Raw genomic sequence first — 54,295 nt, 5'->3', positions numbered from 1 at the left:
TTTTTCGTGTTCGTTTAAATCTAATCAAGTTATTTGGTCAGAAGGGTTAAGTTTTAAATATTCAGCTTCAAAAGCTTTAGCTAATTGGTAAGAAAAACTGCTTTCGTGAGCAATTGGTGAAGAATTAATAAAAAGTACTTTACTCATGATCTATCTTTCTATAAATAAGTTTAATTACCTATATTATACTATTAAGGTTCTTATATTATTTTTTTGTACTTTTAGTTATCAAAATTTTGATTAGATAAATCGGATTCTTATCTGGAACTATCGTTTTATATTTGTTTAAATTTGTGTTTTTTTTAAATACCAAACAAAGAATAGTTAAGCAATTTTTATAAAAATAAATATAATTTTGTTTTTATTAAAAATACACGGTAAATTTAAATAAAATCAATATTAAAATTATCATATAAAAACTAGATTTATTAATTTATCGATGTCGATTTTACGCTAATGTATGTAAATGAAATCTGAGCAGAAAGATGCTACATTTAATAAAAATTCGCTATTTATTAAGTTTATGCGAACTATAGTGAAAACTTATTATTAAATTTTTAGATTAAAGTAATTGCATTTTTAAAATTCGTATTAATTAAAAATAATTATAAAAACGTCGTTTTTACCGTTAATTTTTAAAAATTTATATTTAAAAAATATTTATTTATAAAAAAGTTCAATCAAATGTTTTAAATTAAGCTACATTTCTTTTTTTAAATTTGAGTATTTGGAAAATCACTGTGCGGTTGATTAAATAAAAATTCACAATAAGAAAGCAGTTAGGTAGACGAACACTTTTTTCTTCTTGATGTTTGTGATAACACGTTGGAGATATTTTTAATTTAATAATCTTTATCGTGATTATGAATTTGTTATAATTAAAAATTACTAGTCGACATAATTTAGTTTATTGTTTTGGCTTTTTTGATAGATAATTTTTTATAATTTTATATTTTAGTTGTTACTGAAAATTAATTAATAATACTTAAGTATTTGATTAGACATGGTTAGATTTTTTAATAAAGTAATTAGAAGATTTATATACATCGTAGGCTTAGTCGTAGTATTAGCACTCGGTGGTATAGGTGTAGCTGGTGTCGTATTTAACGAAACAATTTCTACTTATTACAAAAACTTCCAGGATAGAAACAACGGGTTGTTGGGTCAAACGCAAGAAATATTAAAAGATGTTCAAAATATTGCTGCAAATCCTGAAATAAAAACAATTCCTAGAAAAATTGATGATGCAATAAGCACTGTTGGTGGTAGTTTGGATGAATTTAAAACTACAATAAGTAATACTAAAGATAATGTAGCTTCTGTAGAACAATCTATACAAGAAATAAGAGATACATTAAAGAAGCATGAAGTGACTTTTAAACTGGTAGCCCCCCAAGATTATGAAAATGCAATGCGTAGACTAGACGAGTTTGAAAAAACTGCAATAAATTTACGCGATGAAGTGATTCCGAGTGCTGAAAAAGCAATAAATAATGTCGATATGGGATTAGATGATGCTAGAAAACTTCATGACATTATTAATATTTCACAACTAATTGATAATGTTGACAAAACTGTTGCTCCAATTAGCAATATAGTTAGCAGTTTAATTCAAGTAAATAACGCCGTTAGTTCAGATCAGTTTTCACAAAATCTAAAATTTGTATCATTAATTCTAATGTCTGTCAGCTTCACATTATTATCATTAGGTGTTATTACTTTGATATTAAGACTAATATTCTATAAATCAGTAAACGGCTATATTGTTAAAAGATCAAAAGCAAGAAAACAATTAATTGAATTTTTCGAAAAAGCTTGTTATCAATACCCAGGACTAGCAGAAGAAATAAAAAAGGAATTAGAGTAACTCAATTTAGTTTTATTGAGTGATTAAAAAAAATGATCTCGTCGAGATCATTTTTTTAATATAGTTATTCTGATTATTTTTCTTTTCTTCATTTTAATCAGTATTCATTCATTAGTTTTTCATTATAGTTGTGTGTTTGTTTCACGTAATATTTCTTGTCTCTAATCTCTCTAGGTAAATAATCTTGGCTTACTCAATGGTTATCATAATTATGAGGGTTTTTATATTTTTGCATATTATTTAAAGGGCTTGATAAATCAAATGGATTTTTTTTAATATGTCAAGGAACATCATGAATATTACCGTTAGCGACTTCGATTAAGGCATCTGATATGGCTTCGTAAGCACTACTTGATTTTTCAGATAATGCCATCTCTATAACAACGCTGCTCAAGATTTGGTTAGCTTCTGGGAAACCAACCTCTTTTGCAGCTTGAGTTGCTAAGTAAACTCTCGAACATAATTCAGGATTTGCTAAACCGATGTCTTCATAAGCGCAAGCTATTAATCTTCTAGAAATTGTTACTAAATCTTTTGTAGCAATTAATTGAGCTAAATAATAAACAGCAGCATCAGGATCTGATCCTCTAATCGATTTTTGTAATGCTGATTTTAGATCGTGAAAAGTGTCTCCATATGAAGCTAATGCAACATTATTATCAATAACATTTTTTAACGTTTCTTCGGTAATTTTTACATTTTTGTAATAAATATCTAATAGCTCAATTATATTAATACCTTTACGCAAATCTCCATTAACCATATAAGAGATTTTATATAAAATGTCATCGCTAATATTTGTGATATTTTTTTCCTTAAGAACTTTTTTATAACCTTCAAAAAGTTCGATACTTGTAGGATTAACTAATTGAACTGTATGAACGCGAGAACGGATTGCTGGATTAATACTAAAATAAGGATTTTCAGTTGTAATCCCAAATAAAATAAACGACTTAGCATCCAAACCCTTAATTAAGATATCTTGTTTATCTCTGTGCAATCTATGAATTTCGTCTATTACGATTACACATTGATCGTATTCTTTAGATTTATTTATGAATTCTTTTAATTCTTGCAAACTATCACTAGCTGAATTAAACCGAAAACTAGGTAAATTCATTTCTGAAATCAAGATATTGCATATAGTTGTTTTACCTATTCCAGGTTCTCCGGTAACTAATAAAGAATATGGTTTTCTAAGATCTACCATTCTTTTTAATATTCCAAATTCGTGCAATAGATGCTTTTGTCCTATTATGTCACTCATTGACTTAGGTTGGTAAAAAGGTTCTTTATTTTTCGATACAAAAAGCATATAGTAATGAACTCTTTAAGTTGTATTTATCAGCTAGATACTTGCATGCATCTTTTGGACGCATTTTATATTTTATTAATGTATTTAATTCGTTAATTATTTCTTGATTTATTTCTTGATTTTTACTAATAATTGGTTTATTAATTAAAATCACAAATTCACCTTTATATTCAATTTTACCGATTATTTTATCGATTTTTCCAAAATATAATGACTCAAATTTTTTGGTTAATTCTCTTGCTACGCAAACTTTTAAATCTGGAAAATTTTCATTAATAATTTCTAGGGTATTTTTAATTCTATGAACTGATTCGTAATATATTAATGTGGTTTGATATTTAAGTTTTTCATTCAATTCATTAATAATTTCTTGTTTTTTGTAACCCAAGAAACCACCATAATAGAATTGCGAGCTATCAAAGCCACTAGTTGCTAGCGCACAAAGCGCAGCATTTGAACCATTAATACAAATAATCTGGTTAAAATCATTATTTCTTAAATAACTAACCAATTTTTGTCCAGGATCATTGATACAAGGAAAACCTGCATCACTAACTAGTCCAACATCATTATTATTTAAATAATTTTCAATCTCCTTAAATCGATTAGACTCGTTGAATTTGTGATAACTAATTATTTTCTTGTTGCTAAAATCGATATTCAATAAAATTAATAATTTTTTAAAATTCTCCGTATTTTCGCAGTAAATAATTTCTAATCTATTAAGAATTTCTAACGCACGATTATTAATTTCACTAAGATTACCAATCGGTAATCCTACTAAGTACAAAGCCGACATATTATAATTCTAGTTCTAAAAAATTTAATATTGATAAAATCAATAAGTCTATAAAATGTTTATATAATGACAAAATATATTGAAAATAATGCGCTTAGCACTTACAAATTCAACCCAAGAGGTTTAAAAGCCATTATTTTTATAGGTGTATTTAGTTCGCTAGTTTCCATAGGCTTTTTAATGATAGGCGGTGATGTTTCACCTGGATTCAAAGTTTTTTTTAATTTCATCTGATATCCATTTGTTGGTTTGGGATATTGCATCTCAGCTATAGCAATTGGATTTGATGTCTACACCCATAAACATTTAACTTTTAAACAATACATATATAAAAATCGTTTCTTTTATTTTTGTTTTTATACGTGCGCTATTATTAGTATTATCATATTCATTATTACTTTAACAATCTTAAGAAATAGGAATGATAATCTTGTGCAGTTAGGAATTCTAGCTAACAAAAATGACCCACTTTTAGGATGAGGCACTAATCCAAAAAATTGATACGGATTTGTATTTTTATACACTTTATTACCTTTAGCTAACTACAACGTTATTGGTACAACGTTTGTTGTTACATTATTCTGATTTAATTTATTTGGTTTTTTAATCATTAACTTCTTAAATAAATTTGGATTTTTCTGAAATACTTTACTTATTGTTATCTTAGTAACTTATTGTTTCTTTACTCATATTTGTTTATCAATAGCAACAGAAAATGAGGCTGTAGGTAAAGCTAATCCATGACTTTTTGAAGTGTTTAGATATAGCGGAATCATCAACACTATGACCCTATTTTATTTCGGGTTATATATGCGTAAATACATTAGGATTTGAAAATTCAAATTTTCGTTAATTACATTAGGCGTATTAACTTTATCAGCAATAGTTATCCAGACTGTATTAGACTTTACTTATTACAAGAAAATAGTGTTTGATTTTATATTAGCTAACGCTTATGCTTCACCATTAATCTTAATTTTGTCTTGATTATGACTAAATACTTTTTTAGGATATAACACAAATGATAAAAGGTCTAATTCTAAGTTTATCAACCAATTTAATAAATTAACCAACCATATCGGTTTTTGTTATCCATTGTGATTCCAACTAGTTGGATGAACTTCAACTTTTGTATTTGGTTACTTATTCATAAATATAATTGGTAAAGTTGATATCAATCCTTCTTGATATCAATCGATAAAATTATCATTTAAGTTATCAGCAGAACAAAACAATTCTGTATTTGTTTCTTTAATCTTCTTCAATCTAATAATTATTCCAGCCGTATATTATTACCCTGCAAAATTTATGGTTTTTGCACTAAGAAAAATTGATCAAGGGATTGCTAACAAACGTGAAAGCAAAGTAAATAAATATTACCAATAAACCTTACTAGGAATTATTGGTAATATTTTTCATATTCTTTATTTTAAAGTAATCTTTTCGTCAATTACGATTCTTCCAGATAATGAATTAAACACTGGGCAGATCTTGTGAGAGTATTTAATGATCTCTTTTATCTCTTCTAATGTCTTGTTAGATTTAACAATTCATTCAATTTCGATCTTTCTTAGACCATAGTATTCATCTGCTGGTTCTGGATCTCTCCATGCTTGGATCTTCATTTCTAATTCTTGAAGTTGTAATCCAAACACTTTAGGTCCGTAATAGTTAATTACGCTCATTTCACATCCCATTAAACCATTTAGCATTAATTCTAATGGTGTAGGTGCTTTAGTAGCTGAAGAATCCATAACAAGTTCATGTCTTGGAGTTTTACCCGTAACTGTACGATCAGGGTTTAATTTTGCTGTAAATTCGTATTCTTTTCTAGCCATAATAAATTTTTTTAATGTTTTATTTTTTATAACATGACAAAAAAACAGCGTCATATAACGCTGTATTTCATATTTTAATTAAGTACTAAGCCAATAGGTCTAGTTTTCTTAATGTTCTGATCGTTCTAGCTGAAACTTTAACAGTTAATGCACCACGATCAGTTTTTACTTTAACTTTTTGTAAGTTTAAGTTTCAACGACGCTTGGTAATGTTTAAAGCGTGAGAACGATTATTTCCCGCTAAAGGACCAAGCCCGGTTAGATCATCTCTACGAGCCATATTTTGTTTATTATTTTTATACCTTAACTATTTTAACATATTAGCAATACTTTTTAAAATAATTTAAAATCTTCTTATGCTTAAAAAATTAACTATCGAGCAAGTTGATCATAAACTAGTAAATCAGATTACTAAATTGGTTTTAAATAAGTTCAACTTGCACAAAAATATTATTCCGTTTTTATTAAAGCATAAAATTGAAAAACTGTTTACTAACTGAGCTTTAATGAAAGCAACAAATGTAATTGTTGATGAAAATCACAATAATATTCTGATCTATTCTGATAAGATCGATCAGGTTAATAAGAAGTTTCAACAAGAATACATTAACCTAATGAATACCTTTCAATACGTGGAATCTAACGATGAAAAGAGTGTTAGTACATCAATCATTCATCGCTTTAAATCATTATTATCACGTTATGAAACATTAATGCTTAATAATGATGTTGAAAACGATATTAAAAATTCTAACCAGATCTTATTATTACTAAGTGATGATCCAACATTTCTAGAGAACGCTAAAAAACTAATCGAATCTGATCAAGAATTATTTGGTTTTAGCGCTTCACATATTAATTATGCTGATTACGAGATAAATAAGATGTATCAGATTATTAAGATCCCCTTAATGATTAATAATGCACAGATTAAAGATGTTAATAATGAAGATGTTGTGATCTATCTTTATTCAACCAAACCAGCTATTGATTAATAATTAATCAATTTATAGATGTAAAAAAATAAACCGCGTTTGCGGTTTATTTTTTGTTATTTACTTATCCTTAAATTAACGCGGACCTGGTCTAGGACCCATTGGACGTGGACCTTGTTGAGGGTCTTTAGGCATAGGTCTTGGGCCTTGAGGACCCATAGGTCTTGGACCGCCTTGTTGAGGGTTAGGACGTGGACTTTGAGGACCTTGTGGACCCATTGGTCTTGGGCCTTGAGGACCTTGTGGACCCATAGGTCTCGGTCCGCCTTGTTGAGGGTTAGGACGTGGGCCTTGAGGACCGTTAAGCATCGGTCTTGGGCCTTGAGGACCTTGTGGACCCATTGGACGTAGGCCTTGTTGAGGCGCTTGACCTGGAAGCATTGCACGAGGAACTTGTTGTGGGAATGGTCTTGGTTGACCTGGTTGACCTGGAGCTAACATTCTAGCACCTGGCATTGGAGCAGAACCTAGAGCCATTTGGTTTGGTTGCATACCCATTGGTTGACCAGATGGTAGTAAACCACCATGAACTTGTTCAGTACTAACAGCTTGAGTTGGAGATACTTGTTCAGTATTAATTGCTGCTTCTTGAGTAACACTAGTTGTTGGATTTTCTTCAACAACTTCTTCTTGTTGTTCTTGTTCTTCAGCTTCAGCAGCTGCAATTGCAGCAAGCATTTCATTAGTTCTGTTCTTAGTTTTAACAAAGAACGCTGTGCCTATTGGGAATAATAGAACACCAAGGACTAATCCAACAGCTGCACCTACAATTTGTAAGTAACCTACAACGTTTAATTTGTAATCTTTGAAATCTCCAAATAAGAATGATAAAGTACTAATTCGTTTAGTTACTTGAGTTTGTTGACCATCTACCATCTGTTGAGTATCCACTGTGTTAAGCGGACTTGCTAAGATTGCGATCATCGCAATTCCTAACAATAACGCAACAAGTCCAATAATCATTAGGACGATTGAAATGATCTTGTGTTTTTTTAATTTATTTAACTCTTGACCCATTTTAGTTTTATTTGTATTGATATCTTTAAGGTATATTCTAAATAATTTAAATTTAATTTTTTAATGAAAAGTCTTATTTAGATATATATTTTGGTTATTAAAATTAGCTAAGCTATTTTAATTTTTTTTCGCTTTAGCTTCAATAACTTTTTCGACTACTGATTTAGGAGCTTCTGCGTAGTGAGAGAACTGCATAATGTAGTTACCACGACCTTGGGTAAATGATCTTAAGTCGGTCGCATAACCAAACATTTCGCTTAAAGGTACTTTAGCCTTAATTACTTGAACATTATCACGTGATTCAGTTCCTTCAATCATCCCTCTTCTTGAAGAAATATCACCCATGGTATCACCAAAGTATTGTTCAGGAACAGTTACTTCAATAGCCATAATTGGTTCTAATAAAGCAGGTTGACAACGCTTACCAGCTTCTTTAAGAGCCATAGACGCAGCAATCTTATAAGCCATTTCGTTTGAGTCTACATCGTGGTATGAACCATCGAATAAACTTGCTTTAATATCGATCATTGGATAACCTGCAAGAGGACCATTATTCATTGCAGCTTCAAGACCAGCTTTAACTGACTTAATGTATTCTTTTGGAATCTTACCACCAACAATCTTGTCTTCAAATTCAAAACCTTTATCATGGTTAGGTTCAAAAGTAATCACTACGTGACCATATTGACCACGACCACCAGATTGTTTAATGTATTTACCTTCAACATCAGCTTTTGCTTTAAGTGTTTCGCGGTAACTTACTTGAGGAGCACCAACGTTAACGTCAACCTTAAATTCACGTCTTAGACGGTCAACTAAGATATCAAGGTGTAACTCACCCATACCAGCAATAATTGTTTGACCAGTTTCTTCATCAGTGTATGTTCTGAATGTTGGGTCTTCTTCAGCTAATTTAGATAGTGAGATCCCCATCTTTTCTTGGTCAGCTTTAGTCTTAGGTTCAACAGCTAATGAAATAACTGGTTGAGCAAACGACATTGATTCTAATGTCACATCTTGATTTTCAGAAGCAATTGTATCACCAGTTGTAGTATCTTTTAGACCAACAATCGCACAGATATCACCAGCACGGATTTCACTAATTTCATTACGTTGCTGAGCGTGCATTTTCACAATTCTTGATACTCTTTCTTTCTTATCCTTAGTTGTGTTTACTACGTAAGAACCTGAAGTTAATACTCCAGAGTAAACTCTAACGAAAGTTAAACGTCCAACAAATGGGTCAGTAGCTACTTTAAATGCTAAACCAACAAAAGGAGCATCATCACTTGTAGCGATCTGAATCTCATCACCGTTCTTGTAACCCTTAGCAGCCGGTACATCTATTGGTGATGGTAAGTAATCAACTACTGCATCTAATAAAGGCTTAACACCTTTGTTTTTAAATGCAGTACCACATAACACTGGGAATAAGGTTGATGAAACTACACCTTTTCTGATACAAGATTTAATTTCTGCTTTAGAAATTTCTTGACCTTCTAGGTATTTTTCCATTACTGATTCATCAAAAGTTACGATCTCATCTAACATATGAGCGTGAGCTTTTTTGGCTTCTTCTAGATATTCTGCAGGAATATCTTTGGTTTCGTAGTTTTCATTTTCACCACCATCAAAGAAGTAAGCTTTCATTTCAACTAGGTCAATGATTCCTACGAAATCATTTTCAGATCCGATTGGTAATTGGATCGGAACAGACTTAACACCTAGTCTTGAGTGAATTGAATCAACTGATCTTTGGAAGTTAGCACCAGTTTTGTCCATTTTATTAACGAACACAATTCTAGGAACTTCATAACGACTTGCTTGACGTCAAACTGTCTCAGTTTGAGGTTCAACACCCATTTGGGCATCTAATACAGCAACTGCACCGTCTAATACTCTTAATGAACGTTCAACTTCAACGGTGAAGTCAACGTGCCCTGGGGTATCGATTAAGTTAAGTTGGCAGTCTTTTCATGTAACTGAAGTAGCTGCTGAAGTAATCGTAATCCCACGTTCTTTTTCTTGTGCCATTCAGTCCATAACTGAAGCACCATCGTGAGTTTCACCGATCTTGTGAGTTTTTCCAGAGTGGAATAAAATTCTTTCAGAAGTTGTTGTTTTACCAGCATCAATGTGTGCCATGATACCGAAATTTCTGAACTTTTCTAAAGGATATTGTCTAGCCATAGTTTAATCTTACATTCTCATATGAGCAAATGCTTTGTTAGCTTCTGCCATTTTGTGAGTGTCTTCACGTTTTTTAACTGAAGCTCCAGTGTTGTTTGAAGCATCAATAATTTCGTTAGCAATCTTGTCTAACATTGTTTTTTCATGACGTTTTCTTGAAAGGGTTACTAATCATCTTAATGCTAAAGTAACTTTTCTTTCAGGACTTACATCAGTAGGTACTTGGTAGTTAGCACCAGCAATACGGCGAACTTTAAGTTCTAGTCTTGGCATGATGTTTTCTACTGCTTTGTTGAAAACTTCTATTGGGTCTTTTTGAGTTTTTTGAGCGATTAAATCAAATGAACCATATAAAATCTTTTGAGCAATTCCTTTTTTACCATCTAACATGATTGCATTGATTGCTCTAGTAACCAGAACTGAGTTATAAACTGGATCTGGTAATACTTTTCTTTTTTCTGCTCTATTTTTACGCATATCTTAGTCCTATTTCTTCTTATCTGCCTTTGGACGTTTTGCACCATATGCAGAACGTTGTTGTCTTCTCTTATCTACACCAGTTGTATCTAAAGTACCACGAACGATATGATATCTCACCCCTGGTAAGTCTTTAACACGACCACCTCTGATTAATACAACAGAGTGTTCTTGTAAGTTATGACCTTCACCTGGAATATAAGCTAATACTTCCATACCGTTGGTTAATTTAACCTTAGCGTATTTACGTAGCGCTGAGTTCGGTTTTTTGGGTGTCATTGTCCCTACACGGGTACATACACCGCGCTTGAATGGTGATGATTTACTAGTCACCTTCTTTTCAAGAGTATTTAAATTTACTTGTAAAGCAGGAGATTTAGATTTCTTAACCTTATTTTTTCTTGGTTTTCTAATTAATTGTGCAATTGTTGCCATATCTGTATTTGTCTCCTAACTATTTAACTAAACGTTTGTAGTACTCAACTACGTATGTTTCATTAACATCAGCAGGTAATTCATTACGTTCTGGGTATCTTACATAAGTACCTGATAGTGTTTTTTTATTAACTTCAACAAATGGAGCTACAGCTTTAGATTCTAAAGCTAATTTTACTAATGGTAAGTTGTGTGCTCTTGGCTTAAGTTCAACTACTGAACCTAAACTAATTAAAGCACTTGGAATATCAAAAGTTTTACCGTTAACCAAAACGTGACCGTGGTTAACTAATTGTCTTGCCCCTCTTCTTGTTGGTGCAAAACCCATTCTGAATACTAGATTATCTAATCTAGATTCAAGTGTTCTAAATAAGTTCATGGTTAAGATCCCACTCATCTTTTTAGAAACCGCAAATAATCTTCTAAACTGACGGTCGTTTAAACCATACATGAATTGCATTTTTTGCTTTTCTTGTAATTGTTCACCGTAGTTTGATAATTTAGGACGAATTAAAGATCCGTGTTGTCCAGGAAATTTAACACCTTTTTTTGACTTATTATTCGTAAATTCTTTTCCAGATTCAAGAATTGAAAAATTCAATCTTCTGGCTTTACGATAAATGCTGCCTGTATAACGTGACATTTATATGAAAATCCTTGTTTATGTGAATAATTTTACACGCAAACAAACGAGATATAAAAACTAATTCTTAAATAATAAAAAGGTGTTAAGCGTTTTCAGTATAATCAGCTTACCTAGTAACGAACGCAATACGTCTAAATGACCTATTACGCACCCTTTGTTTTAGTCTAATATTAGTTTGCTGAACGTGCAGTATATATTATATAACAAAAAGCTTTCATCTAATTCAAATATTTAAAATTTTGAATCTGTTGATGAAGCTTTTTAACTTAACGTGTTAGGTTAATTTTGTTTTATTGTTTCTTTTAAAACTAATCTAATTACAAATGATTAAGCGATTAGGTTGTTTGCGTATGCTTTGAATCCGTCAACACCTTCACCCATAGAAGCTAATCTAGCTTGGTTATCAGAAGTAATTGATCTTACCATTTGGTTTAGGTAGAACGCAGATTTCATATCTTGAGCACCACCATTCTTAGATAAACTTGCAGTATCAGCTACTAGTTTTGTAAGTTCAGCTTTAACTTCGTCGAATAAAGCTTTGTCTGTTTCCATATTACCTTCTGCAGGAGCTAATTTACTAATAGCATCAGTAGTTAAAGCAGAAAGAGCTGAGCTGTTAACAAATATACCAACACCATCCATTCATGAACTGTTAGTCATTTTGTAAACACTTAAGAAGTCGGCTAATTTAGTGTAACTTGCTGAAACTAAACTCTTAACGCCATCTAGTTGAGCAGTAAGATCTGTAACTGACTTTAATAAACCTTTAGCAGCGAAGGCTGGCATATTAGCAGTGTTACCATAAATAGCATTTACTACTTTAGTTAGTAACGCTTTAGATTGTTCGTTACCCTTAGTTGCAGCCATTTCTAATTTAGATTGTTGACCTTCAGCCTTCGTAATGATTGAACTGTTTGCTCATTTGTCTGTTAACTCTTTAACATTCTTTAAAGTAGCTACAGCTGTGTCGTATCTTGATTTAATGGTTGAGTTTTTGTTTATGTTTGCTAATAATTTAGTTTCAACACCATCTTTTTTATTTGCAGGAGTTGTTAATAAAACTGAGTTAATAGCACCATCAATAATTCTTAATTGACGACTCATTATTAAAGCCATTGTATTTCCAAATAATTTAAATACTGTATCTTTTGTAGCGTTATTAGCGAATTGTATACCTAAATTTCCGTTTAAAGCTTCAAAGAATCTAGCTAAGTCATTATATGAGCTACCTGCAACAGGTTTAGCGAAGTTGTAAACATCAACTTGATTAATTTTGTATAAACTACTTAATCCTTGACTTGCTTGAGTTAATTCTTCTAAAGTCTTGGTTGTATCAAAAGTTACGCTTTGACCAAGAGCAGTACCTAATTCATTGTAAACTTTAAACACTTCTTTTCATTTAGCTACAAAGCTATCTCTAGCAGTGTTTAAATCATCTAATGAAGCACTGCCGTCAGTTAAAGTTTTACCTCCGGCAAAATTTAGTAAATCAGCAAATTTAGCTTTAAAAGTGTTACGGAATGTAGTTAAACCAGCAGTAGCCTTAGTCTTAGCGTCGCTCTCTTGCATATCCTTTGCAATTGCATAAAAGTGCTTTCAAGCACCAGACAACATTACTTGTGGTTGATCTTGTGTTGGCATATTTTGCATTCCAGTACCGCCAGTACCAGCAGCACTACCAGTACCACTATTATCACCAGTGTTACCAGTACCGGTAGTACCAGTACCGCTAGCACCATCACCTTCTACAAGAGTTACAGAACTTGAAGTACTAGGAACAGCTTCTGCTAATTGTAATGAATTTTCAACTACGTTTTTAACTTGATTAATTGTTCCAATGTTTCCAGCTGCAGCTTTTCTTAAATCTGCATCAGCAGCAAATTGATAGCCTGTATTATCTTTAGGAGGCATCACTTGAGAACATGAAGTTAATGCCACTCCAGCCGCAAGAGGTAAAACTGCACCTAAGCTAAATAAAATTTTTTTTGATTTTTTCATATTTTTATTATTTTCTTAATATTAATAATTAATTTCTAAATTTTTTCTAACGATTTCTTAATAAATTCAAAGGCTAAATATTTTTTTCCGTTCAATTAGTTATTTATTTAAAAATCTGCTTTGCTTCTATTTATTATTAAGTAAATATCGTTATTTATGATTTATTTTAAATAATGTTTATCACACTATTTCAAACAAACATATGTAAATTATAGCAACAATATCGTTTTTTTCAAAAATAATATAAAAAAGTAGATACGTATATCTACTTAATTATCTATATGATTGTTCTTTTTTAGATCACAAAACTAACTTTAAGGGTTACTAAATAAATAGGTGCTTTTAGAAAATCTATCGTTTCGTAATGAAGCAAGGTATTTAGCTAACGACTGACGATAAGAATTAGTTTGGTTAGGATATTTAGTTTTATCTGTTCCATCAATCAAGTTGTATGGTTCAACATTTATTGTGTATCTTCTTTGTTCGCCTGTATCTGCAAAGTTTACATTTAGACTAAATAAAATTTTTTTATCGTTAGCCAAATATTCAAATAAGCCACGATTACTGTTTGGATCTGATTCAGAGATGTTATTATATCCACCTCAGAAGATTCCAAAAGGTAATCCATATTTAGAATAAACCACACTACCACTAGAACCTGATCTTAATGAAGATCGTTCAACCTTTTGCGTTATCCCATATTGGTGATAATACTTATTGTGATAAGGTTGAATTAGCCCGTTAAAGTCTTGCGTTTTATCAATAAGACTTGAATCGATGTTGTTTGCTAATTGATAATTGGGATCATCATTAATATTATTTTGAACTCACCTAAAGTTTATTTTAGCATTTGCTTGTTGTGAATCTTTAACCCCTGGATAGCCAGCAATATAAGCTTTACCTATATCATCAACACTCAAAGCGTTATCTCTACTGTATTTTACTGAAGCATAATCAATATCGATATATGGCAAGTTAGGGTTGCTAATATTTAGCTGACCTGGTGCTTTAGCAATTTCTGATGATGCTTTTAGTTCATCAATAGCATCTAAAACATATTTACGGAGTAATTTTGAACCATTTGTATATTGTTGAATATCCTCACCCCTAAATCATTTTTGACTAATATTAACTACAAAACTTATTACGGCAAAATCTTTATATAACCCAATTCCTTTTTCGATGTATTTGTCAGCTATTCTAGCTCTTTCTTCTTCATCTTTTGGATATGTTCGTTCCAATATGTTTTTATCATGAACCGTTCCATTAATGAATTCTTGTTTAAATTGGTCTCTTCAGTATGAAGAAAACTCTTCCTTGGTTGTTTGATCGTTAACAAAATCAACAGCAGCAAAAATCGTTTTAGGAATATTTAATCTTCGATCATCTACTCTTAGAACATTATTTTTATTAGGTAAACGATCATAAAACTTTTGATTATCTAATATTGATACGTATTTTACAGGACTGTTATTTACACGTGAATTTTGGGCTGTAAAAAGCGGGTTTTCAGATTTACCTAATGAAAAACCTACCGTTTCAGGTTTTGGATCTAAATCCGTAACAGGTCTATCAAAATCATTATTATTTCATAATGTTTGAGCAACATGTAAGTTTGTAGCTAAAAACAAACGATAAAGATTAGGATTATTCGAATCTACTTGATAATCTAATAATCAACCTGTACCATTAGTTACATAATACAAATCATCAACAGTTGATTTAGTCTTATCGTAATACGCATAGTGTGTATAAAACTCTAATGAAAATGAACGATCATAAATCTTTTTATAGATCTCTTGATCATTAAAAACTTTTAATGTCGTACCACTTGAAGAAGTATCAGGTTTGTTTGAATTATTTGTATTTGGATTTTGTTGATTTGTTGAAACGTTTTGGGTTGCTGCGTCCTTGTTGGTTGTATCTGAATTAGCAGAATCTTTTGTACTTTCAGTTTCTTCTTTTTTTAAGAAACCAGCAATTTCTAAAGTTATTTGTTTTGTTTGACTAGGGTTGATTGCTTTCTTTGTTAAATTAACAGAGAAAGTTAAAACTCCATTAGGATCATCAGCTACAAAATCACTAATCGATATATCAACAAAAGTGTTTGGGTCTTGTTTTTGCTGAGCTTGTTTAATTAATTTGATGTCAAAATAATTAGAAAAGTTTGAAGAATTAATATCACTTGCTAAGACTTTATCGTGCGGTTCTTTGCTAATAACTGTTAAATCCCTACTAGTTAAATTACTAAGATTAATTGCATCAGCTTCGTTCATAGAAGAACCTTTCATGTTACCACATGAAGATGCAATCACACTTAGCCCACTTAACGCACAAAATAATTTAAATCAAGCTGATCTTTTTAACATGTTGATTATTGTTTAATTCTTAATTGAACGATTATAAAATATCCAGATATAAAAAGAAATATAATGATTGAAAAAATAGGTAAATAAACCAAAACATGAAATTTGGATTTTTTCCAAATTTCATGCTTTTCTTTTATTAGTTTTAGATATGACTATTTAGCGTCTGAAGGAGGAGTTTCACCACCACCGTATTTCTTAGACATGTCATCACGTCATTTCTTGAAGCCGTCGATTTGTTCTTTAAGCTCATCTCATTTTTCAGCTTTAAGAGCACCGTTAATACCATCAACGATCTTAGTAAGACTAGCTTTTTCTTGAGCTGGTAACGCTTCTGCTTCTTTAGATCCAAGGATTTCGTTAATTGTATTAACAATACCTTCACCTTCATAACGCATTTCAATTCTTTGTTTAACAATTGCGTCACGTTCTTTGTTAGCTTCAGCATCACGAATCATTCTTTGAATTTCGTTTTCATCTAATTCACTTGAGTTAGAGATTGTAATACTGTTTTCTTTACCAGTTGTTAAGTCTTTAGCTTTAACGTTTAAGATACCGTTAGCGTCAATATTGAAAGTAATTTCAATTTGTGGTTTACCCTTAGGAGCTGGTTGAATTCCCCCTAGTGAGAAAGTACCTAATGACTTGTTTTCTCTAGCCATTGGACGTTCACCTTGGTAGATTGAAACATCAACTGATTCTTGGTTATCTTGAGCTGTTGAGAAAATTTGTGATTTAGAAACTGGGATTGTTGTGTTTCTCTTAATAATTGGAGTTGCAACACCACCTAAAGTTTCGATTGCAAGAGTTAATGGAGTTACGTCTAATAATAGAATGTCTTTAACATCACCACGTAATACCCCACCTTGTACAGCAGCACCGATAGCAACTACTTCGTCAGGGTTAATAGTGCGGTTAGGTGATTTATTAGGAATCATAGATTCAACTAATTTTTGTACTGCAGGCATTCTTGTAGAACCACCTACTAAAAGAATTTCGTCAATTTGACTTGGTTCAACCTTAGCTTCTTTTAATACGTCAGCGATCGGGTTTCTTGTTCTTTCTAGTAAGTCTTTTGTAAGTTCTTCGAATTTAGCTCTTGATAAAGTTAATTCAGCATTAACTGGACCTTCAGGAGTAACTGCAATAAATGGTAATGAAATTAAAGTTTCTAATTGAGCTGATAGTTCGATCTTAGCTCTTTCAGCAGCTTCTTTTAATCTTTGCATAGCCATCTTATCAGACTTAAGGTCTAATGATGGGTGATCTTTTTTAATTTCAGCAACGATTCATTCAATAATCTTGTTATCTCAGTCATCACCACCAAGTCTGTTATCACCAGCAGTAGCCATAACTTCGAAAGTACCGTCAGCAATATCAAGTAATGAAACGTCGAACGTACCACCCCCAAGGTCGTACACAAGAACTTTCATTTCACGGTTTCCTTTATCAATACCATAAGCTAATGCAGCAGCTGTAGGTTCATTAATAATTCTTTCTACAGTTAATCCAGCAATTTTACCAGCAGTTTTAGTAGCTTGACGTTCAGCGTCATTGAAGTAAGCTGGAACAGTAATTACAGCTCTTGTAATTTTTTGTCCAGTTTTCTTTTCAGCATAATCCTTAAGGTAACTTAAGATGCTTGCAGAAACTTCTTCAGGAGTTAGTTCTTTTTCTACACCTTTATCGTTAATCTTAACTTTTTTACTTGTTCCCATTAAACGCTTAATAGAAACGATTGTGTTTGGGTTTGTTAGCATTTGACGCTTAGCAGCATCACCAACAATAATTTCACCATTTTTGTATGAAACTACAGATGGAGTAGTTCTTTTACCTTCAGGGTTTTCAATTACTACTTTTTGTGTACCTTCCATTACAGACACACATGAGTTGGTTGTTCCAAGGTCAATTCCAATAATTAATCCATTATTATTATTAGACATTGTTATTTATCCTTTCAAATTCAATTTAATTTAATGATGCAATCCAATTGTTTAACTTGGTTATTGTTCTATGCTAAAGATTATATAAAAAAATTAGCACTTTTTCAACTAGATTGCTAATTTATTTTTTTATTACTAGGATTTTAGGGTAATTGTTTATAATATAAACAAAGAAAAATAGAAAATCTTGTACAACCAAAATAATATAGCTAAAAATAAACCTAATATTAAGCAAATAAGTATCACAATTATAAGTTGTATTGTGCTGCTTGTTGCTGTTTTAACGTTCATATTTTTAAAAAATATTAGCTTTCATAAGATTTTCCAAATTTTAAGAGACCCTTCTAATAATAGACAGAAAATATTTATCTTTTTGGTCTTTGTTTGTATGCTTTATGGCTTTTTATGGCAGTTTTTAGCTCTTTATATTATTGCGAAAAGTTATAACATTAAAGCTAAATGATATGATTGGCTAACATATGCGCTTGTGAGTACATTAATAAATAATGTAACACCTTTTGCTACGGGAGCTGAACCATATAAAGTATATTGATTGCTTAAAAATAAGGTTAAATTATCTGATGCAATTACAATTGTGGGTGCTACAGCAATTTACTGATCAATAGTTCAGATTACAGTAACTTGACCTAGTTTTATTTATATATCAACTAACTACGATCTTTTAGTTAAATCAAAAGACGGTTTAATTGCTTATTGATTTTCTTTTTGTGGAATGTTAGTAGATTTTGGAATCTTTTCAACTTTTGCAACGGCTGTATTTAGTGTTAAATTTCATTTATTAGTTTACAAAGTTGTTAATAAGATTAGAAAACTTTTGAAACTTAAAGAACTTGATGAAGATAAACGCTTAGAATATGTGAATCAAAAAAAGGCGTTTATTAAAGAATTTAAGAGATATTGAGTTGTTATCTTTATGTTCTTATTTACAGCAACGTTAGTTATTTTTCAATACAGTTCAGTTTATATGTCTTTAGAGATATTAAAGTCAAAACTAACAGATTTATATAGTTTTATTAAGGTATTTAATTTTAGCAACGTTGCTATAACTGCTAATAACTTTATTCCTATTCCAGGAGGCGAAGGAACAATTCAAGTTACTCTAGAGTTGTATTTTCAATCATTGATAGATCCTTCATCTATATCTAATGCAAATGTTAAGTATTTAAATTCTAAAGCAATTAATAACGATATAAACAACACGATTTTTTTATGAAGATTTGTTTTATTTTATTTACCAACAATGATAGGAATCATTCCTTCCATTTATGAAATATTTAATTACTTTAAATCATTACGCAAATCTAACAGAGAAAATACAAATTGTTAAACTAATTATCTAAAAAATGTTTGAAATAAGCGGTAAAAATTAATAAATTTTAATCATTAATTTTTTTATAAAAACAAAATATTTATATTGATTTTTAAAATTTGATTTGATAAATTTCTTGTCTTTAGTTAACAAACACAATAAGCAAACAGTAAGTGGTTTTTCAATTATGCTTAATAATAATTTGTTCAAAATGTTTGAAAAAAGTTTGCAGTTAAATGAGTTTTTTGAATTTTTTGCTAGGTAACTTGCTTTTAGGTTGTAACTTGTAAGTTTTTGTGTTGTTTACAAGATAAATAAGTTTGCTTAGAAAACATTAATTTAACAGTTTATTGTTTTTGATTTTTTACATAACATTAAAATTTTTTTCAATAAAAATATACGGTAAAAATTAACTTTTTTAAATTTCTAAAAGTTTGTTTTTTACATTATTAGAACAACAAATCTGATGCAAAAAAGTGTTCGTAGAGTTGAAAAAATGCAAAAATCCATTTAGATAAAATTTTTTTGCTAAGCGATAATCTTGTCTTTACTGGTAAAATATATACGAAATAAGAGAATATAAATTAAAGAATAATTATTAGTCTCACTTTTAATAAAATCTGCACGATTTTATACATAACATATGAATTTAGGCTTTAATAAATTTAAAATCAGTCGAAGTAAATTAATGAGGATTTTATCAATTATCGTCTGATCAAAATCAGATATCGATGATTATTTATCCGAATATGAAAAAAGAATAAAACTATTTAGAGGGCTTTATGCTTTGGTAATAGTTTTTGCTTCTTTAGTCAGTTTTATTACCTTAGTTATTACACCCAAAACGGATAATAGAGATGCTTTTGCCCAGTTTGCTAAAGTAACATTGCTTTTAACATTTTTTGTTTTTATAGCAGACTGATTGTCTCACGCATTAACTTATAAATACGCAACACGGCAACAACATTTAGGTTTTGTTAAGGCGTTATTTAAATACTGTATAACCTTTAATAGTATTATTATTTTTATCTGTGTTTTATCATCAGGTCAAGCAATAAAATTTTTTATCACAGATTTCAATCCAACTAACGAATTGATATTTGCTTGATTTCAATCGTTAGCTTTGGTTAAAACAATTAGATTGTTCATGGTTCTAAGTCTATTTAAACCATTTGCAGCAATCACTGGTGTATTTATTAATCAAAAGAAATTATTAGCATCAGTTTTTCTTATCATAATTGTTTTAATTATTTTGTTTGCAATCATTATTTGATCGCAAGAAACCGTTGAATTATTACGTATAAGAGCGAATTTCTTAGCTCAAATAAGCAATAAATACTCAAACTTACCTGATTTTTCTGTCTTTGTCCAGCTTTCTAAACTCTCTCAAGGAACCGGCCAGTACGAAGATGCAATCAATAAAATTAGTGATGCTCAAATTCAAGCAGCTGCTGCTCTTCTTGACTCTAACGACTTATCTAGCTTTAACAGTCTTGGTTCAGGTTATGTTCAAAGCTTCCCAGAAGCTTTATACTTTACAACAATAACATTGACGACTGTTGGTTATGGTGACTTCGTTCCTCATGCATCAATTTCACGAGTAATCGTAAGCTTTATCTCTTTATTAGCTATTTCAATTATTGCTATTCCTTCAGGTATTATTGCTGGTTCATTCTTAAATGAAATGCAAAAGACTTCTGAAAAGAATAAGAGCAAAAATAAGAAAAATAATGAAAACAAAAAAGATAATTTCTTTATAATTCCTAAGAAGAAACAACATTCAGCTAACAAAAAACCATTAGAAGAATGTGAGTTAATCCCAATTAAACAAAAACCAAAGAAACCAGAAATTATTAAAAAACCACTAGACGAATGTCAAGTTATCGAAATTAAATTTTAATTATGAAAGATTTATTTGATTCCAAAAAACATGTATCCTTAGGGAAGAACGCAATGAAAAATGCTACCAAGGTTGTAAAACGCGGTAACATTTTCATGTTAGCAATCGGTCTTTTACTAGGGACTAGCTTCAATGCTGTGATTGCTTCATTAGCTAATGACGTAATTATTGCATCAATTGCTAAACTATATAACGTTCAAGACTTGCAAAAATGGCAAGTACAAGGAATTTTTGTTGGTAAATTCTTTGCAGCTTTAATCAGCTTTATCATCATCAATGTAATTCTAGTATCTGTCTTATTTATTATTTATTACATTATTGAGGTACGTAAAGTAATTAAAGCAAAAAGATTATTAGAAGAAGGAATTAACCCTGTTGTTGAAAAAGCTGTTGAAATCAATAAAGATGATAAGATAATTGAACTACTTGAATACAATAACATGTTGTTAGAACAACAAATCATTACTCTTGGAAAAGCACACAACATGAAAGTGGAAATTTTATCTAAGAAGTTTAAGGATTCAGTTATTGATGTTCCTTTTGAAGTTCATGCATTTGATCCACAAAGTGCAGAAGCTGCTAACCTTGAAAAGATGTTAAGACCTGATGCACAAAGTTCAGTGAGCACAAGCAATTGAGCTTCAGGTTCTGAAGGATTAGTTGGATAAGTTAAAGAATTTTAGTAAAAAAATAAATTAGCTATTTGCTAATTTATTTTTTTGTTTATTTTGTCTTAAACAAATTAGTATTTTTGGTTCTAAGTTTTGCATTAAATGTTTTAGCTCTTTCAACGATAATGCTATGTTCATTAATTAAACTTTTATCTTAAAAGTGATAGCAAACTTGTCTAGCAAAATAAAACACGTTGCTTGATTGCTTATAAGCTAAACATAAGACAAATCGGTTTCTGAGCTGATTAAAGCAAAAAAAATAAAGTAGTTGCCTACTTTATTTTTTGTCTTGATTAAATAATTACTTAATTTATTAGTTCATTAATATCAGCATTAACTTCTTTTAAGGCTGCTTTAAGATCATCATTTAGATCTCTTGTTTTTGAGGTGTTAATGTAATCTAGTAACTCTTCTTTAAAAGTTGTTTTCTTAACTTCAGCCTTAATTCTTAATTTAGCTATTTCACCTTTTTGTACTGATCCATATTTCTTGATTAATATTTGATCTTCAATAATTATCGGAATAAACATAATGAATAAGAAGATTAGCAGTACAATTACCAACATAATCCTTGAAATATATACATATTTGTATTGTTCATTAAACGGTATGTTATAAAGCAAGAAAGCATCAGCAATTGGTTGAAAGAACGTTAAACTTACCGAAATAATCATTGTAAGCATCGCACATATCGCACTAGGAACAAATAATTTTGATTTGTTTACCTTGATTCGATTACTTCTTCGATTAGCAAGACCGCCCATGATTGCGACCACAATATAAACAAAGGCAATAACAGATGTTCAGTTTGCCATCAGATCTGAGAAACTATATATCTTACCAACTCCAGTTCCATAATCAAGATCTGAATAACCATTATCAATATATCCAAGACCACCAATCACACTAAAGATAACGACTACAGGAACTGCAATAATCAAGTTATAATTCATACCAACTATTGCTCTGTTAGGTGAAATCTTATTAATAAGTTTCATGCTAAATGGTAGCTCGTATTTCTTAATTAAATCTTCCATAAAACGATTGGCTCATAAACTCAAACCGTTAACAATTCCTAAAATTCCGATACCAATAGTGATTTGAAACACTGCATATAGTGGTAATAATTTATTGTTCTTAAAGAAAGCTTCAAAACCAAATGGAGAACCATCAGCAGAACCTAATGACATGGCTACAGCCATTATTAGATAAACAAAAGTAACGAATAATAAACCAATTAAGATAGCTAAAGGAGTTTTTTCAGGTTTTTTCATCTCACTTTGAATTCCAGCAGCATAGTAGAATCCATCATAAGCAAAATAAATACCACCCACAGAAATAAATAATCCAAAACCTGGTGAAAGGCTACTAAAGCTAAATTTAGCTGCTAAATCATCTGTTACAACTTTTTGGAAACCTAAACCCACATCTGGGTTTGCTGCTTTAGATCCGTTTTTTGAAAAGATAACAAACCCCAAGATGATTGCTAAGATTAATGGTAAAAACTTAACCATTGAAATAATTAAGTTTTGGAAGTTAGCAGCTGTTGAACTGATTCCAGCAACAATAATGAAGTAAGCAGAAATCACTAATGAAATCACCATTAATATCGCTCAGTCTGCTTGGGTATTTAGACCATGATAATTCTCATTAAATCCTCTAATTCCGTCCTGAATCGATAATATAAAGAAGAATGGCATGAAGAAATATGTGAGCGGTACGTAAATATAGACCATGAAATTCTTACAGGTCTTATACACGTAATGATTATTAAATGTTTGGCATCATCCAATAATTGATAAGTTATCATTACGTCCGCTTGAGATTTCAACTAAGGCTAGGGCCATTGAAATTACAGAAAAAGCCGCAAATAGTCAACTGAAAATCGCAAACGCTAATGAATAGTGCGAGTTTTGCAATACTGATTGAGCCTTAAAAAAGATTCCAGCTCCTATTGATGAACCGATTGCAATTGATATTCCTGAAAAGAAGCCAATTTTTTTAGACTTAGGAGCATCCTTAAATGATCGGTTTCGTTTTATTTTTATGAAAGGCATCGTTATTTTTCTTTAAAAAATTATTAATAAAAATTAAGCTTAACTATATTTAGCTAAGTTGTTTTTAGATAAAGATTCAATAAATAATAATCTTAATTATTTGTTTTAAGTTTATTGATTGTCTCAGATAAACTACTAGCATAATCACCACATACTAAAGACAAGTCGTAACTAGCTCACATAATCCCATTGATTTTTAGTTTATTTTTAATCCTATCTTGATCAACTTTGGTTTTATCAACCGTGTTAATCCTAATCATGTTTAATGTGGCTTCTGTTTTATTGATATTTTGGATTCCACCTAAAATATCAATAAATTCATTCACACTAAAGGGAATTTTGTCTGATTTAATTAGTTTTTGATTAACCTGACTTGAAATCTTTTTGGCTTTTCTGGTAGCTACCAGTTTTAAAATACCAAATGTGATGATGTTTAAGAAAATTCAAGTAAATTTGTTCATTTTTGTCTTAAAAAAATAAATTAGATTAATCAAAAAGATATTAGATATCTTTCTAATTATATGATTTTTAAATTTAGGTTAACAAAGAATTAATAAATGAATGTTTTTTGTAACCGTTGAATGTAGCTTTTTAGGTCGTTTGTTGAAACAAAATCAGCTTGAGATTGAACTGCGTTAACTTCGATTATTGTTGAGCTTAAACCTTTTTTGATTACTGCTCCGTCAGCAATAATTCTAGGACAAGCATCAAGATCACAATAATTCTCTTTAATCTCAATTGTGATCTTTGTATCAATCGGCAAAATAATGGGCGATTGAATCGTTGTAAAACTCGAATGTAATAATGGATATAGCTCAACCATCTGAAGCGCTTTTATTCCAGGGAACAAGATCGCTCCGTTTGCTGATTTATTAATACCAGTAGATCCGGTTGTTGTAGAAATCAACAACCCCGTTCCTCTAAACTTTTCATAAAATTGATTATCAATATAAATATCATAACCATAAGCAGTTGTTGAATTAATATTGAATTCATTTAATGCTTTGTAAGTCTCATCATTAATCCTTAGATTAATAAAATCTAGTTTGGCGTATTTCAAATGATCCAAACGATCGATAATCTTATCAATATTAGTTTCATTAAATGAGGTATAAAAACCTAAACTACCGCCATTGATCCCAATAATCTTTAATCCTGGTTGATTGTATTTGATGGCGTTTCTTATAAAAGTACCATCACCGCCATTGATAAATAAGTAGTCTGCACGATCTACTTGATCAACTTCAATTAATTTCTTATTTAATTCTTTTTTAATTAGTGGTTGTAATGATACTGATTTAGGTGATAACGAAGATATTAAATGATATTTATTACTCATCGTCCTTTTTAAAGCCTAACGAGCTTTCTTCATCAAACCAATATTCGTCAATATAGTAAGCCTTAACATCAGCAACTTCGCGCAAGAACACGCGAATATCAGTTGAGTTATATCCTACCATTAACCGCTTAGGAATCCCTGACTTATCATATTGCAAAATAATCGGCCTTTTAAGAATTGATGGATGCTCGTTAACTAATGTAATTAGTTGACTAATTGTCAACTCATCAATATTCACCTTATTATTTTGTAAATATTTAGACCTTGTCGAAATAATATCAAACACACCATTTTCTGTTAACGATAAGATATCGTTAAAATATTTTTCTTCGATCGTTGTCTTATAGAAATTGATCTCTTTATGTTGAATATTATGTTCTCTAAAAAAACGTCTAACTCTAGTACAACCAATACATGAAGCTGTAATAAATAGTACTATATTATCTGTTTGGTTATTAATGTTGTCTGTCATGGGTAGAATTTCACAGATAGTGTTATATTTATATATTATATTTTTATAATATATCTTACATATTATAGTTATATAATGAATAAGATAATATCTGGAATTCAATCAACCGGATCTTTACATATTGGTAATTATTTAGGTTCGATTTCAAAAAATATTAATTTACAAAATAAATTTCAATTAAATTTATTTGTAGCAAATTTACACACAATAACAGTAGATTTTGATCCTTCTCAGGCACGAGATAACATTATTAATCTGGTTAAGATTTATTTAGCAAGCGGGCTTGACATAAGTAAAAATAATATTTTTTTACAGTCTGAAATAAATGAGCATGCAGCACTAGGACACGTGTTGTTATGTCATACAACTATGGGTGAATTGGAAAGAATGACCCAGTATAAAGATAAAAAGCAAAAGTTTGTACAAAGTAATCAAACGATTAAGATTCCCACAGGGTTATTAACTTATCCAACTTTGATGGCAGCTGATATTTTGTTATATCAATCTGATTATGTTTGTGTAGGCGAAGATCAAAAACAACACCTGGAATTAACTAGGGATATCGCGATTAGGATGAATAAAAAATACGGTGATATCTTTAAGGTTCCTGAACCAATCATTGCAAAAGTTGGTGCTAGAATTATGGACTTAAGTAATCCAAGTAAGAAGATGTCAAAATCTTCAATTTCTAAAAAGGGAATCATAAATTTGGATGACTCAAGAGAAGAAGTTTTAGCTAAGATTAAGTCTGCTAAAACTGATAATTTAAATAAAATTAATTTTGATTATAAAACTCAGCCTGAAGTTTCAAACTTAGTAAGTATTTATTATGGCGCAATTAACGATCACTTTAATATCGGATTAAAAAGCGCTAAATATAATAAAAATCAGAACGAAGAAGTTTTACCAACTGATATTATTAAGTACTTTGAAAATAAATCTTATAAAGATCTTAAAGAAGAATTATTTGAACTTATCTGAAACATATTAGATAATATTCAAACTAAGATGAAAACAATAACAGATCAAGATGTTATCAGCGTTTTAAAAAAGTGTAAAGAAAACTTATTACCAATTGCACAACAAACATTATTGAACGTATATAAAAAAATAGGAATGGTTGTTTAATCATGAAACACAAAAAATTATTAATTATCTCCGACTTAGACGGAACACTATTAAATAGTGAAAGTAAGTTAACTGCACAAACAGTTAAATTAATTAAAGTAATCAACAGTATGGGTCATTACTTCTGTATTGCTACTGGAAGACCTTCACGCGCTTCAATTGATATTTACAATCAATTGGGTTTAAATACTGTAATGGCTAATCTTAATGGGTCTTATATCTGACACCCAAAAGATTCTATTTTTAAAGAAATTAATCTAAGTTTTTCAAAGGACTTAGTAAAAAATCTTTTACACAAAACATCAATTATCAAACTAGTTGATAACTTTATTGTTGAAAACAACGAAGGTACTTACATTATGAACAAACCTGTAAGCGCTAAAGAATTTGAAGAATTCTTACAGTGTTTCCATATTGATGGTAAGGATAACTGCTCGTTTGGACAAGATAAGATTTTAAAACTTAAGCATGATCCAAATACGATCTTGTTACAAGTTAAGAATCCAAACAATATTGATGAAGTTATTTTTCAATTAAAAGAATGTTTTAGTACTTTTGTTGTTAGAAAATGATCTTTACCAGTTTCAGGAAACATTATTGAAGTAAATACGGTGTATGCTAATAAAGGTAATGCTTTAGATTACTTAAGTAGTTACTATGGTGTTCCTAAAGAATTTGTTGTTGCTTTTGGTGATGGTGAAAACGATATTGAAATGTTACAAAAAGCACGTTTTGGTTATGCAATGAAAAATGCTATTTCAAGTGCTAAATTATTAGCTAGATACATCACTAAATATAATAATAACGATAACGGTGTTGCTTATGAACTTTATCAAAAAATAATTAGAAAAGCTCTTAAAAATAAGTCGAAATAACTGTTGATTTTTAAAATTTACAACTAAGCATACACACAACAAAAAGAAAAGCACAAAAGTTGATAATTCAATTTTTGTGCTTTTCTTTTATTGTTTTTACTATGTTTATTATTAAAATTACTTTTTTTAAGATAACTTTAGTTTTGATGATTTGATGCAATATATAAGATTATTCAAAAATGGTTTAAAACTGTTAAATGTCTTCTATCTAAACTATAAATAATAAAAAACAATAATCATATGAATCAGATTATTGTTTAAGCTCTATTTGTTTTCTTCATCAACGATTGCTATTGTTTTTTGAATAATCTCATTGAACTGATTATTACGTCTTGAACTAGCAATATATGTTGAGATATCTTTTAGTTTTTTATTAGCCCGCTTCATTGCGAATTTATATGAAGCGATCTTGAACATTGAATAATCATTAAGCGAGTCACCGATTACTGCTGTTTGTTTTAAGCTAATCTTTTCTAGTTTGCAAATGCTTGCTAAAGCGTATGCTTTATTAATATCTTTTGTTGTAATTTCTAGAAAGGTTGGCGTTATATTAGCGATCTCTAACTTATCAGCAAATTTTGTAGCAACAAACTGATTGAATCGCTCTAAACGCTTGCGCTTTAAGGCAATTAAGTTAATCTTGTGATAATGATCATCAACAAATTCTTTTGAACAAAAACTTTTGTTTTTATTAAAAAAAGCAATTACTCTTCCAACAAAAGTATCAGATAAGATAATGCTGCGATCAGGTTTATCGGTTGCTATATATCCTTGAAACGCAATTTTATTTTGCGTGCAATAATCAAAAATTGTTCTAGCCACTTCTGAATTAATACTATTTTCATCAAGTTTAATTAATTCTGATTTCTCGTTAATTTTGAATAAAACAGAACCGTTGTATGAACAAAGATAATTAATTCTTACCCCAGCTTTTTGTAACTCATTAACAACGCGTTTTGCACTTAAATAAGAACGTCCAGTGATGATTGAAATCACAACGTTTGGAAGTTTTTTTCTAAGTTGTAATAAAGAATTTATTACTTTTTTTGTTACTTTTTTACGAACGGATAATAATGTACCATCCAGATCAATGCCGATTAGTCTTAATTGATTATTTTTTGAGAAATCATTCATTATCTAATTGATACAACTTTCTTTTTATTAATTGCGCTTAATGAGCCAGTAATTATCTTCTTGACCAACAAAACGACTAAACCTAAAATGATTAAATATACTAAGAAGATTTTTAAATTTCTTTTATTAGCAGAAACTATTGCTCTGTGCATATCTTCTTCTTCAATTGGCATCTTACCATAGAAGTTCTCCATAGCACGAGCTCTAATTGAACTATTAATAATTAAATAGATCTGTAAAAACAATGTTCCAAGACCCAGAGTACCATTAACAATAATTGAATATAATGGCCATTTGTCTAACTCACCATTTGCTTTTAAAACGTATAAATAACCAAATCTTTTTGCCGCATTAATTTGCTCTTTGGTAAAACTTTGATTTAAGTTAGCAATCGTAATTAGGTTAATTCCAAATGCTGCTACTAATGTAACAACAATCGCTATGATTACAGTAATATAAATTGCTGCTGATAACCAGTTAACATTAACAGGTAAAAGTCTCAAATTTTTATAAGCCCTTTTTATATTGACAGCAATTTGAGCTTTGCTAAAAATATATTCGTGTTTTAATCCACCCTTAATATTAGCATAGCTGCTAATCGTGCGATAACCAATAAATAAAGCTAAGATTCCAAACGGAATTGTTGCTCAGACAATATGTCATGACTTATTGTTGAAATAAATATACAAGCACAATAAGATCAATCCCGCGCAAAATCCAAGGATAATAAACAATCCAAAGATTAGATCCAAGGTATTATAAAAAATCTCTTTTTTATAAAATCAGGGGATCTTTCGCTCTAAGTTGTTTAAACTTTGCGCTGATTCTTCTTTGAGATTAGTAACCTCTAATGAGCCACTGTTAAAAACGCTACTAAATTCTTTTTCTTGTAATTGAGCTACTCTTGAAGGCGGATTAATACTATCACCATATTTACCGTGATTATTAGCATTAACACCTAAATCTAGCGTTTTTGTTTGCTCATTATTCATGTTTTTTTTAGTTCTCTATTAATGATATATTATAAAGTTTTTTCTAAAAATCAGAATCGAAATCAATATCAAATGTATTGTTGAAATCTAAGTCATTAAGCGAACTGCTTGATTCTAATGGTGGTAATCTTAATTTATCCATGCCATAGATTGAGTCAATATCATCAAAGTGACTTGTTAGTTCGTAATCGTTAATTCTAAAGTTTTCGTCTAAATAAGTATTGCGGTTTGAATAAATTAGATCGTTTGAACTGAAGATATCATTATCAATACTTTCTAGTTCGCTGAAAAATTCTTTAGGTTGGTGGTTAGAGAAGTATTCATAACCTTGGTTTTCGATTAACGGATCATAGCGTCTAAAGTTATCATAATTTGCACCTGCATTCTGGTTTAATTGGATGCGGTAAAGTTGTTCATAGTTACGCTTAATGTTAGGTTGAGCGTTTCTTGTGCTTTCAAAACTTTGAATTGCTTGGTCAATGTAATCACTACTTACGCGACGTTTATTTGCTAGATCATTAATCTTTTTGTAGTCTGTTCTGATCTTTCTAATTTGTTGTGCATAGATTGATTTCAGATCATTGATCTTTTTGTTGTAAAAACTAATTGCTCTGGTCTTGTTAGAGTGTTCGGTGTGTAATTCCTGAATTTGTTCATGAACAAATTTTTGATCAGCACGACTTAATTGTTTGTTTCTTAATTCTCCTTGTAATTTGTTAATTTGAGAATTAATGATTGGTAAGTCTTTTTGTAATAAGCTGATTTCATTCTTAAGCGTTGATAAGATGTAGTTGTAATTCTTAGTTGCTTCTTTTTCAGAATTCTTAAGAATTACCTTAATATTATGAACACTTTGTTTAACTTTAGCTTGGTATTCTTCTGATTTAAATACGTTGTTTGATGTTAATAGTACATCTTCGTAGTTAATAATGCGATCTAATAATTCATATAGATCGTAGTTGTTTTCACTAACTAATGATAATGAGTTATCAAAATCAAATTCCGCAGTTGGTTCACTGGATGCATTTGGAACTCTTTGTTTTCTAGACACTTTAGGTGTTGAAGGGAAGATCTCTTCAGTAATTTCTGAAGTTACCGCTAACTGACTTGATCTAACTTCGTCACGGATATCGTTCATTTCTGAACGTAATTCATTTTTAATTTGGTTAAATGATTCCATTTGAAGTTTAGATAATTCTTCAAACTTACTAAAGTATTGTTTGAATAGTTGTTCTGAGTGTTTTTCTAAAAACTGTTTCAATTCTGCCATATCCTTCTTGTATTCTTCATTGGTTACAGCAATTTGGTTTGGACTCACTTCTGGTTGAACAACAGGTTCAACAGCTTTTGGTTCTTCTACAACTTCTTCAATTACGTTAGTAATAGTATCGTCATTTTCAACGATTAATTCATCAAATCCTTGGTTTTCATCTAATTCAATAAATTTATCATCAAATTTAGTTTCTAAAATTGGTTCTTGAACAGATTTTGCTTGTGATTTGTTAATTGAGTGAATCTTAGGGAAAGTTTGTTCAGTTGAAGAGATTAAGTCATTAGTTTCTTCTAGTAATTGATCAATAACATCTTTAGAATCAGTTCTGAATTCAGCTTTTAATTCTTCGTATAATTCACCTTGACCTAATGATTTGTCAAAATTACTATCTAGATCATCAAACTTAGGCGTGTAGTCATCTAATAATGATCTTTCTTTATTGATTTGAACTTGTTCGATTGGTTTGATTACATCAATTGGTTCAAAATTAATTGATTCAACTTTAGTTGGACGGAATTCCTTATTAACTGTTGGGAATTTAAATTCAACTTTATTTAACTCCTGTTTATCATCAAACTTAGGAATGTAGTCATCTAATAATGATCTTTCTTGTTTTAATTGAACTTTTTGAATTGGTTCAATTAGATCAATACTTTCAGATTTGATTAAATCGTCATTGATTGATGGAATCTTAGTATCAATTTTAGGCACAAGATCATCTAACAATGATCTTTGTTTGTTGATTACAACTTGTTCAATTGGCTTGATTACATCAACTGGTTTTTCAACAAATTTAATTTCATCCTTAGCAGATAAAACAGCAAGACTAGATTCTGGGCTAACTGATTTATCTTGTTTTTGAGTTAACAATAAGTGTGGATCTTGTTTTAGTAATTGATCAATGTTGCTGATTGTTTCTTCTTTTGAAAGTTCAACGCGATCAGCTTTAACTTCTTCCAAGAAGTGTAATGATTTTTTGATGAATTGTTCTTCTTTCTTCTCAAATGCAGAGAAAATGTAATCAGTTCCGCGACGTGTTGTTGATGCGTTGTATAGGTTAATTACATCTAAATCGTGAATCTTACTGAAGTTATCAAACTCTTCTTTTTGAACTTTAATCTTGCTGAATTCGTTACGAAGATCGTTTATTTCTAGTTTATCATTCTGATAAACAGTCATTAAATTCTCAGCCTCTCTGGCTGGGTTTAGTAACGGACTTGCTTTTGAAACAAAGTTTTTAAGCGCAAGAGCTTCTTTAGTTTTTGCAGCTTCTTTAGCTCTAATAGCTTCTTGTTCTTTTAATCTTGCAACTTCTTGTTGGATCTTAACGATCTCTTCTTTAGCCTTAGCAGCTTCTTGTTCTCTTAATTTAGCAGATTCTTGTTGAGCTTTGATAATTTCTTCTTTAACTTTAGCTATCTCTTCGTCTTTTAATTTAGCTGATTCTTGGTCTTTTAATTTGTTAGATTGTAAAATCTTTTCTTGAGCTTGCGCTAATTGCAATTCAAGTTCGTAAATGCGTTGTTTTTGCAACTCATCTTCGATGAACTTATCAAATTTCTTAGTTGATGATTGATCTGGAACAAATTGATCGTTTTCGTCGAAATAACCGTTTCAGATTCAAACGTTCTTATCATTGTAATAACCAAATTTGCTATTACCAATAAACTTGTTGAAGAATGGTTCGCTAGCTTTTTCAACTTTAACTTCTTCAACTTTCTTGATTTCATCTTGCTTGCTAAATTCTTCGATTAATTGATCAACTTTTTCAGCTTTAGTTTGTTTATCTGATACAAAATTATTTTCATCGTCAAAATAACCTGTTCAGATTCAAACTTGCTTGTCATTGTAGTAACCGTATTCATCGTTACCAATAAACTTGTTGAAGAAAGGTTCTTCTTCAACTAAAGCGATCTTGTCTTCTTTTTCAACTACAACTTCATGAACTGGATCAGGAGTAATTGTTTCAAATTGAACAACTTCTTCAACCGGTTTAGATTCAACGCCCACTACAGTTACGTGTAGTCCTGTTACTAAATTAACTTCATCTTTTGGTAATTCAACAGTTACAGTTTCAACCGCTTTAGTATTTAAGATATCGTTAATATCAAAATCAGAAACTTCGTTTACTACTGGTGCAACTTGAATAATAGCATCATTTTCACATGTCGTTTCTACTAAACTATTAATAGCTACTGATTCAGACTCATCAGTGTATGTAGGCTTGTTAATACTTAAAGAAGGTTGACTAACAACTTGTCGTTCGTCAACAACTTTAATATCAAGTTTTTGTTCAACAGGTTGAACAAATTCAAGATTTTTAATTTCAACTGGTTTTTTAATAAAGATATCTAGCTTAGAAGGTTCAGATGAAAGTTCTTGAGAAGGTTTTATTTCGATTGCTTGTACATCAACATCTGATGATGATACATTAACATCAGTTTTGATTTCATCACCTAAATGTGTAATTTGATCAAATTTAGGTTGAATTAACTTAATTTCATCATGTTGAACTGATTTAATTGCAAATGCAGATACTGCTTCTGGAACAAACCCCTTAGTATCAACACTAATTACATCATCAGCTACTTGATCTTCTAAAACAACAGGACTTTGAACTACTAGATCAGTAGAGTCGCTATGTTTAGAATAATCTATTTTATCTTGTTGAGTTTCAGGTTGAATTTCAACTACTTGATCAACCACTGGTAAATCAAGTTTTTCTTGTTCAAATACAGGTTGAATCTTAAGTTCTTCTGGTTGAGCAGGAATTGTAGCAGGATTTAATAGACCGCGTACAACAACCTCTTCATCATCGTCTAATTGACTTACATCAACTTGTTGAATGATATCTTCTGAGAATACATCAGGCTCAGTTACAACTAGAGCAGTTTGAGAAGCCTCATCAGCTAAATGAGTTGGTTTAGGTTCTTCAAGTGTTGAAGCTACAAATGCAGGTTCAACATTTTGAACTTCAACTGGTTGTTCAACTTCAGTATGAATTTCAGCTTGAGCTTGTTGAGCTTCTACTGGTTTTTCAGTTTGATATGGAGTGTATATTAAATTACCATCGAAGTCATAAAAGTTGCCTTCGTTATCAAAACTTCCGGTTCAGATTCATTCAGATGATTCATCATAGTAACCAAAGTCGATATTACCAATAAATTGTTGGAAATCAAATCCAAATTCTTGTTCTGAAGCATCAGAATGCATCATAACAAGATCATCATTAACTGTAGCTAAAGCAGCTGGAGCAACTTCATCAGCCACTTGTTCAACCATCGTTTCTTCTGAAGGCTGTTCATCTTCAACATGAACAATTTCATCGCTAGAAGTTTCATCGACTACTTGTTCAGATTCGTCTAAAACATCAACAGATTCTTCTGTTTGTTCTGATACATCAGCTGTTTCATCACCAGGCTGTTTAACATCTAATGATTGAGTGTACTCTTCTTCTTGAGGAATGAATATTCCATACTCATTAAAGTAACCTGTTCATACTCATTCGCCGTTTTCGTCGTAATATCCGTAGTTTTCGTCACCAACGTATCTAGTTCAATCAATTTCATCACCAGAAGCAACTTCACCAGCTTGAACTGGTTCTTGTTCTTCAACAGGAACAATCGCATTGTATTGATCATCTTGATCTCGAACTTCTTCTGAGTATTCTTCATCTACAACATCATCAGTTTGTGAGTATTCTTCTACAGAAACTTCGTCTGATTGTTGTTCAACTTGAACTTCTTCTGCGTAATCTTCACCAACAGCTTCTTCAGCAAGTTGTTCTTGTTGATACTCATCACTAACAACTTGTTCATCAGGTTGTTCTTCAACAACTTCTGCATGTTCTTGTGCGTATTCTTGAACTTGTTCTTCGTGTTGTTCAGGTGCTACTTCAGCTTGAGCATATTCTTCTTGTGCTACTTGTTCATCACCTGCTGGTTCAGCATATTCATCGTAGTATTGATCAGGAATGAAGTTATTGTTTTCATCAAAGTAACCCGTTCATACTCATTCACTGTTTTCGTCGTAGTAACCATAACCTTCAACGCCAATGAATTGTTCTCAGTATTCGCTTGAACCTTCTGCTGGTTGTTGCGCATATTCTTCTTGAGCTACTTGTTCATCAGCAACAGCTTCAGTTTGTTCATCGTAGTACTCGTTAGGAATAAAGTTGTTTTCTTCATCAAAGTATCCGGTCCAAATTCACTCATTGTTTTCATCATAGTAACCATAACCTTCAATGCCAATGAATTGTTCTCAGTATTCGCCAGTTGCTTCTTGTTCAGGATGAACTTCTTCTGCTTGTTCTTGAACTGGTTGTTCTTCAACAACTTCTTCAGGTTGTTGTGCTTGGTCTACAGCATGAATTTGTTCTGCTTGTTCTTCAACAGCAGGTTCTTCCACAACTTCTTCTGGTTGTTCTTGAACAGCAATTTCTTCTGCAGGTTCTTCGACAACTTCTTCTGGTTGTTCTTGTTCAACTACTTCTTCTTCGTGTTCTTCTTCATCTTCTTCTGCTTGAACTTCTTCTTGTGGCTCATGTTCAGCAACTTCTTCTTCTACAACCTCCGCATCAGAAACTTCTTCTTCGTTAGGAATAAATTCGTTATTATCATCAAAGTAACCAGTTCATACTCATTCTTCGTTTTCATCGTAGTAACCATAACCTTCAACGCCGATAAATTGTTCTCAGTATTCACCTTCTTCTTCTGCTGCTTCAACTTCTTCAGCACCTTCAACGTGGTAATTCTCAAAGAAATCAAAAGGATTACCATCTGCATCATATAAAGCAGATGCGTCTAGTTCATAGTTTTCATATGGCTCAATGAAAATTTGATTTTCAGCATCATACGAAATATAATAAGCAATACCATCTCCATCGAACGCAACTTGAATTGAACCGTCTTCTGGTAATTGTCCGTTTTCATATGCCAACGCTGCAGGCAAAACTTCTTCAGCGCCATCATAAAGGTCACCGAATATTGATTCTGATTCTTCTTCGTTGATCTTAGTTTCTGCTATTTTTTTTAAATCTTTATTTAACTTACTTTTCTTCTTATTAGAATCAGTATCTAACTTGTTTTTCTTCTTTTTAGCCACAATAAATTCCCTGCCTTTTACGTTATAGGCACAACATTTTATATTATTATAATCTACAAAAAAATTAGGTTAACTTAATTATTTGTCTTATTAACTTTTTTAAATATAAGATTTAAAAGTTTTGAGAGCAAAAATCGGTCTTAACTTTTTGTTATTATCAATCCAACTGTTGAAGAAATATAAGATCAAACCTACTAAAACAGTAGCAATTAGGATGTATGAAATTACTGTATTAGCTTTTACAAAATCGGTTGATATCTTATCTTTGATGAATGTTGTAAAAAAGTTAGCAAAAGTTATTGCGATTGATGCCATTGTTTGATTAACACCTATTGGTGTTATTTTATTTTTCTTAAAACCGTATGATAGTGCGTGAGCAATCAGTAGGTTGTATAAAACTCCATAACCAAAACCTGAGATAGCTTGAATCCCTAAATAAACTTGACCTTTAGCTAATGTTGGAATCGATGTTGAATTAATCAACAAGATCATTGACATGTTGTACAAGATAAAGAACATACCACCAACTAGCGCGACCATTCATTTGTCAAAATACTTAACACCTACAACACCCATTAATACTCCGCCAAGCAGTTGTGCTGCACTAAACACACTTGACAGATATCCCTCATATGGAGCGCTGTTGCTATTACCCACTAACCGTTGTAAGGTTATTTGCGCAATTCCATCTGCGGTAGCAAACTTGGTAAAGATTACAATCCCTGCAAAAAGAATTACAACAATAAAACAATAGATCTTTTTTGGCGATCCATCAATAATATCTTTTGGATCCCCTTTTTTTAAACCAACAAATTGCGGATTTTCCCGTAAAAATCTTCAAAAAACAATATTTACTAAAATTGCAAATAATCCAATTAATCAAAGATATTTTGTAATGTTTACATCTGCAGTTTTTTCAGGTGTAATTGCTAGCGTTCTAACTAGTGATTGAACAGGAGATGCGACGAAATCAGCAATTAATGGCGGAATTGACAAGATTGATATCGCTAAAAACGGTTTCTCTTTAGCGTGTTGTTCATTAAATCATAGTGAAAAAGAACCAATACAAGATGCTGCTATTCCTACACCAATTGTTTGAATTAAATTTGTCGCAAAACTTGGTTTGATAATTATTGGAATAAAAGTAGCTAATTGTAATAAAAGTGCGGCAAAAATAACTCTTTTTCGCGATTTAAATCTTATTCCTAAGTAGTCAAATAATGGACGAAAAAAGATACCGACAAAACCGTACAAACTAAGCGGTAAAAATAATAAATTACGATCAATCATTAGATCGTTGTGTAATGTTCCGCGGTAACTTCTTACTAAAAAGATTGGGATTCAAAAAATTGAATAAAAAACAAATAGCTTTTTATAGCCTTTGTTTTCAAATTTAATTCTTCAGAAAAAAATAATACTAATCGTTAGTGCGGTTAAAAACAGCACTAAATTAATTATTAACGAGATCTTATATCTTTCTGAAATCATTATGCTAGCTTGATTAGTTAATTGAACTAACATTCAATCAAATTGATTATTCATCGTCTTGTAATAATTTTGAAAATGTTTCTTGAGGGATCTGAACAGATCCAATTGCTTTAAGGCGTTTTTTACCTTCTTTTTGTTGTTCTAATAATTTTTTCTTACGTGTAACGTCACCACCATAACATTTAGCTAAAACGTTTTTTCGCATTGCTTTAATCGTTTCACGCGAGATAATTTTAGAACCAACAGCTGCTTGAATTGGAATTTCAAACAAATGACGTGGAATTAAGGTTTTTAATTTCTCTACGATCTTTTTTGCTTTTTGATAAACAAATTGAGTATGACTAATAAATGATAACGCATCAACTTTTTGACCATTTAATAAGATATCAACTTTTACTAAATTTGATTCACGATATCCGATTAGTTCATAGTCTAATGAAGCATAACCTTTAGTTACTGATTTCAACTTATCAAAAAATGAGTAAATAATTTCAGCTAACGGAATTTCATAGGTCAAGATCTTTCTTGAACTATCGATTTCTGTTAATTCAATATATTCGCCACGAAAATTTTGGCATAATTCCATAATTGGGCCAATAAATTCATCAGGCGTTGAGATGCTTAACTTAACAAAAGGCTCAAGCATGCTCTTAATTCGATCACGCTCGGGCATATTTGCTGGATTATCAACTTTAATCTGTTCACCATCGGTTAAAAAACACTTATACATAACTGATGGCGCTAATAAAATTAGTGGAATGTTGTATTCGCGGACAATCCGTTCACGGATGACATCCATGTGTAATAAACCTAAAAAACCACACCGGACACCAAATCCTAGTGCGTTAGATGTTTCATATTCATATTCCAAAGCAGCATCTGTTAAAACGATCTTTTCCATAGCTACTTTTAGGTTTTGATAATCACCAGTATCAACTGGGTATAAACCAGCATAAACCATTGGAATCACCTTACGATAACCAGTTAAAGGTTGTGCACACGGATTATTAGCATTAGTTATCGTATCACCAACATGAACATCGCGAATTGTTTTAATAGAAGCAGTTACATAACCAACTTCTCCTGCTTCTAAATAAGATCGGCTTTTCATATTAGGATTTTTAATCCCAACTTCTGTAACAATGTATTTAACATTGTTAGCCATAAACAAGATCTCGTCACCAACTTTCAATTTTCCATCAAAAATTCTGATGAAACAAACAACACCTTTGTGCGGATCGTAATAACTATCAAAAATTAATGCTTTTAATGGAGCATCATCATTAGCATCTCTTGGCGGAGGAACTTTCTTAATAATCGCATCTAAAACTTGTTCAATATTTAAACCTGTTTTAGCAGAAATCAAAGGAACATCTGAACAATCGATACCAATTTTGGTTTCAATCTCGCGTTTAACTCGATCAACATCTGCTGATGGTAGATCAACTTTGTTAATAACTGGAATAATCTCCAGATTATTTTCAAGTGCTAAATAAACGTTTGACAACGTTTGTGCTTGTACACCTTGAGATGCATCTACAACTAATAAGGCAGCTTCACAAGCAGCTAAACTACGCGAAACTTCATAAGTAAAGTCGACGTGACCAGGGGTGTCGATCAAGTGAAATGTATATTGCTGATCATTACGTTTAAACTTTAATTGCACCGCATTAAGTTTAATCGTAATTCCGCGCTCACGTTCAAGTTCCATGCTATCTAAAAGTTGATTTTTCATCTCTCTTTTAGATACAGTTTCAGTAATCTCAATTAATCGGTCAGATAAAGTTGATTTCCCGTGATCAATATGGGCAATAATACTAAAATTACGTATGTTTTTCTTATCCATATCCTAATTTAATTATTATTTACCTATATCGAATTTAATGAATTTAATTGATCTCTTTCTTAAATCTGCAGGGTAATCAATATATTTTTTTGAAATCTTCACATAAGAGATTCAAATAATGAAATAACTTAACGGGAAGTAACCAAATAATAAACAGATGATAGCAGCTCAAGCAATCTTAGGATTCTCCCTTACGTTAGTTATTCCACCATAAACTGAATAAATTGAACCATCAGTTGTTTTATAAACAAAAGGAACTGTAATTACATAAATTCCATAGATTAGCGGATAGATCGTTCCTGTTAAAAAGTAAGTATGGAATTTGCCAATTGTTCTAGCTGGTGAATAAACAAATGCTAAAAAACCTACAATGATAAAGAATAACGGGTTAAATAAATGAGCCATCAATCCTCTTGCTAATTTAACTTTATCTAAAATGTGTTTGTATCCTAATTTTCCAAATTGCAAGATCACATTATAACCAATAAACGTAAATAAGATATAAACGATACTAGCAACTAAGAATTTATCTTTTTTTAGAAAACTGTGATGAGGTAAGAACACATAAAAAAATGAAAACACTAATAAGATGAAGTTACTTTGGTTGGTAAACTTATCAAATGTTCGATAAACGTCTTCAAATTTAGTAATATCATTAACACTTGCAGCGTTTCTCAACATTGCTGCTATTATCTCTTGAACGATAAATAACGCTGTTGCTAAATTAACTAAAAATACAAAAAAGAAGATTTTTTGCGCTTTGGTTAATTGATATTTATATCAAAAAATAAAATCTTTATTTTTCTTTTCCATTTGTTGATTCATTCTTAAATTCATCCTTTAACTATATTTTTTCTTCTTGATTATTTTTAATCACCACATTTTGTTCATATTTGTGAGAGATCTTCTTAGCACCAAACCACGTTAAGTAAGTCGTTAGTGGTATCAATACGAACATTAAGAAGAAGATCATCGGGAAAGCAACTTGTGGATAGTCCTTCGTGTTTGTAGCGATATTGTAAACTGAGTACGTTGTACCATCTAATCGATTGTAGATAAATGGAATCGCCATCACATAAATACAATAAATTGCTGGATAGATCATGATCGGAATCAGATAGCTAGTAAATTTCTTTAGCTTAAGATTTGGATCATAAATAAATTTATAAAAACCACAAACAATAAATATAATTGGGTTGATTAAATGTTTGTATAGATCAACAAACAATAAGAAAATGGTTGGTTTGGAACCATAACCTACTTTTGTATGACTTGCAGCCAATAAAGAATCTGGGGCAACAAATGTTGCAATCTTACTTGATAAACTTACCAAGTTATATACAAAAAAGGTAATAAAAATATAAGTAATACTAGCTATTAAAAACTTATCGTTTTTCATAAAACTGTGCTTAGAAAAAAACACATAAAACAATGAAAAGAAAAAGATAAGAATATTCGTCTGGTTAGTAAACTTATCAAAAGTTATAAAACCATCTCTACCATTATATAGTCGCGCAAAAACACCATGGAATACTAACAATAACCCGATCGCATTAACAACAAACACAAAAAGAAAGATTTTTTGCGATCCATTTAATTGATTTCTATATCAGTTTGTTGCACTGAACTTCTTTATCTTTAATGCATTCATGATATTTAACAACTAATGTCCTGCTGCAATTGCCGCTTTTCTTTGGGCAATTCTGTAGTGACGGTTATTGAATCCTCTGGCAAACAATATGATGAAATAAAACGATGCTGGGTAATATACAAAAGTTAAAATAAGACCAATAACAATAGCAGTAGCAGTATTATTTATCGTATTGCTGTAAATTCCATAAACTGAATAGATTTCTTTGTCTGGAGAATGATAAACCAACGGAATTGTTAATACGTAGATTAAATAAATTATTGGATAGATCATTCCATAAAACAAGAAACTAGAAAACTTGTGGAAATCTTTAATTGGGTTGTAGATGAATCTAAAGAATCCGCAAACAAAAAAGATTATTGGGTTAATTATTTGTAAGAAAATTCCAGAAGCCACAACAGCTGGTTTTAATGTAATTGTGCCTTTTGCTTGTTCCACTAAACCATCAACAATATCACCTGTAAATAAATTAAACAGGGTATATGCCATACTAAAGATTAAAAACTTTTCGTTTCTAAGTAAAGTGCTCTTTGGAGCAAAAACATAAACAAATGAAAAGATAAATAATAAGACACTAGTCTGATTATTAAAACTACCAATTGCGGTAAATCCATTGATAAAAGTAGAACCAAAAGTGTTGGTACTTAAACTGTCAACAAAGTTGAAAACAACAAAACCCAAACCGATCGTATTAACTAACAGTACCACAAATAATAACTTTTGTGATTTAGTTAATTTGCTTTTGTATCACTTAATTCCGCAAAAGCGTTCTTTTTTATTAGTCATTTTTTAATGAAAATTTTTTATGATAATCTCTTCCCAAAAATTGTCCCTAAAGCGTTGTATAATCTTTGATCTCTAACAACAAGTTTGTTATCAGCTGTTAATCGATTCATTGCTTGGATTTGGATAGATGAGTTAGTTGCAGTCATCGCGATTACTGTTAATAATTCAGATGGAGTTAAACCAAGCGCTTTAGTTGGATCTGATAATCATCCTGCACCAAGATTGGTTAAATCATTGTAACTTACTTGTTTTACATAAGCAGCTACCCTTCTTAAGCTTCCTTGTAAGTATAAGCTGTTATTTACTTGGAAATCAGGAGTTTTTTGAGTTCCAATATAACCTACATAGCGTTTGAATGCGGTTGCTGGAATCATATCGATCATTTTTTTAATCTCAGTAACTTTTTCATCAAAAGTTATTGGTTTATTATCAGAATTATTACCAAAGTAAGTATTATTAGGAACTCTGGTTTCGTTAGTAATATTGCGAGCTAGATTATCCAATTCACGTTCAGTTTTAATACTGTCAACGTATTTAACTAGATTATCTTTGCTTCCATAACCATAGAAAGCGCCTTGTTCACCTGATGAACCATAAGTAGAGAATAAAGCTGATTTTAATTCATTACTAATAGCTGCATTAGTATTACTAAACACTAGACCAGCAAAACCATATTGAGGAGTTTTTGGTTCAGCTTCAGAACTTGAAACTTTGAAAGTTAATGAACTGTTATCTCAGTAATTAGGAGGAGAAATTTTATCCGCTTCTGATTTAATCATATTCTGTCAATTAGATTGAGATGAACCTAAAATTCCATTTGGATTCGCATCAAATGTTAGTAATGGGTTAGATATTTTGCTATCTTTAGTTGAATCCAAATTAATTGGCAATGATCAAGTCGCAAAAGCAACATCGCCAGGTTTCATATTCAACAGTGCAATGCGCTTAAAGTTAGCTAAATCATTTCTTAGCAATCATTGGAATGTGTATAGGAATCTATAAAAATTAAACGTTACATCAGTTCCTTGTTGATCATCAAGTCTTTGTAAATCTCATAAAAGATCAACTAAAGTATTTAAAGAACTAAAGCTATCGTAAACACCGTAAGCAGTCTTATCATTTAACGTGTTGAATGCTGTCATTTTATACACGTTTCTAACAACATCAATTAATAATTGTTGACGAATACCTTCGAAAGTTAAAAGCTGGTTATTATTTAGATTAAAGAAATCTTGAAAATCAGGATTTGCTTTGATGTAATCAATTCTAATCTCATTAGTTAATGCTGATGATGAGATAACTGAACCTACAGCTAAGTTAATTGCTAAGTATAAACCTGATCAATCTTTAAGTGTTTGATCATCAGCGTTCACTTTAATAAAAGTATTTTGACTTTGACTATTTACTAAAGTAGTTACAACTTTTAATTTAGTTAATAAACTGTTTATTTGTGCGTTTCTAGCCTCAAGAGCTGCATCAGTATTCTCTTTAATTTTAGCTACTGTACCATTTGTGGTTGCAGATAACCCATAAAGTGACAGGTAATATTGTTCTAATCCATTGAATGAACCATCAGCAGCTCTTACATATGGTAATCTAGCCGCAATACCATTATTAGCAGTTTGGTTATTTCTTTGGTTATCTTCAAAACCTTTAGCACGATCATAAATCTTAGCTCTGATGTTTTTTACATCAGCATCTAAATTAAGTGCTTTTTGATAAGTAACTTGTGCTTTAACTAATTCGTTAACTAGATCATAAACCTTCTTAAAGCTTGTTTTAAAGCTGAAGTTAGCGTTATCTTCAATGTTGAAGATATTGTTTTTGTCTGTCGGTTTAGCAATAGCATCTTCATACATCTTACTTAATGCTAAGTAAAGATTTAGTGTTTGATTTTTATTGAAGTAAGTTTTGATCTGATTTTCTAAATCGAAATCATATTTTTCATTATCAGATAAGTTAACTGATGATCTTAGTAACGAACGGTAAGCTAAGAATTGTTTTTGTTTTTCAATATCTCTAGTTTTGCCACTTTGATTTAAGTAGTAATCACCACCATCGATCGCCATCACGTGAATTCCATCTTTACCACGAGAGAACATGAACTTGCTAGCGTTTTTATTTTTATCCATTACGGTAGTTTGTGTTCCGCTTGAAGTTCCATTAGCTTTAGAAGAATCAACTGCTTGTTGTCCGTTCCATTCAAAAATTTCGTATATTTTTTTCTTACCAGCTGCTAAATCAGCATAGGCACTGTAATATGGATCAGTGGTTATATTAGGATCACCAGTTTTTAATAACAAATTATTATTGATTGCTTGAGAAAAAGTATTTTCTGCAGCAACACTATTAGCCATTCCCGATCCTGTTCCATTATTCTGAGGTGATCTAATGAAATTATTCATTAAATTCACTTCATCAATAGTTGATTGAACCGGGCCTACATTATCCAGGTGAGAATTATTTGTTTGTTTTAAATATTGTTGAACAAAAGCAGCACTAAACGATACGTCAAAACTGTTGAACATATCAGATGCAGTCATTAACAACTTACCACCAGAATCTGATGAGAAGTTATTAGGAATATCGATTCCTTTGGTTGAGCTATTTACATAACTATCCAATCCATTGCGAATGAATTGATTGTATGCTCTCATTCCTTTGTTTTCATCAAATGGTTGATCTTTTGGATTTTTGAATGCTTGGAAATTATAACTAGCTACAAGTGCTGAAGAGCTTATAGCACGATCGTTAAAAATTGTGTTTAAACCATCTTTAGGAGTGTCGTTGGTGAAAACAATTCTTGATACTAAGTTAGGGTTTTCATCAGTTACCCATTGATTGAAAACTGAAGCCTGAATTTGGGCTAAGAATTCATTATTATTTTTCTCAAAGTCAGTTTTGCTAAACCCACCATCAGTAAATCTAATGTTTGCTCAGTTAGCTGGATCATTTAATATTGCTCGTGAAGGGATCTTAGTTAGGTTTGAATAATTAGTAAAACCATCCGCATCAGTTGTTGTAGTAGGTGCGTAAGTTAGATAAGAATCCTTAAACACAGAGTCAAAGAAATCATTAATAATCTTTTGGTTTAATTGGTTTTGTAAATAACTTTCTTCAGTAGCACCGCTTGAATCAAATAACTGGGTTTGGATTAAATCCATATAGTTATTTCCATAAAGCTTCTTATTATCATTAATTGATGTATTTAGTTGATCATTGATATCATCACTAAAGTTTTGATACTTATTGCTTAAAACTTGTGATTTAGAGTTCTTGTAATAATCAGCTAAACTATCAGCTAATAAAGATGATAATAAACTTTGGAAACCTTGGTTGTTTTTAAGTGCGGTTGCTAGCACAGTTTGCGCTTGAAGTGCTTGACCGCCTAAAATATTATTATTATTACCCGTAACAAAACCTTGGTTTTGATTATCACCAGTTGTACTAAACCCAGTATTGAACTTTTTGTTTAGTAAGTTGTTAGCGCTTGTAGCATTACCACAAGAACTAACAATAATTCCAGCTAAAGAAATTAATGATAATAATGATATCTGTTTAACGAATTTACGTTTTTTATTGTTGCTCTGAGACATTAGCTTTACTCCATTTTAAAATTTTACTACTTTATTTAATTTATGAATTCTTTAATACCCATCTTAAACCTAACGCATCATATAAGCGTTTATCGTTTACTTCGATCAGTTTTTGATTATCAATGATCACTAATTCGGCATTATTTTGGTAAGAACTATCAAATGCGTATTTAGCAATAACTGATAATAATTCATTAACTGATAAACCTAAACGGTTGTTTGCATTAGTCAATCAAGAAGCGCCACCTAAATTAGCTACATCCTTGAAGTTGACTTGCTTCATATAAGTTGTTCAGTTAAGTAACGACTTAGCTGCTGTGTAAGGAATGAAATCACTTGGTTGAATTGTTAAATCGGTTGAACTTACCTTGTTTTGTCCTACATAACCAACAAATTTCGTATAAACATCAGCTGGTAAAATCTTCTGATCACTTAATTGACTAATCAGATTATCTCTTCTTTGTTCAATTGTTAATGGTTGTCCATTAGCATCTGTATCAAATAAGTTGATATTAACTTGTGCTCTTCTTAATAATTCAACAAAAGCATCCAACTCACGGTTAGTTGTTAATGTCTTTACGTAATTAACAACATCTTCTAGTGAACCACCAAATGAATATAACACCCCTGCTTGACCTGATTGTTCGAAGTTATCAAACAACACTGTTTTAACTTCGGTGTTTAAGCTGTTATTAGCGTTAACAATATTCAAGCCATTAAATCCGTATACTCTTTGATTACTATCATTTATAGTTGAGTAATTGATATTATTAGCTTGTGAATTAGGGTTATTATCAGGAACTTGTTTTAAGTTAGCAAAATTAAACTTAGAACCTTGTAGATAATTTGGATTAGCGATGAAATTGGTGAAATTAATCTTATCTTGGTTTGTTGCAATATTTCCATTATCATCTAATTTCGTACCATTAGTTAATGTTCAAGAAACATTAGCACTAATCCCTCTGGTAATTTGGTTTGATAAGATTTTTTTGAATTCTGCTAAATTATCTTGAATCAAGTATCTAAACGTATTTATATATCTTAAATAATTTAATCTAGCATCATCATTAACGCTGTTGATAGTTTTTTGATTATCAAAGTAGTTAGCTAACACGGTATCATATTGATCTTTAGTTGTTCATGACCCATACTTTACTTTATTAGTTTCAGTTTGTCATGTACTTTGAATAAAGTAGAAATCAACAACGTTCTTAATCTGATCTGCAGTTAAACCTTCATAGTTCTTGAATTGATTTGTGCTAGTATCATAAAACTTATTAAACGCTTCATCATTTAGGTAGAATTTACGTTTAAAATCATTTGTTGATGTCGGCAAAGCAATTGTTGTATTAATTGCTAAGTTAGCAGCTAAACTATATGAATCATCATATCTTGAACTTACAAAAACATTTTGTGAGTATTGATAAGAAGTTACACCATTTAACAATAATGCATCAGCTGCTGCTTTAGCGCTTTCATAATACTTAGCTTTGGTATCATTAACTACTTTATCAAATAGCTGGCTTAAGCCTTGATCTTTTTTGATTAATGTATCAGCTGGTAATAAGTTGTTTTCAATTAATAGATCTTTGTAGTAACTTTCAATTCCTACATAAGAACCATCAGCAGCTGCTGGATGAGGTAATCTTCCTGCAATACCCACTGCTGGTGTTTTATCTGATTTAATTAGACTATCAAAGGTATTAGCTCTTTCGATTATCTTTTCTCTAGCATTAATCGCATCATTTCTTACTTTATTAGCAAAATCGTAATTAGCTTTATTTTGAACTAAATTCTTAAGGATACTTGATACTTTAGTTAATGACGCTAGTAATGCTTCATTACCTTTTTTGTGTAAGAATGAATTTTTATCATCTACTGCATTCAATAAGAACTGAATTGTTAGAGTAATATTGTTTTGATCGTAATATTTTTTAACCGTATCTAATAAGTTAAATTGATAGGTTTTTTCGCTATAATATTTTGCAAACTCAGGATTATTTAATAATTGGTTTCTAAATAATAAGAATTGTTTTTGTTTTTCAATATCTCTAGAATTACCTGTTAAATAATAATTTGCACCATCAATCGCCATGATATGGATGCCATCCTTGCCACGAGATAAGATGAATTGTTTTTCAATATTCTTATTATTTTCGTTATCTGAAGTTGGTCTTACGTATTCATGAAGACTAGCTTGACCTTCTGCGTATTTTTTGTATATGTCGTAGTAGCTTCCGTTTTGAATCTTATCAACCAAAATGCTTGATTTAATTTTTTCTGAAATTTCTTTTAGTTGAGCATCATTAGAAGTTAAATCTAATTTTGTTGAAAAGGCTGCATTATCATTTCCATTATCAGCAAAAATAAAATTCTTCATGATGTTATTAGGATCTAATGTAACTGTAGCAATCGCATTATCCTTATCAACATTATTAGTTAAGTCCTGGTATTGTTGAACGTAAGCAGTGCTAAAGGCAACGTCAAATGAATTGAACATATCACCAGCACTCATTAACAACTTACCACCAGAATCTGATGAAAATTGGTTTAAAAAATCAACAGTAAAATTATTTGGATCGTAATAATTAACTAATCCATCATTTGCTACTAGTTGTCTAAATCCAGTTGATAATTTAGGTGATGTTTGATCGGTCACTTGAGTTGGATCAGTAAATGCTTGGAAACTATAACTAGCTTTTAAATCATCACCTAAAACTTTCTTATCAAAGATTTGGTCTAATCCACCTCTAATATCTTCATTAGTAAATACGATACGAGAAACTAAGTTTGGGTTTTCTTGCTTAACTCACTGATCGTAGATGTACGATTGGAAATCAGCAAACATTTGGTTATCATTCTGAGTTGATTTACTATCAGTGTAACCTTTAGCATAAAATTTAAAGTTTTTTCAGTTTTCAGGTTTGCTAATTACATCAATTAAAGGATCGTCCTGTTTTTTGTTTTCATCATTAAAGTAGCCTAAATAGTTAGTTTGAAATACTTTTGATGTGAAATCAGTAAACACGTTGGTTAAAACTTGTTTACGTTTGTAACTATCTGCTGTTCCACCATTAGGATCTAAAAGGTCAGTTTGTCTTCTAATCTCAAAGTTTCTTCTAAATTGATTTCTTAATGATGTTGTTTCGCTGTCTAATTTAGATTGTGCATCTCTTTCTCAACCTTGATATTTTTGAACAATGTCATTTGAAGCATTGTTAATATACCAATCAGATAATGAATTGGCAATTAAATATCTAGCAAAATCATTAAAACCTTGATCAGTTTCTAATGAATTTTGTAAAACAGCATTAAATGATCCAGCACTAGAATTACTAAAATTTTCAGGATGAAGTTTAGTTTTAAATAAATCTTCAACAATTGGATTGTTAGCGGCGCTAGAACAACTGCTAGCCACCATGCTCATTACACTTACACCACTTAATAATAAGGAAGCTGTAAGAATTTTGTGTTTTTTGTTTTTAAACATAAAACTAGTTATCTACATATACAAATAAATGAAGAAACACCAAGGATCCTTCAACTATATCGTTTTTAATTATACTATATCACTTATTTTAATTGTGTTTATCATCGCAAGCGTGATAAGTTAAAAAAGTTCTGTAAATGAGGCTCAGAGATCTTAATTAAACCTATCACACAAATGATTAGAATCGGCAATCTTAACGTTTCTTTTATTACTCTTGGAATTAAGTAAGCGCTTAAAATATAATCTTTAGTTTTTGGTTTTTGATTTACTACATTGATCAAAAATTCGTTAATAGCGATTGTTCCCAGAACTAATGAATACAAGATTGATAATGTAATCATCATTGTTGAAACATATAAGAACAATTTGATTGATTCTTTAGTTTTACGATTCTTGAAGTATAAAGCTCAGCTAATGATTTCAGCAAAGACAAAAAAGATCGCCATAAACACCATACTTAGAGTAGTTCCAAATGAGTTATTTTTTAATAAGATCTTTTCCGTATTTGAATTGTTATACAAAGATAAAAAAATAAATCCTGAGATACAAAAACCAGCAATTAAAATTTGTTGAAAAACGAAATCCCAAAAATTCGAGACGTAGTTTTTTCTAATTCGATAAATTGATCCGAATAGCGCAGCTGTAAACACAATCATCGGTTCTTGAACAGCATACAGCCAATATCAAACACCACCACCGCCTAAAAAGAATGATAGAGTGTCTGTTAAAAATCCGATTGGAATTGCTACAACCGGTCCAAAAATTCAACCAATTAAAGCTAAACCTACTCAAGATATCCCCAATCTAATTGTCGGCCCTAAACGGATAACGAATAAACCTAAAACAATTTTCAAAGCTATAAAAATAGCTAAAAAAGAAATTAAGTAAATGTTATACCTTAACTTTAACGGTCAAAACGGTAAAAAGAACTTGATGATTGCTAATTTGTCTATCGGCTTTTTAGCAACACGCAGTTCTTTTTGTAATCTTATTTTTTGCAAATCTAGAATACTCCTGATTTAGATGTATCTGTAGCACTTCCTCGATCAAAAAGCGAAGTTATTTCACCTGCAGCTTTTTTGATTTCCTCAGCATATTTATTAATTGTTTCTTCCACTCTTTCATTATCAACTTTTGGTTTAAAGAAAAATGAAACAACTATTAAGAAAACTATAACTAAAGGTAAAGCAATTAACGAGATTCAAATTACTTCTGTAATCGCGCTAACTGTATGAGAAGGAATAGCTCCCGTTTCTACGAAAACGATTTTAGCAGGAACGCTGTATAAATTAATTACTCCTTGAAGTAATGATCCACCAGCAAACGGTGTTAGAAATGGAGAGAAACTATATAGTAATAAAAATAAGAAGAAAAAAACTAATGGTCTAATTCTGAAATTGTACTTAAGGTTGTCATTTATTTGCGGAATTTTCACTTCCTTATTCATGTAAGTACTGATTATAGCTACTGCGTTTTGTGCTCTTTTAGGTGATGTTTTACCGGTTGCAGAATTAATATAAGAAACAGCAGTAACCAAACTAACAGCAATTAAAACAACAGAAGATATAAAGTTTGGTGGGCTAAATATTGGATATGGATTCTTATCAAAATCAGCAATAAATGATGGAACTGAGCTTCTTTGTAATAAAACAAAGTATCAAACCATCAAACTAGCACCTAACAATGCAAATAATAAACACACCGCAAAAGCAAAGTAGTTTAAGAAAAGCAGTAATTTAGATTTTTCCTTATAAAGGAAAATTTTACCAATATCTAATTCAGATCTTACTACTATGCTTGCAAATTGACGGTAATCAGGTTGTCCAATATTAGCAAAGATTTTTTCTAAATTATTTTTTAGATCTTTTTGGGTGTTGATTCCACCACTAAAAGGAACTGATCTATCAGGTATAATTTCTTGTTCTTCAACGTCTGAAACACTTGGAGCAGCAGCTTGTGGTCTACTGTTTGTTGCATCTTTTGAATCAGCATTACTCTCAGAAGTCTTAGTATTTCCAACGATTTCGTCAAAAGATAAGTTAAAGGTATTTAAAATAAAAATATCAAGATAACGAACATCATCAATTGCGTCATCAACTTCTTTGTAAGCAATTAATTCATCGGCCGTTCGTTTCTTTGATGAATGCCGATTTAATCTTTCTAAAGCTACATTAACATACTCTAAGTTTTGTTCTGAATTTTCAGCCTTAGATGCTAAATATTTATAAGCTGCTATTTGTTTGAACAAAACATCTCTAAAAGCTTCGTTTTTAAGTTCGTTAGCAAATTTTTCACTATTAAAAATAGTGTTCAGCTTATATTTAAGGTTATCTAATGTTGTATTAAGGTCTATAGACATATTAATTAATACCTTTTATTATAAAGAACTTCAGAGTTTGATAAGAATCAGATAAGTTTCTTTTATTATTAATATCTAATTTTAACAAATTAACAATAAAATCCTTAATAGCAACTGCGGATTTTACTTGAATATCTCTATAAGTATATTTTATCCAATAAATATTTACGCCCATCTTTTTTGCTATTTCTTCATCAGATAATTTCATATTCTTTCCTAACAACATGAAATAAATCTTGCTTAGCATTGTTATTAATATCGAAATAATTTCTGTGGGTTGACGTTTGTTTTCAATTAAATCTTCATATATCACTAATATTTCGTCAACCTTGTTATTAATAATCTCTTTAGCTAGGTTGTATATTTTTTTATCAGAATGATCAATAATGATGTTTTCTATTGATTCACTATCATATAAAGTTTCTTTATCAACATATTCTAGTTTTTTAATTTCATTAACTATTAATCTAGCATTGAAATTAGTTTTTTCATTTATTAAATAAATTAATCAATTTGGATATTCATCGAAAATTTTATCAAGATGTTTTTTAATAAAACCTATTTTTGATTCGTTGCTTTTATCTAAAGCTTTTATCTCATTTTTACCGGAGATTTTTAATATTTTTTCTTTTTTACGATCATAATTACTACTAACTAACAAGTATATATTTTTGGTTGAATTATTGATATTGTTAATAATAGTTTTGCTTTCGTTTATATCAAAATCTTTATTTAAAAAAGTTGGATTAATAATTGCTACATCTTTTTTAGAATTACCATCAAATAAACCAGCGCTCAAATATGGAGCTAAATTGGTGTTGCCACTATAATTAACTCACACTATATTTTCTGGTTTTAGTTTTTCTATTAAGTAATCTTGAGATAAATAAAAATCGTCGCAAATAATTAAATAATTCATTAATTCAACCTTTTCATTCACATATAGCTAATAAATAAATAATAAATTAATAAATAGTAATAGGGGATTCAACTCGCTAATTGCTTTAAATTTATGACAAAATAATTAATTTGAAGCAGTTTAACAACATTTAGAAACAAGCTATGGATCCAAGCTAAAAACGGCCAAACAATATTAAATGGAAATAAGAACAGATTAATAAAATAAAGGCTAATAATTATCGGACTTAAAATTATTGACCAGAATATTGTTAGAAGGTTGATTTTCCCATAGCCGTTGATAATTAGACCACCTAGAATAAAGTTAATAACTACACTAGCAATCAAAGATTTAACAAAGTTATTTAATTTTTTAATTTGAAAAATTAAGTAAATTACAGATACGCTTAAGTAACTTAATGTATAAGAATAACTCATAAAAGCATAAGGATTTAGCATTAACAAAATTATTCCTGAAATTGCTAAATTTATGAATTTGAAATTTTTGTTTTTTAAATATTTTCCAAGTAACGCATTTAAAAGCAAACATAACAAAACTCTAAGAACACCATAACTAAAATTTAAAAGGTAAGAATAAAAAAATAATATTGAAAATGATGCAATATTACCGGCGATTTTGTATTTTTTTAAAATTGATTGAATAACTAAATTGATTAAAGATAGATGCAGCCCGCTTATTACTAGTAAGTGCGCAATTGATAAATTTAATATTTGTTCGTAAATAAATTTATTGTCGCTATTTTTGATATTAAATAAAGTTAATAATAATAACCCTTTAGATTCTTTATTAGGGTTTGTGTCTAGGTAATTTATAATGATTTTTCTTAAATCATATTTCTTGGGTATTTTATCCAATAAAGTCTTAAATGTAATTCCTTCTAATTGAAAATATTCAAAAATGAAATAATACAAAACAAAGAGCAAGAATAACAAAATTATCGGAATGCTAATCCGATAATTAAATAAAAACACACTTAAACCGGAAAACACAGCACCTAATACTAATACTAAAATTAGTTGCTGTTTGCTAAAAACATATCCCAATAATCATATAGAAAATAAGCAAAATAACAGACCGAGTCCGTAATTTTGCTTAATGTTCTCTTTTGAATCTGTTTCCATATACAAGATATGGAAAAAATTCTTATTTTAAAGAATTCAATTTTTCTTGTTTTAACTTAAGTTCTTCTTGATAGTTGTTTAATTTCTTAACTTCAGCTTCATATTTTTCTTTTGGAGCCTTGTTTTTGAAATTTTCATTGTTAACGATATTTAAGCTTCTTTCAACTTCTTTTTCAAGTTTAGCTATCTCAGCAACTAACTTATCGATAACTTTAGTCTTATCTTGGGTATAAACCACATAAAACTCATTATCATCTGAAGCGATTAAGAATAAATCATCAACTTTTTGATCGCTTATCTTAATTAAGTTAACATTTTCGGCTTTTAAATACTTAGCTAGATCATCGATATAGCTTACATCATTTTTATAAAGTACATCCAACTCTGTTTTGTTTTTTAAATCAAAACTTTGTTTAAAATTTCTAATCTTAATAATTATGTTGAAGATATTATCAAAAACTGTTGATTTAGCTTTATTTTCAATTAAATTAGGTCATTTTTCAAGAATAATTGAAGGCTTAGCGTGTTCAAACTCATAAGCATTATAGATCTGTTCGGTAATGAACGGAACAGAAGGGTGAAGCATAATTAGAAGATTTCTAAAAATCTGATTAGCTAAATCAAATTTAGCTTTAGATCATTGTGCTTTTTTGTTTAACTCAATATAAACATTAGCAAAATCATCCCAGATAAAATCACTTAGCTGTTTGTTTGATAATGCGAAACGATATTCTTTTAATTTATCTTGAATTCCCGCATTAACATCGTTGAAACGATTGATAATTCAATGATCTAAACTGTCTAAAGGTTTGTTAGTTAATTTAGATGTGTCAATTAATTTTAGATATCTAGCTAAGTTTCATAACTTATTCAAAAATG

At 30.4% G+C, this 54,295-nt stretch carries 39 protein-coding genes (1 of these 39 running past the window's edge); 8 read left to right on the top strand and 31 right to left on the bottom strand.

Going from position 1 to position 54,295, the window contains the following annotated elements; genetic code table 4:
- The first annotated feature begins 1,003 nt into the window (after positions 1-1,003).
- Entirely contained in the window at positions 1,004-1,867 is an 864-nt protein-coding gene (locus P690_RS0100485; RefSeq protein ID WP_027121852.1) for an MG_279/MG_280 family protein, read from the top strand.
- Between the two features lie 73 nt (positions 1,868-1,940).
- Here the strand turns inward: P690_RS0100485 and P690_RS0100480 are convergent, their stop codons facing one another.
- Both P690_RS0100480 and rsmI read right to left on the bottom strand, forming a co-directional pair.
- Positions 1,941-3,134, bottom strand: a complete 1,194-nt coding sequence (locus P690_RS0100480) for an AAA family ATPase (RefSeq protein WP_245576638.1) — start codon at positions 3,132-3,134, stop codon at positions 1,941-1,943.
- 25 nt (positions 3,135-3,159) lie between these two features.
- Positions 3,160-3,981, bottom strand: coding sequence for a 16S rRNA (cytidine(1402)-2'-O)-methyltransferase (gene rsmI, locus P690_RS0100475; RefSeq protein WP_027121850.1), 822 nt, complete (start codon positions 3,979-3,981; stop codon positions 3,160-3,162).
- 66 nt (positions 3,982-4,047) lie between these two features.
- Between rsmI and P690_RS0100470 the strand changes: the two genes are divergently transcribed.
- Positions 4,048-5,367 (top strand): hypothetical protein, encoded by a 1,320-nt coding sequence (locus tag P690_RS0100470; RefSeq protein WP_027121849.1) that lies wholly within the window; start codon positions 4,048-4,050, stop codon positions 5,365-5,367.
- A gap of 38 nt (positions 5,368-5,405) precedes the next feature.
- Here P690_RS0100470 and P690_RS0100465 read toward each other — a convergent pair whose 3' ends face one another.
- On the bottom strand, positions 5,406-5,819 hold the full coding sequence (locus tag P690_RS0100465) for an OsmC family protein (RefSeq protein ID WP_027121848.1): 414 nt from the start codon (positions 5,817-5,819) through the stop codon (positions 5,406-5,408).
- Positions 5,820-5,904: 85 nt separating this feature from the next.
- Positions 5,905-6,099 (bottom strand): 50S ribosomal protein L28, encoded by a 195-nt coding sequence (gene rpmB / locus P690_RS0100460; RefSeq protein ID WP_027121847.1) that lies wholly within the window; start codon positions 6,097-6,099, stop codon positions 5,905-5,907.
- Between the two features lie 76 nt (positions 6,100-6,175).
- On the opposite strand from rpmB, the gene P690_RS0100455 reads away from it, so the two are divergent.
- Positions 6,176-6,814 (top strand): hypothetical protein, encoded by a 639-nt coding sequence (locus P690_RS0100455; protein ID WP_027121846.1) that lies wholly within the window; start codon positions 6,176-6,178, stop codon positions 6,812-6,814.
- A gap of 75 nt (positions 6,815-6,889) precedes the next feature.
- Here P690_RS0100455 and P690_RS0100450 read toward each other — a convergent pair whose 3' ends face one another.
- The 8 genes from P690_RS0100450 to dnaK all read right to left on the bottom strand — a co-directional run bounded on the left by P690_RS0100450 (position 6,890) and on the right by dnaK (position 17,886).
- Positions 6,890-7,831, bottom strand: a complete 942-nt coding sequence (locus tag P690_RS0100450; RefSeq protein ID WP_027121845.1) for a hypothetical protein — start codon at positions 7,829-7,831, stop codon at positions 6,890-6,892.
- A gap of 117 nt (positions 7,832-7,948) precedes the next feature.
- Positions 7,949-10,021, bottom strand: coding sequence for an elongation factor G (fusA, locus tag P690_RS0100445; protein ID WP_027121844.1), 2,073 nt, complete (start codon positions 10,019-10,021; stop codon positions 7,949-7,951).
- A 9-nt stretch (positions 10,022-10,030) separates the two neighbouring features.
- Positions 10,031-10,498 (bottom strand): 30S ribosomal protein S7, encoded by a 468-nt coding sequence (rpsG, locus tag P690_RS0100440; RefSeq protein WP_027121843.1) that lies wholly within the window; start codon positions 10,496-10,498, stop codon positions 10,031-10,033.
- A gap of 9 nt (positions 10,499-10,507) precedes the next feature.
- Positions 10,508-10,933, bottom strand: coding sequence for a 30S ribosomal protein S12 (gene rpsL, locus P690_RS0100435; RefSeq protein WP_027121842.1), 426 nt, complete (start codon positions 10,931-10,933; stop codon positions 10,508-10,510).
- Between the two features lie 19 nt (positions 10,934-10,952).
- The gene (gene rpsD / locus P690_RS0100430; RefSeq protein WP_027121841.1) at positions 10,953-11,576 is read right to left on the bottom strand and encodes a 30S ribosomal protein S4; all 624 of its coding nucleotides are present in this window, start codon (positions 11,574-11,576) and stop codon (positions 10,953-10,955) included.
- 330 nt (positions 11,577-11,906) lie between these two features.
- Entirely contained in the window at positions 11,907-13,577 is a 1,671-nt protein-coding gene (locus tag P690_RS03890; RefSeq protein ID WP_051420941.1) for a hypothetical protein, read from the bottom strand.
- Positions 13,578-13,891: 314 nt separating this feature from the next.
- A complete protein-coding gene (locus P690_RS0100420; RefSeq protein ID WP_027121840.1) occupies positions 13,892-15,946 on the bottom strand; it encodes an MIP family Ig-specific serine endopeptidase in 2,055 nt (684 codons plus the stop codon).
- Positions 15,947-16,098: 152 nt separating this feature from the next.
- A complete protein-coding gene (gene dnaK / locus P690_RS0100415; RefSeq protein ID WP_027121839.1) occupies positions 16,099-17,886 on the bottom strand; it encodes a molecular chaperone DnaK in 1,788 nt (595 codons plus the stop codon).
- A 487-nt stretch (positions 17,887-18,373) separates the two neighbouring features.
- Between dnaK and P690_RS0100410 the strand changes: the two genes are divergently transcribed.
- The 3 genes from P690_RS0100410 (at position 18,374) to P690_RS0100400 (ending at position 21,784) form a co-directional block, all read left to right on the top strand.
- Complete coding sequence (locus tag P690_RS0100410; RefSeq protein WP_245576636.1) at positions 18,374-19,234, top strand: lysylphosphatidylglycerol synthase transmembrane domain-containing protein; 861 nt, start codon at positions 18,374-18,376, stop codon at positions 19,232-19,234.
- Between the two features lie 625 nt (positions 19,235-19,859).
- A complete protein-coding gene (locus tag P690_RS03885; protein ID WP_084318489.1) occupies positions 19,860-21,116 on the top strand; it encodes a potassium channel family protein in 1,257 nt (418 codons plus the stop codon).
- A gap of 53 nt (positions 21,117-21,169) precedes the next feature.
- The gene (locus P690_RS0100400; RefSeq protein WP_245576635.1) at positions 21,170-21,784 is read left to right on the top strand and encodes an MscL family protein; all 615 of its coding nucleotides are present in this window, start codon (positions 21,170-21,172) and stop codon (positions 21,782-21,784) included.
- 308 nt (positions 21,785-22,092) lie between these two features.
- Here P690_RS0100400 and P690_RS0100395 read toward each other — a convergent pair whose 3' ends face one another.
- From P690_RS0100395 to P690_RS0100380, 4 genes are all read right to left on the bottom strand, one after another.
- Positions 22,093-23,844: an APC family permease gene (locus P690_RS0100395; RefSeq protein WP_027121836.1), complete on the bottom strand. Its 1,752-nt coding sequence runs from the start codon at positions 23,842-23,844 to the stop codon at positions 22,093-22,095.
- A 92-nt stretch (positions 23,845-23,936) separates the two neighbouring features.
- The gene (locus P690_RS0100390) at positions 23,937-24,305 is read right to left on the bottom strand and encodes a PTS sugar transporter subunit IIA (protein WP_036459398.1); all 369 of its coding nucleotides are present in this window, start codon (positions 24,303-24,305) and stop codon (positions 23,937-23,939) included.
- Positions 24,306-24,394: 89 nt separating this feature from the next.
- A complete protein-coding gene (locus P690_RS0100385) occupies positions 24,395-25,183 on the bottom strand; it encodes an NAD(+) kinase (RefSeq protein ID WP_051420939.1) in 789 nt (262 codons plus the stop codon).
- A complete protein-coding gene (locus P690_RS0100380) occupies positions 25,176-25,655 on the bottom strand; it encodes a Spx/MgsR family RNA polymerase-binding regulatory protein (protein WP_027121833.1) in 480 nt (159 codons plus the stop codon). The genes P690_RS0100385 and P690_RS0100380 overlap by 8 nt, the downstream gene beginning before the upstream one ends.
- 75 nt (positions 25,656-25,730) lie before the next feature.
- Here P690_RS0100380 and trpS point away from each other — a divergent pair, with 75 nt between their 5' ends.
- Both trpS and P690_RS0100370 read left to right on the top strand, forming a co-directional pair.
- Positions 25,731-26,783 carry a tryptophan--tRNA ligase gene (gene trpS, locus P690_RS0100375; RefSeq protein WP_027121832.1) on the top strand — a complete coding sequence of 351 codons (1,053 nt, stop codon included), beginning with the start codon at positions 25,731-25,733 and terminating at the stop codon, positions 26,781-26,783.
- A 2-nt stretch (positions 26,784-26,785) separates the two neighbouring features.
- Positions 26,786-27,658, top strand: coding sequence for a Cof-type HAD-IIB family hydrolase (locus P690_RS0100370; RefSeq protein WP_027121831.1), 873 nt, complete (start codon positions 26,786-26,788; stop codon positions 27,656-27,658).
- A 264-nt stretch (positions 27,659-27,922) separates the two neighbouring features.
- On the opposite strand, the gene P690_RS0100365 is transcribed toward P690_RS0100370, so the two are convergent.
- From P690_RS0100365 to valS, 15 genes are all read right to left on the bottom strand, one after another.
- Entirely contained in the window at positions 27,923-28,792 is an 870-nt protein-coding gene (locus P690_RS0100365; RefSeq protein ID WP_027121830.1) for a Cof-type HAD-IIB family hydrolase, read from the bottom strand.
- Positions 28,792-29,784, bottom strand: a complete 993-nt coding sequence (locus P690_RS0100360; protein WP_027121829.1) for an MSC_0882 family membrane protein — start codon at positions 29,782-29,784, stop codon at positions 28,792-28,794. Before P690_RS0100360 ends, P690_RS0100365 begins: the two co-directional genes overlap by 1 nt.
- 43 nt (positions 29,785-29,827) lie before the next feature.
- Positions 29,828-36,160: an EAGR box-containing protein gene (locus P690_RS0100355; protein WP_245576632.1), complete on the bottom strand. Its 6,333-nt coding sequence runs from the start codon at positions 36,158-36,160 to the stop codon at positions 29,828-29,830.
- A gap of 99 nt (positions 36,161-36,259) precedes the next feature.
- The gene (locus P690_RS0100350; protein WP_027121827.1) at positions 36,260-37,702 is read right to left on the bottom strand and encodes an MFS transporter; all 1,443 of its coding nucleotides are present in this window, start codon (positions 37,700-37,702) and stop codon (positions 36,260-36,262) included.
- The gene (lepA, locus tag P690_RS0100345; protein WP_027121826.1) at positions 37,695-39,494 is read right to left on the bottom strand and encodes a translation elongation factor 4; all 1,800 of its coding nucleotides are present in this window, start codon (positions 39,492-39,494) and stop codon (positions 37,695-37,697) included. The genes P690_RS0100350 and lepA overlap by 8 nt, the downstream gene beginning before the upstream one ends.
- 15 nt (positions 39,495-39,509) lie before the next feature.
- Positions 39,510-40,319, bottom strand: coding sequence for a DUF1600 domain-containing protein (locus P690_RS0100340; protein WP_027121825.1), 810 nt, complete (start codon positions 40,317-40,319; stop codon positions 39,510-39,512).
- A gap of 19 nt (positions 40,320-40,338) precedes the next feature.
- Positions 40,339-41,145: a DUF1600 domain-containing protein gene (locus tag P690_RS0100335; RefSeq protein ID WP_027121824.1), complete on the bottom strand. Its 807-nt coding sequence runs from the start codon at positions 41,143-41,145 to the stop codon at positions 40,339-40,341.
- A gap of 12 nt (positions 41,146-41,157) precedes the next feature.
- Positions 41,158-41,931, bottom strand: coding sequence for a DUF1600 domain-containing protein (locus tag P690_RS0100330; protein WP_027121823.1), 774 nt, complete (start codon positions 41,929-41,931; stop codon positions 41,158-41,160).
- A 17-nt stretch (positions 41,932-41,948) separates the two neighbouring features.
- Positions 41,949-45,527 carry a DUF3713 domain-containing protein gene (locus P690_RS0100325; protein WP_027121822.1) on the bottom strand — a complete coding sequence of 1,193 codons (3,579 nt, stop codon included), beginning with the start codon at positions 45,525-45,527 and terminating at the stop codon, positions 41,949-41,951.
- Between the two features lie 40 nt (positions 45,528-45,567).
- Positions 45,568-49,017, bottom strand: coding sequence for a DUF3713 domain-containing protein (locus P690_RS0100320; protein WP_027121821.1), 3,450 nt, complete (start codon positions 49,015-49,017; stop codon positions 45,568-45,570).
- A 98-nt stretch (positions 49,018-49,115) separates the two neighbouring features.
- Positions 49,116-50,018 (bottom strand): ECF transporter S component, encoded by a 903-nt coding sequence (locus P690_RS0100315; protein WP_027121820.1) that lies wholly within the window; start codon positions 50,016-50,018, stop codon positions 49,116-49,118.
- Between the two features lie 2 nt (positions 50,019-50,020).
- On the bottom strand, positions 50,021-51,376 hold the full coding sequence (locus P690_RS0100310) for a hypothetical protein (RefSeq protein WP_027121819.1): 1,356 nt from the start codon (positions 51,374-51,376) through the stop codon (positions 50,021-50,023).
- A gap of 1 nt (position 51,377) precedes the next feature.
- Positions 51,378-52,295 carry a DNA polymerase III subunit delta gene (gene holA, locus P690_RS0100305; protein ID WP_027121818.1) on the bottom strand — a complete coding sequence of 306 codons (918 nt, stop codon included), beginning with the start codon at positions 52,293-52,295 and terminating at the stop codon, positions 51,378-51,380.
- Positions 52,295-53,416, bottom strand: coding sequence for a ComEC/Rec2 family competence protein (locus P690_RS0100300; protein ID WP_245576630.1), 1,122 nt, complete (start codon positions 53,414-53,416; stop codon positions 52,295-52,297). The genes holA and P690_RS0100300 overlap by 1 nt, the downstream gene beginning before the upstream one ends.
- A gap of 22 nt (positions 53,417-53,438) precedes the next feature.
- Positions 53,439-54,295: the 3' portion of a valine--tRNA ligase gene (gene valS, locus P690_RS0100295; RefSeq protein WP_027121816.1), read on the bottom strand. 1,726 nt of this gene lie beyond the right edge of the window; 857 of the gene's 2,583 nt are visible here — the last part of the coding sequence; its start codon lies off the right edge, out of view; the stop codon is at positions 53,439-53,441.

It is taken from the genome of Mycoplasma imitans ATCC 51306 (assembly GCF_000518305.1).
In the GTDB taxonomy this organism is placed as follows: domain Bacteria; phylum Bacillota_I; class Bacilli_A; order Mycoplasmatales; family Mycoplasmoidaceae; genus Mycoplasmoides; species Mycoplasmoides imitans.
Note: the sequence above shows the minus strand (reverse complement) of the source record. Positions and strands in the feature narration are given on the sequence as shown.